This is a genomic window from Streptomyces thermospinosisporus, assembly GCF_039526425.1.
GTDB classification, from domain to species: domain Bacteria; phylum Actinomycetota; class Actinomycetes; order Streptomycetales; family Streptomycetaceae; genus Streptomyces; species Streptomyces thermocarboxydovorans.
In genome coordinates, this window is sequence record NZ_BAAAIZ010000019.1 from 1 (window position 1) to 56,507 (window position 56,507).

A 56,507-nucleotide genomic window follows, 5' to 3' on the forward strand; every position below is an offset into this window, starting at 1 on the left:
CCCGCCTGCCGGTCAGTGCCCGCCGACGAGTCCCCCGCCTGCCGGTCAGTGCCCGCCGACGAGTTCGCCGCTCAGCCGGTCGTGCAGGCGGGCGCTGGGATCGCTCAGGCCGGTGATCTCGACGGTTTTGCCGCGCTGGGCGTACTTGGTCTCGATGGCGTAGCGCGTGGCCGGTCTGCGGGCCCAGCTGGCCCGTGCCGAGGAGTTCGCCGCGACCCTCCGGGAGCACCTCGACCGCGCGGAGCGCGGCACGCGTCGGCAAGCGGCAACATTGCGGAGGGCGGCAACGTTGCGGACGGCGGCGCTTCTTCGGAGTGCGGCGCGACGGCGGAGGCATCTCCGGCCTGAGCCCGGCCGAGTCCCACTGAGCCGACGCATCGTCAGTTCCAGTCCGCCCGAAGCGATATGACCCGCGCCTCATCGGGAACGTGCGGCTCCTGTCCCTCCTCTTGCACGGCGACACAACCACCCCCCACCTGAGGAGGGATGCGCCGTGCGGACTCGTACGGGTATACGCAGGAACCCCGCAGGACCGGTGATCGCCGCTCTCGTCGCGGCGGGAGCCGTATGCGTGACACCGCTCTCCCCCGCCCACGCCGCGCCCGGCACCACCTCGGCCGATCTGCGGGTCGACACCGGCCGGGACGGACGCGTCGACGTCCAGGGCACCACGGACACCGCCGGTGAGGACTCCTGGTCCACCGGCCGGGGCGCGGTGATGCTGCCGAACATCGACGACGACACCAAGCGCTGCCGCACCAAGGACGCCAAGGGCAAGCCGCTGTCCGACGCCAGGCTGGCCGCCTGCAACGACGCCTCCGACACCAAGGTCAACGGCAGCGCGGACGCCGCCGACCTGGCGAGAATCCGGTCCGTACCGATGGCGAAGGTGCCGAAGGGCGCCCACGGCAGCCTGAAGGTGACCGCCGGGGCCAAGTACACCCGCCTCTTCCTCAAGCGGGGCGGGGCCTGGGTGCCGGTCACCGCGAAGACCCGGCTGACGCCCAAGGAGCTGCGCGCCGGCGTGGAGTTCGGGATCGAGGCCACCGACGTCATCCGCGATCCGAAGAAGTGGGACGGGCGGGCCGTGGTGCGGCTGACCGTGACCGCGGGCAAGCGGACCACCTCGGACCAGGTGACGTTGCGGGTGGCGCCGCTGCTGACCCACCACCACCTGCAGAAGGCGCAGCAGGTCATGGTCACCCGGGTGCCCGGCAAGGGCCAGTGGGAGCGGCTGCAGCAGAAGTTCGTGCGGGAGCTGGGCAAGGAGGTGAAGCGGGCCGGGATCAACCAGCCGCTGATCACCTTCGACAAGTACGGCGACCCCTGGGCGCAGGACTTCGTGGAGCCCGCCTATGTGAGCATGACCGGGCCGGGCGGCCGCCGGCAGGTGATGCGGGTGATGCTGCGCTCGGACCAGCGGGACCGCGAGGCGGGCCGGGAGCTGTTCGAGAAGGTCCGCGGCCGGAACGTGGGCGTGGTGCAGGCCTTCGACCGGTCCGGTCCCGAGGATTGGACGCTGAACTCCATGGGCAACCTGGAGACCATCCCGCCCTACGCGCACGCGGGCCGCTCCTATCCCGCGGGCCGGATCATCCAGGGCTGGCGCAAGGACACCGGGGAGAAGCCCTCGAAGGCCGTGCGGACCATGCTGAAGGCACAGGGGCTGCAGGATCCGCTGCTGCTGGACACCTCCTGGCTGAGCGTCGGGCACGTCGACGAGTTCGTGCAGTTCCTGCCCGCCGGCACTCCGCGCGGCTGGCGCATCGGCATCGCCGACCCGCAGGCCGGGCTGAAGCTGCTGCGCGACGCGCAGAAGGCGGGGCACGGGAAGACGAAGATGTTCTCCGTGCCGGGCATCAAGGGCCAGCCGGCGCCCAAGGAGACCATCGACAAGGCGCTCGCCTCCCGCCATCTGGTCGCCGACAACGAGATGGCGGCGCGGCGGATCGAGGCCAACCTGGCGATCCTCAAGCGGGAGACGGGGGTCACCGACGCCGAGGTGGTCCGGGTGCCCGCCCTGTACACGCGGGACGGCGAGGCGACCGACACGAGCGGCGACGAGGTGCCCGTGCCGCGGCTGACCCGGATGGGCGGCAAGGCCCCGCTGGTGGACACGCTGCGGGAGCGGGGCCAGCAGAGGTGGCTGGCCGGGCGGGACGGCGGCAAGGCCGCGAAGACGGTGATGACCAGCGCGTACGTACCGGGCGCGGTGAACGGCGTGGTGCTGGGCCCGGACCGGTATCTGGCGCCCCGTCAGTGGGGGCCGGTCGTCGCCGGCAAGGACATCTTCACCGAGGCCGTGAGCGCCGCGTACCGGCGGGCGGGGCTGAAGGTGTCGTACCTCGACGACTGGTACACCTACCACCTCGGCATGGGTGAGGTGCACTGCGGCACCAACACCCTGCGGGACGCCAACGCCGCCTGGTGGAAGGGGCGTTAGCGAAGGCCGCTTGCCGGAGGACTGCCTGCCGGGGTGGGCCCGGGTGGCCGGAGCCGGCCCGGGTGGCCGGAGCGGGATTCCGGCCGCCCGGTTCAGGACTCGGGGACGGCGGACAGCAGGCTGTGCAGCACCGGCCCGGCCGAGCCACTGCCCGTGACGCCCTCCTCGACCACGCAGGCCACGGCGACATTGCCGCGGTGGGCGACCATCCAGCCGTTGTTGTCCTGGTCGTCGGAGACCTCCGCGGTGCCGGTCTTGCCGCCGATCTCGCCGGGCAGGTCGGCCAGGATGCTCGCGGTGCCGTCGGTGACGGTGGCCCGCAGCAGCGCGCGCAGCTGGGAGACGACCTTGCGCGGCAGCCGGGTGGTGGCGGTCGTGTCCTTGGCACCTTCCACCAGCGAGGGCTGGTGGAAGGCCCCGGACACGGCCGTCGCCGTGACCGAGGCCATGATCAGCGGGTTGGCCTGGACGCGGCCCTGCCCGATCATCGACGCGGCCTTCTCGGTCTCGTCGCGCGGCGCCGGCACGGCGCCGTCGTAGGACGGCACGCCCACGTGCCAGCTCTGGCCGACCCCGAAGTACTTCTTCGCCACGTCCCCGAGCTCGCCGTCGCCGAGCCTGCCGCGCAGGCTGATGAAGGCGGTGTTGCAGGACTCGGTGAAGTCCTTGCGGAAGGTGGCGCCGCGGTGCTCGGAGGTCTCCACGTTCTGCCACTTCTTGCCCACGGTCAGGTGCTTGGGGCAGTCCACCACGTCGTCCGGGGCGACCGCGCCCTTCAGCAGCAGGGCGCTGCTGGTGACGATCTTCCAGGTGGAGCCGGGGGCGTAGGTGCCGGAGACGGCGCGGTTGAAGCCGGAGGCGGGGGAGTTGGCCACGGCGAGGATCTCGCCGTTGTCGATGCGCAGCGCGACCAGTGCGGCGTTCTTGCCGTCCGCCTCGGCCAGGGCGCGCTCGGCGGCGGACTGCCAGCCGGCGTCCAGGGTGGTGCGCAGCGGGCGTTCGGACTTGACGGCGGGCTTCCTGCCGAAGGCGGCCTCGGTGCGCACGGTGTCGCCGGTGGTGCGGTCGACGAGCAGCACGGCGCCGCGGGGTCCGCCGCCCGAGCGTGCGGCGAGCTGGGCGAGGACGGGGCCGAGGGAGGGGTGGGTCTCGCCGGAGAGGGTGTCGCCGTCGCGGTCGGTGGCCTCGACGGGCTCGCTCTCCTCGCGTTCCAGGCGGAACTTCTCCGTGCCGCTGAGCCTCGGGTGCACCAGCGACAGCTTCCAGTCCACCTTCCAGTCGCCGTCCTTCTGCTCGCGCAGCGGCAGCGCCGAGCTGTAGGTCCAGGTGCCGAGGCCGGTGATCGGCATACGGGCGGTGAAGGGGACGGTGACGGTGCCGTCGTCGCTCTCCTTCGGTGCCTTCGCGGTGAACTGCGGTTTCTCGATGCCGAGGCCGGAGGTGAAGCTGCCCAGGACCTGCCGGGCGCGGCCGGGGCTGGTGGTGCGGGCGGCGGCGGCCGGCAGCCGGCCCGCGGACCAGTCGGCGAGGAACGCGCGCGCCTGGGCCCCGGCCTCCGGGTCGGGGCCGTCGTCCGCGAAGGGTCCGATGCCGGCCACGTACGTGCCGCCCACCCCGAGGGCGGCGACCACCGCGACGGCGGTGAACGCCATCACCGCCCGGCGCGGGCGGCGGCGGCCGGGAGAGGTCCGGATGAAGTCGACTTGGGTGTCCATGCGCCGAGGACAGCAGGACGACCGGCCACCCGTCCAAGACCCATAGGAATCATGGATCGATAAACACTCGATATGATGACTGGTCGTGGACCTGGTGCGGCACCTGGAGTGCTTCGTGGCTGAGCCGGCCGGTGACGCCGGCGGGAGGACGCCGGTCCCGGCAGCGCCGGCGCCCTGACCGACCCGCATGTCATCGCCCGGCTCCGCGCCCTCGACCCGGCCCGCACCAATCGCAGCACCCCGCGCGAGATGACCCGCCTGCTCGCCGCCGTGTGGCGGGACGAGGCCGGCACCGCCGAGCACTGTGCGGCCACGCGGCGCCTGCTCGCCCTCCAGGTCTGGCCGCACCGGCTGGCCTCCGGCTTCCCCTTCGACGACGTGCACGTGGCGGGCAAGACCGGCACCCTGCCGACCGTGCGCAACGAGGTCGGCGTCGTCGAGTACCCGGACGGCGGCCGCGACGCGGTGGCGGTCTTCACCCGCACCGCCTCCCCGCCGCGACCCTCCCGGCGGCCGACGCGGTCATCGGCACCGCGGCCCGGCTCGCGGTGGACGCCCTGCGGGCGCGCCCGGCGACGGGCTGAAACGCGGGAAGGCCGGGGCCGGGCCCCGAGCTGCACACGTGGGGACGCGACGGCCCGTCCCGGCCTTCCCTCTGGCCGCAATCTGTCACGCCGCGGGCCGCGGCGCGCGCCGACCGCATCCGAACGGGGGCGGAGGCGGCTCGAGCCAACCGGGCCAACCGGGCCAACCCGGCCAGCCGAGCCGATCGACCCGATCAAGCCCCCACCTCGGGCGACGCTTCGTTCCGATTCCTCCCGGACATTCCGGGCGCTTTATTGCATTTCCTCGGCGATAATGAAGGCATGAGCACGGCAACGTATGAAGTACTGGCGATAACCCAGCAACAGCTGAACGTGTTCGCCGCTTTCATCGGCGGGCTGGTCGTGGCCCTCGCGCTGCTCTGGGCGGTCCGGGTCGGCATGCGGGTCATGGACAAGGACGTGCACCACCCCTCCCCCGAGGAACAACCGAAGATGCCGGAGGGCGGCCCGGTCCGCGAGGAACTGGAGGTCCGCGAACCGGACGAGGTGGTCGCCGCCGAGGACGGCAGGCGCCTCATGCCGTACGAGATCCATCAGTCGAGCACCAGGACCGGCAAGGACCAGAGCCGCAAGCGCTGGGCGCCCGGCTCCAGCGGTGGCTTCGGCAGCGGAGGCCCGGGGCACGTGTGATCACGTACGCCTGCGTACGGCCCCGCAGGGCCGTGTGCGACCCCTACTGATCCCAGGCCACCCCGGACTCTCGCATGCCCGGAACCGGGCTCGCCCCGGCGGACCCCGCTGCTCGCACCTGACGAGTGAGCCGTGCTCAACCCATTCCCATTCGCCCGACCCATTCGCCCGGCCCATTCGCCCGACCCATTCGCCCGACCCATTCGCCCGACCCATTCGCCCGACCCATTCGTCCGGCCCATGCGTCCGGCCCATGCGTCCGGGCCGACCGGGGGACGGGCCCCGGCCCCGCGCCACGCAGGTGGACGCGAGGCCGAGGCGGGCGGGAAGCGGGCCCTTTCACCTCACCGGAAGCGAGGGTGACCCTCAGCGGCCCAGCCAGGCCGTGGTGTCCGGGCCCAGGCGTCCGTCCTCCAGGGGCGCGCTGGTCAGCAGGACCTCGCCGGCCGGGAGGCTGACGGGCTCGCCGGACAGGTTGGCCACACAGCGCCAGCCGTCGCCGCGGTCGAACTGCAGCACACCCGGCGGCGTCTCCTCCGCCCAGCACAGCGTCTCGTCCTGCAGCAGCTTGCGGCGCAGCCGCAGGGCCGTGCGGTAGAGCTCCAGGGTGGAGCCCTCCACGCCGTCCTGCGCCTCGACGGAGTACCTGGCGAAGTACGCCGGCTGCGGCAGCCAGGCCCCGGACGGGCCGAAGCCGAACGACGGGCCCGTGGTGGTCCACGGCAGCGGCACCCGGCAGCCGTCGCGGCCCTTGCGGACCCGGCCGGTCTGCTCCCAGATCGGGTCCTGAAGCACCTCGGTGGGCAGATCGGCGACCTCGGGCAGGCCCAGCTCCTCGCCCTGGTAGACGTACGACGAGCCCGGCAGCGCCAGCATCAGCAGGGTGGCCGCGCGGGCCCGGCGCAGCCCGGCGTCCGGGTCGACGGCGGGGGCGTGGCCGCCGGACAGCAGCCAGGCGTTCTCGTCGGTGCCCGGCGGCAGCATCAGCCGGGAGGTGTGCCGGACCACGTCGTGGTTGGACAGCACCCAGGTCGCCGAGGCGCCGACCGCGTTCGCGGTCTCCAGCGACTCGGTGATCACCCGGCGCAGCGCCTGCGCGTCCCACGGCGTCTGGAGGTACTCGAAGTTGAAGGCCTGGCCCAGCTCGTCCGGACGGGCGTACAGGGCGCGGCGGGCGTCCGGCACCCAGGCCTCGGCGACGGCCATGCGGGGCGGGGAGTACGCGTCGAGGATCTTGCGCCAGTCGCGGTAGATCTCGTGCACCTCGTCCCGGTCGTAGAAGGGGTGGGTGCCGGGCGGGAACTCGGCGAGGGCGGTCGCGCTGCTCAGCTCAGGGCACCCGAGGTCGCGCAGCGGCTCGTCGAGGTCTTTGGCGAGACCGTGGGCGACATCGATGCGGAAGCCGTCCACCCCGCGGTCGGCCCAGAAGCGCAGGGTCGTGCGGAAGTCGTCGCGCACCTCCGGGTTGGCCCAGTTGAGGTCGGGCTGCTCGGCGGCGAACAGATGCAGGTACCACTGCCCGTCGGGCACCCGCTTCCAGGCGCTGCCGCCGAAGACGGACTGCCAGTCGGTGGGCGGCAGCTCGCCGTGCGCGCCGCGGCCGTCGCGGAAGACATAGCGGTCGCGGGCCGGGGAGCCGGGGCCGGAGCGCAGCGCCTCCTGGAACCAGACGTGCTGGTGGGAGGTGTGGTTGGGGACGATGTCGACGATCACCTTCAGGCCGAGGCGGTGGGCCTCGCGGACCAGGGCGTCGAAGTCGTCCAGGGTGCCGAGGCGGGGGTCCACCTCGCGCGGGTCGATGACGTCGTAGCCGCCGTCGGCCAGCTCGGACGGGTAGAAGGGGCTGAGCCACAGGGCGTCGACGCCCAGCGCGGCGAGATGGGTCAGGCGCCGGGTGATCCCGCGCAGGTCGCCCAGTCCGTCGCCGTCGGCGTCGGCGAAGCTGCGGGGGTAGACCTGGTAGATGACGGCCTGCCGCCACCAGTTCGGGTCACGGGAGGAGAGGTCGGGCGTGGCGTCGGGTGCGGGCTGGTGCGGCCGGGGGCCGGGAGTGACGGTGCGATCGGTCACGCGGTCTCCTCTGGGTATGTGCGGGTGACAGCGGAAATCTGTCCACACGGCAGTAAAGGTGAACACACCACCCGATCGATACCATTCCCACCCGGTGTCGGATACGTCCGCATACAGGACGTTCGCTTCCGGAATACGTGACGGGGCGGGCCTGACGTCCCGCGGTGTGGGGGCTCCCGGTGCCCTGACCGTCACCGGCCGCGCACGTCTGCGCCGCCGACCGTCATGGGATGCGCCTGCCTGCGCCCCTTGACCGCCACACGATGCGCCTGCCCGCGCCCCCGTTCATACGCTGCTGCCGGTCACCCGGTGTTGCCGGTCACCCGGCGTGGGGGGCCGTGCCCGTGCCCTCCACCGTTCCCAGGTAGAGCTTCACGTACCGCTCCACGTCCACCTCCAGCGCCACGTCCACCAGCGGCTGCTCCCGCGTGCCCTCGTGCAGCTCGGCCTCGCCGATGCGGGGCCTGCGGTCGACGACGGTCTGGCCGCGGGTGGGGCCGGGCGCCAGGGACACCTCGACGGGCAGCCGGTGCGTGACCAGCCCGTCCGGGTCGACGACGGCGCACACCGCGCCCGCGTCGCCGAGGCCGCCGGCGTCCTCCTCGGGGTCGTCCGGGCGGCTGCCCGGCGTCGCCGGGCGGTGGGCGAGCAGCTCACCGGCCAGCCGGGCGCCCGGTTCCGCGGCCGCGCGCAGCCGGCGCACATCGGCCGCCGGGACGACGACCCGGGTGAACACGTCCAGGCCGTACATGGTGGTCGGCACACCGGCGGTGAGCAGGATGGCCGCCGCCTCCGGGTCGTGCCAGACGTTGAACTCCGCCACCGGCGAGGCGTTCCCGGTGCCCGCCGCACCGCCCATGAACACGATCCGCTCGATGTTGCGAGTGACCTCGGGGTGGGTGCGCAGCAGCAGCGCGATGTTGGTGAGCGGGGCCGTCGGCACCAGGGTGACCGGGCGGGGCGAGGCCAGGATCTCCCGGCGCAGCAGCGTCACCGCGTCCACGTCGGCCGGGGTGCGCCGCGGGGCGGGCAGGCCGAGGTCGCCCATGCCGTCGTGGCCGTGGACGTGCCGGGCGGACCGCGACGGCTCGATCAGCGGCCGTTCGGCACCGCGGGCGACCGGGATCTCGGGCGCGCCGGCCTGCTCCAGCACGGTGAGCGTGTTGCGGACGACGCCGTCCACGTCGGTGTTCCCGGCCACGCAGGTCACCGCGCGCAGGTCGATCGCCGGGTGGCGTACGGCGAACAGCAGGGCCAGGGCGTCGTCGACACCGGTGTCGCAGTCGATGATGACCGGGATGGGCTGACCGTACGTCACCTCGGGCTCCCTCACGCTGCCGTGGGCCACTGACTGCGTCGACCTTACGCGCTGCCCCCGGAGGACGCCCCAGGCATCCGGCCTGCTGCCCCCGAGGCGGTCGCCGCTCACCGGCGTCCGCTCACCGGCGCCCGCTCACCCACTCGGACCGCCGCGCTGGTGGGACGGCCGGACCGGTGGTGCCGTGGGAGCAAACACCTGATCTTGCTCCCCAGGAGGCACCGCGATGACCCCTGCCCCGGCCGCCGCCGCCCGTGCCCTCGCCGCCTCCGCGCTGTCACTCACCGCGCTGCTGACCACCGCCGCCTGCACCGCCGAGGACCGCAGCAGGGCCGGTCTCCCCGCCGGCGTCGCGGACGAGACGACGGCCACCGCCTCCCGCTCCCCCGCGGGCAAGCAGCCCTCCGCCGCGCCGCCCGCCGGTCTGAACGAGGCGCAGGCGCGGGCGGCGCTGATCACCGAGCAGGACCTGGGGGAACCGTGGGTGCCGACGCGAGGCGTGGCGACCTGGCGGGACGGACTGCTCAAGGCGCGGGTCGAGGACGACGCCGCGCCCTGCCGGAAGCTGATGGACGTGCTCTACACCGAGGAGCTGTTCGGCACCCCGGCCGGCCCCCGCGCCGTGATCACCCTCGACGACGCCTACGACGGCAGCCAGCTCCGCTACCAGGTGGCCGCCTTCCGCCCCAAGGACGTGGACCGCACGCTTCGGTGGCTGCGCACCATGCCGGAGGTCTGCGGGGAGTTCGCCGCGCGCACGGCACGGGCCGGGACCCAGGGCGTCGAGGTCGAGGAGCTGGAGCTGCCGGGGGCCGGGGACGCGCGGGCGGCGGTCCGGGTCACCATGACCGGAGAGACGGAGGACGGGGAGCCGACCTACCTCACCGTGGACCTCGCCGCCGTACAGGTCGGCGAGGACACCGTCACCCTCACCAACGGCGGCTACGGCGAGGTCGCGCCCGACGTCACGCAGGGAGTGGTGAAACTCGGCGCGGAACGCCTGGCCGAGATCCGCCGCCAGGCCCGCCTCGAGGTCTGACCGCCCGCGCTCTCCGTTTCTCAGCCCTGCCGCTCCATCCCCTCCACGGCCTCCTTCGCCTCGGCCAGTCCCGCCCCGGTGGCCTCCCCGGTACACCCGTACACCTTGATCGCCTGCACCTTCCTGCCCTCCCGCAGCAGCCCGGCAGATGATCGCCTGCACCTTCCTGCCCTCCCGCAGCAGTCGGGCGATCTCGTCCCGCACTCGGCCCAGCCGATCACTCAATACGCGTCGAACCGCCTGCGGTGCGCCACCACGTCCCGGGCCACGTCGAGAGCCGTACGGCCGTAGGCGAAGGCGTCGCCGCGCAGCCGGGCCAGAGCCTCGTCCGCGCCCACGCCCAGCTGGGCCATGATCATGCCGACGGCCTGGTAGATCGTGTCGTGCTCGGCGGCGAGCCCGCTCAGCCAGGGTTCGCCGCTCCCGAGGTCGTACTCCTCGCCGTGCGGCAGCGCCATCAGCGCGACGGTCATGACACCGGCGACCAGCAGGGCGATGCGCACCTGCTCCTCCCCGAGGCCGCCGGGCGTGGCACGGTAAAGATCCAGGGTGCCGACACAGACGGCCTCGCTGCCGAGGGGCAGCACATGCACCGCCCGCACCCCGGCGGCGAGGGCCTGCTGCACGAAGACGGGCCACCGGTCGGTGTACGGCGGCACGGCGAGGTCCGCGACGAGCACGGGCGCGCCGGTCTCCAGCGCCTGACGGCAGGGGCCATCGCCCAGGGTGGCCTGCAGCTGGGCCAGATGCGCGGCGTGCGGGCTGCTCGCACAGAGCTGCACCGGCATGCCGTCGCTGCGCAGCGACACGCTCGCCCCGTCCACGGGCAGCAGCTCCACGGCGACCGCGCACAGCCGCCCCGGCACCTCCCCCGGCGGCACCCCGCGCACCCCTTCGGCGATCGCCTCCGCCGCCTGCTGATACCCCGGGCCACCGGGGTCGCGGGCGCGGCCCGGTCCGGGTCCGCCGCCAGGGTCGTCCCCCGACCGCAAGGCCACCGCCTCCCTCACAACGCAGCCGAAACGTGCCCCGACTACCCTCCCGGGCCCGGCCGAAACCGAACCGCCTGGACGGCCGCCTGTGCGATGTCTCCGCCGGGCACCGGGCGGGCCCGGCTGCCTCGCTCAGCCGGCAGTCAGCGGGCGCACCATCGTGGCGTAGACCGGTGCGTCCGGGAACGGCCGCTGGTCTCCGGCGTTGCGGTACCCCCAGCTCTCGTACAGGGCCTTGACCTTGGCGTGGGCCGGCTCCACCAGGAGCGTGACCCGCTCCTCGGGGCGGCCGGCCAGCAGCGCGGCCCCGGCACCCCGCCCGTTCACACCGGCGGCTGAGCGGGCGCCGGGCCCAACGTGGTGGTGCCCGGGGTGGTGCGGTGGCCGAGGCCGGTGCGGTAGGCGTCGAGGGCTGCTTCGATGCGGCCGGTGCGGCGCAGCAGGTCGCCGAGGAGGCGGCACAGGTCGGCCAGGTCGCCGGCGGCGCCCGCGCGTTCCAGCAGGCTCATGGCGCGGACGTAGTGCTCCTCGGCGCCCTCGGTGTCGCGGGCGTCCTCGGCGATGATGCCGAGCAGGCGGTGCGCGGCGGCGGCGTGGACCGCGCCCCGCTCGGGGGAGAGCTTGCCGAGGACGTCGCGCAGCAGCTCCGCCGCCTCCGCCGAGGCGCCGCGCCGGTGCAGCACGTCCGCCAGCTCCACGGTGACCTGGCTGCTGTAGAGGGCCGCGCGGCGGGCGGAGAGCATGGTCAGCGCCTCGCGCAGCTCCGCCTCGGCGCGTTCCAGTTCGCCGTTCTGGGCGTGAACGTAGCCGCGCATCCAGTGGCAGTTGGCGAGTTCGGTGCGCAGGTGCAGGCCCCGGTACAGCTCGGCCGCCTTCGCCAGGGAGGCGTCCGCCTCGGCCAGCCGCCCCTCGGCGAGGAGGGTGCGCGCCACCGACCGGTGCATGCGGGCCACCAGCGCCGGGTCGCCGGACTGCGGGGCGAGCGCCAGGGCGTACTCCGCCGCCTGGGCGGCGCGGGCGTGCGCGCCCATGTCCATGTACGGCCCGATCACGCTCGCGTAGAGCAGGAGCAGCGCGTCCGGGTCGTGCAGTCCGCCGCGGTTGAGCTCGTCGAGGGCGGACTCCAGCAGGTAGACGGCGTAGCGGAGTTCACCGGCGAGGTAGTGGGCCACCGCCCGGCCGCGCAGGGCCGGGACCCGTGCGGGCAGCGGGGCGTCGGCGAGGTGCTGCTCGGCCCGCTCGAAGTACTCGCGTCCGGCGCCGAGTTCGCCGGTCTCCAGGGCGCACTCGCCGAGCCCCAGCAGGGCCGCCGCCTGCTCCTCGGCCAGCCCGTGCGTCTCCGCCTCCGCCAGCAGCGCGGTGTACTGCTCCACCGCCGCCTCCGCCTCACCGGCGGCGAGGCTGCGCTGCGCCTCGGTCAGCCGCAGCCGCAGCTCGGTGACGAGCCGGGCGGGGCGTCCGGTGGCCAGTTCGTCGAAGGCGACCCCGAGGCGCACGGCGAGATGCCGCAGCGCCTCGTCGGAGGGCCGCACCCGGCCGGCCTCCAGCGTGGAGATGTAGGCGGGCGTGTACTCCGGCTCCGCCAGCTGTCTCTGGGTCAGTCCGCGCTCCACCCGCAGCTGCTGCACCCTGCGTCCGATGGTCTCCGGATCGTCACGCTTCCCCACCGCCAACTCCCCTTGTGCCCCTTGCCGTTCGAGTCCCGAGGCCCCTACGTTAAACGACTAATTAAACGTGCTTAACCCACCGCTGTTGCGAGGTCGCCGTGCTGGACCGTATACGCACCGCCGAGCGTTACACCCGCAGCGCTGCCGCGGCCGTGACCGCGGTCGCCGCGCTGGTCCTGGCCGCCTACGCGGGCCCCGCCAAGGCCCACACCGACAGCCGCCCCGACGTGCAGGGGCAGGCCACCGCCCCGGCGGCGGACGCGATGAGAACGGCGGCGCGCTAGCGGACGGGGCAGCGGCAGCGGTGTGCGTGACCATCAGCGCGGAAGCGCCCTGCGCAGGGCCGCGTGCAGGCGCCCGGCCAGCACCTCGTCGGCGGGTCTGCTGCTGCCGAACAGGGGCCCCAGCTGAGCCATGAAGGTCTGGGTGAACGCCCCGTACAGCGGGGTCCTCGGACGGTGCACGGCCTTCTCCAGGGCGGGCAGCAGGATGTTCCGCCGGTAGTGGGCGCGTTCCTTCTCGTCGAGCTGCCCCTGGTCGTCGTCGCCCTCGCTGGTGGGGGACGCGGACGGCTTCCCCTGGTCCGTGACGCACCGCACCGGCTTCTCGTACACCGAGGTGCGCGTCGCCGCGAACCCCGCGTCGAGCAGGCATTTCTCGCTCTCCCGGCTGGTGAGGAACTCGATCAGCTCGGTCGCCTTGCGGGCCCGCTGCGAGCCCTGGGTCACCGCCAGGTTCTGCCCGCCGAGCACCGCCCGCCCGGGCAGCGGAGCCACCTTGAGCTGCCCGTCGTCGAAGGTGCGCAGCAGCGTCGGGTACACGTACGGCCAGTGCCGCAGGAAGGCGGTGCGGCCCTCGACGAAGTCGCTCAGCGAGGCCGCCTCGTCGGACTTGTAGGCGTCCTTGAGGGTGTACGGCAGGTCGGCGCGCCGGCGCAGCTCCGCGATCCCGGCGGTCAGACCGTCCACGGTGCCCGTGTAGCTGCCGTCCTCGTCGACGAGGTCGAGGTCCGGCACGGCCGTGGCGAAGGCCTCCATCGCGTTGACCGTGCGGCCCTCGTAGGCGTCGAGCTGGGTCGTCCAGCCCTTGTCGTAGGCCTTCTTCTCCTCGCCCTCGAGGTTGCTGTCCAGGGTGTCGATGACGTCCCGCAGGTCCTGCCAGGTGGTGTTCTCGTCCAGTTCGGCGGGGCGGACGCGTGCCTTCTTGAGGTAGTCGTGCCGGTAGTAGAGCAGGCCGACGTCGCTGTTGAAGGGTGCCGCGTACACCTTCCCGTCCCACCACGCCGTCTCGGCCACGGACGGGATGACGTCGTCGTCGACCAGCTTCCCGGGCAGCGGGCGGATCAGCCCGGCGGCGGCGAACTCCGGCACCCAGGTCACGTCCAGGTTGACCACGTCGTAGTCGGCGCTGCCGGACTGCAGGGCGCCGAGCAGCTGGCTGCGCTGCTCGTCGGCGCTGCCGGGCAGCTCCACAAGCCGGGCGCTGAAGCCGGTCTGCCGTTGCCGGGCGTTCCACTCGTCGATGAGCTGCTGGCGGACGCCGTTCTTGCCGGTGACGTCCCGCCCGCTGGCCACGATGATGACGCCCTCCTCGTCCTTCGCGGAGGTCGCCGCCGGTCCCGCCCGCCCGTCGTCCGCGCCCCCGGTGCAGGCGGCGAGCAGCAGCAGCGCCAGCACTCCGGCCAACCGCCTGATCATCACTCCTCCCCCGTTCCGGTCCTTCACTCCTCCCCCGTTCCGGTCCTTCACTCCTCCCCCGTTCCGGTCCGGGCGACCTCGTCGTACAGGGCCGCCCCCAGGTCGTCACGGTTGTCCAGGCAGCGCCCGCCGCTGGCGTCGGCGATCACCCGGTCCGGGCGGTCCTCGTCGCAGGCGCCGCTCGCCAGCGACACCACGGTCACCGGCACCCCGCTCTCGCGCGCCGCGTCCCGCACCTGCTTCAGCCTCTTGCCGGTCAGCCGGGTGTTGTCCTCGCCGTCGGTGATGTGCACGATCAGCCGCGGCCGGCCGTCGTCCCCGCGCCGCTTCATCTCGGCGAACGCGTCGAGCAGCGCGGCGCCCGGATCGGCCTCGGCGTCCTTGACCCGGGCCTGGGTGCGGATCGTGTGCTCGGCGTCGGTCCGCCGGTGCGAGGTGGACGGCAGCAGCGTCTCGTGGTTGCGTTCGCCGAGGCCGGCCACCGACCACACGCCGTACTCGTCCGCGCCGCCGAGTCCGCCGAGCGACTGCCGCAGCAGCCCGGGCCCGCCGCTCGGGCCGTCCCACGGCCCGGCCATCGACCAGGAGCTGTCCAGCAGGAACAGCACCCTGCCGGGCCCGCCCACCGTCCGGTAGGCGGTCAGCGCCTGCTCCATCGCCCGGCGCCCGGCCGACTCGTCCAGCGGGGCGGGCACCCGCAGCACCCCGTCGACGTCCGCCGCCTCGTCCAGCAGCTGTCCGCTCTGTGCCGAGCGGAAGCCGAACCGGGCGAACACGGCACGTCCCTCGTCACCCGCCAGCCACGCGTGGAAGGCGGCGACCGCCCCGTCGCGGGCGCCGCGGTCCTCGTCGCCGTCGTGCCAGCGGACCCGCACGAACAGCGGCTCCACACCCGGTACGTCCTCCGGGTACTGGGCCATCCGCGGGATCCGGGTGGTGTGCTCGCAGTCGACGCCGCTGCGCATCAGGAACTCGGGGACCAGCGCCGCGGTGCGGTCGTCCACCGCGGGGGAGGCGGGCAGCGTGCACATCAGGTCGTCCGCGGTGGGCGCGGGCGAACCCGGCTGCGCCACCAGACGCTCCCCGCGAGCCGCACCCCGGGCCCCCTCGCCGTACAGGCCCACGGTGGCGAGCAGGCCCACGGCGCTGTGCTCCGGGTCGGGGCGGCGCACCTCGGCGCTGTCGTCCCGCTCCTTGAGGTCCTCGATCATCTGGTTCAGCGGCAGGTCCATGCGCTCCTGCGTGGCCTCCGCGGCGAGCTGCTGCGGCACGGCCAGCACGACCGGGGAGTACGCGAGCGGCTCCTCGTCCGGGCTGAGCGCGGCCACCGCGTCGGAGTCCTGGCCCGCCTGCACCCGCCCCACGTCGGCGCGGGAGGCGGGGATCCAGATGTCCGGCTGCGGGCCGATGTCCCGCTGCGGGTTGGTCTCCTCGTTCAGCGGCTCCTGCCAGATGCCGCTCTGCGCGCGCAGCGCGGTCACCACGTCGGAGGCGCCGGCGCTGTAGACGGTGATGCCGCTGCGCCGGCAGCCGTCGTCGGTGGTGTTCGCCTCGGAGGTGAGATACGCGTCGGCTTCGGCCCGGATCGTCTCCTGCAGATCCGGGTCGGTCAGCACGCGCAGCTCCGTCGGCGGGGTGCAGTGCGTCTCGTCTCCGTACAGCAGGTTGGTCAGGGCGCGCCCGCCGAAGCCGATCAGCGTCAGCGCGAGGACCAGCGGGAGGACCCCGCGGGTCATCGTCCGGCGCCACGACCCCCGGCCGCCGCCGTGCCGGGGCCTCCTGCCCGTGCTACCGCCGGTACCCCCGCCGGTACCGCTGCCGGTACCCCCGCCGGTACCGCTGCCGGTGCCCCCGCCGGTACCGCTGCCGGGGCCGCCCAGCAGCCGCTCGAGCCAGGCGCGCAGCCGGCGCAGCAGCCGCCGGTACCAGGGCTCGTGCGGCGGTGGTGGCGGCGGCGGAGGGGGCGGAGGCGGCGCCACGCGGTCCGTCGCCGCGAGCAGCACGTCCTCCCCCGACTTCGCCCGGTCCTGCGGCTCCCACGGCTCCGGGCGCAGCGTCCTGCGCCCCCGCATCCGCTCCCGCAGCTGCTCGGGAAGCTGCGAGAACCAGACCTCCCCGCCCTGCTCCAGCAGCTGCACCAGCTGCTCGGTGTAGGGCGTCGGCGTGTCCGGGGCGCCCGCGTCGATCCGGTTGTTGGCCTGCACGCTCGCCAGCAGCAGCACCCGGTCGTGGTCGGCGAACGCCTCCCAGACCCGCCCCGCGTTGCCCGCGAAGCAGCAGTCCAGGATGACCACGATCCGCTTTGCCTTGCCCGAGGCGAGCATCGTCAGCACGGAACTGAGCTGGTCCGCGCCGAGGAACACCGCCGGCCCGCCCGCGACCACACGGGCGTTGCGCCACTGCAGGAACAGCTCCTCGCCGCCGCTGGGGATGGCGGCATGCCCCGCGAAGTAGAACAGCAGCACCCCGTCGGCCTCGTCGACCGCGGAGAACAGCGCGGAGTGGAACTCGTCCTGCACCGGCGAGTGGACGACCTCGATGTCCTCCTCGCCGAAGACCTTGCCCCCGGCGAGCGCCGCCTTCAGCCGGAGCACGTTCTCCCTGACCGCCGGGAGGTTCCCGGGCACGCCCTGCGGCTGGTCGGCGTGGAGGTACTCGGACACACCGACCAGCACCGCCCGGTTCTGCAGCCCGCGCGGATCGAGGCGATTCACCGGCCTACCTGTCGTCGACGTCCACCGGTTCGACGGAGTCGCTCGGTGGGTCCCCGCTCTCGACGGTTCTCCGGTTCTCCTTCCAGGCCGCCACGGCCTTCTTCACCTGCACCACCAGCTCGGCCACGGCCACGCCGGCGGCCGCGTTGACGAGTGTGATGAGGATGTCCGTGCCCAGACCCATCGGGGCACCGGACTCGTCGGTCCTCGGGCGCTCCTCGATCCGCAGCGCGCCCTTGCGCATCAGTTCCTCGAGCAGCCGCTCCCGCTCCAGCCAGCTGCGCAGCGCCGGAAGGTCGCTCTCGCTCGCGGGTCCGTCCAGTCGTACTCGAATCCCCTGCTTGGCCACACCATCCCCCTCAGCCATAACTCACCATCATGGCACCGCTGTTGCTCACGGGGGAGAGTCAGGACGTACCGAGATCAACCAACTCGGATGCCGCTGTCCTGCGCGTTCCCGCGTCCGCGGGTCCTCCGGGGCATTACGGCTCTCTTTGTCTCTGCGCTCCCCGTGCTCCCCGGCGTTTCCGCGTTTCCCTGTGCTCTTCCGCTCCTTGACTTGCCCGCGGGCCCCGGCAGGTGTGACCTGGAAGGCGAGGCGGACGGGGGGCGACGTGGAAGGAGCACCCTCATGGCTCACGCGGCACCGAGGCCCCGGACCACCGGACGGCGGCCCACCGGCACACCGGACCTCTTCAGCGAACGCACCCACGCGATGGCCCGCATCGGCACGGCGGTCGTGCTCGGCCTGATCTTCGGCTTCTGGGCGGCGGCCAACGCGCGCTACGGCGGCCCCGTCACCGGCTGGAACCTCCTGCTCGGCTTCGTCTCCGCGGCCGCGTTCATCGTGGTCTACCTGGCCCTTCTGGCCATCGGCCCGAGGCTGCCGAGGGAGCTGCACGCGGCGGCCTGGGGCGCCTTCACGGGCTGCGCGGTCGGCTTCCTGGTCAGCCAGTCCCACGCGAGCATCCTGCGCTCCACCTGGCTCGGCCTGATCTCCGGCGCCGGCCTCGGACTGCTGCTCTTCTACGTCTACTACTCGCGCGAGGACGCCCGGGGCGGGCGGGCGAGCCGCGAGGTCGCCCGGGGCGGGCTGGCGAGCCGCGAGGTCGCCGGGAGCTCCGCCGAAATCGCCCAGGGTTCCCGTGAGGAGGCCCCGGGCCCGCACCCGAGCCGCGGCTGAAATTCACCCGTTCGGGTGAACTTCGGGCAGCTGGCGCCTCGCGCCGGACCGACCGGGGGCTGGAGGGGGCCCGACCAGGCCCCCCCCGACCGCCCCGACCCGGACCGACCGAGGCTGACGGGGGCCGACCGGGACCGCCCCGGACCGCCCCCGGACCCACCGAGGCTGACGGGGAGCCGACCAGGACCGCCCCGGATGGACCAGCCACCGGTCCGACCCGGTCCGGGCCGAGCGCACGGCAGGGGGCCACCCCCGCCGAGCGCACCGCACGGGCTGCCCGGACTCCCGGCCACCCGTCCGTATGCGCACCGCTCGCGGGCGGGACCCAGGGCGCCTTGCCTGGAAGGGTGCCCCGCAGCGACCGACGACCCGGACCCGAGCGCCCGCCGCTCGCGCGGCTGCGTGACGCGCTGGCGGCGGCGCTGATCGCCCTGGCGTGCCTGCTGGCACCCTGCGGCGCGCTCGCGGCCTGGGCGGCCTACGGGCTGGCCGACACCGGACGGTACGTCAGGACGGTGGCCCCGCTGGCCGCCGACCCGGCCGTGCGCGAGGCGGTCGCGGACGCCGTCGGCGACGGCGTCGTACGGGAGCTGGAACCCGGGCCGATGCGGCAGACCGTCGGACCGTTCCTCCAGGACGCGGTCCGCTCGTTCACCCGCACCGATGCGTTCGGCACGGCGTGGGAGGCGGGGAACCGGGTGGTGCACGGGGCGGTGCTGCACGCCCTGCGCGCCGAACGGCCCGCGCCGGGCCCGGTGACGGTCGACCTCGCGCCCGTCGTCGTCCGGGTGAAGCAGAAACTCGCCGACGATCACCTGCCGTTCGCGCACCGCATCCCGGTGTGGCACACCGAGATCCCGGTACTGCCCGCCGAGGACGTGGCCGGACTGCGGAAGGGATACCTCGTGCTGGACACCGCCGCCCGCTGGCTGCCGCTCGCGGCCGTCGCCCTCGCCGTCACCGGGATCGCCGTGGCCGCGCGCCGCCGCCGGGCCCTGACCGCCGCCGGCCTCGGCACGGCCCTGGGCGGCGGACTGCTGGCCCTGGCCGTGGCCCTCGGCCGCCATCTGACGCTCACCGACCTGCCCGACCCCGCCTACCGCCCGGCTGCCGCCGCCATCTACGACGCCCTCACCGAGACCCTCCGCACAGCGTCCTGGCTCCTCCTGGCCCTCGGCCTCCTGGTAGCCCTGGCTTCCTGGTTCACCCCCCGCCGCCACACCCCGGCGCCTCCGGGGACCCCCACCCCCGCCTCCCCAACCTCCTCCCGCACCAACGCCTGACCCGCCCGACCGCCCCACCCACCCGCACCACGAACAGCGAGCCCCCACCCGCACCACCCACACCCACCCGACCACCACGCCACCCCACCGCACCACCCCCGCCCACCGGACCGCCATGCCGCCGCCACCGCACCACCCCCACCCAGCCGACCACCATGCCGCCCCTATCGCACCCGCACCCGCCGACGGCGAGCACGCCCCACAGGGGCCACCCGCACCCGACGACGCATGCTGCACGGGTGGTGCGGGCGGGAAACACACCACGCCGAAGGCGCAGCCGAGGCGTGCCCCAGCCACCCCGACCGGCAGCCGAGGCGGCCCCAGCCACCCCGACCCGCAGCCGAGGCGTCTCACAGCAACCCCGGCACCCCCACCCCCGTCTAACACTCCGTGCGCGTCAAAACCTCGTTCGCAGTCCTCCTCCTCGCCCCCACCACCGCCCTCCTCGTCTGCCGCCTCGCCGACACCGACGCCCTCACCCCCGCCCCCCAGCTCCTCGCCTTCCTCCCCTGGCTGCTGGCCCCCGTCGCCACCGCCCTCCTCCTCAGCGTCCTCGCCCGCTGGTGGCCCGGCACCGTCTGGGGCCTCGCCCTCCTCGGCCTGCTCGCCTGGTACATCGAGCCGTACGGCAAGTCCGCCGACCCCACCGGCCGCCCCGTCGCCTCCTTCCGCGTCCTGACCTCCAACGTGGAGTTCGGCCGGGCCACCCCCGCCCTGATCGACGCCGTACGCCGCCACACCCCGGACCTGGTCTTCGTCCAGGAATGCGAGTACACCTGCGACGCCGCGCTCAAGAGGGAACTCTCCGCCGCCTACCCGCACCGCGTGGCCGACCCCGGCGGCGGCTCCGAGGGCTCCGTCATCCTCAGCCGCCGCCCCCTCCGCCCGACCCCCGGCGTCAAGGCCACCATGGGCATGCCCGGCGCGATCGCCGACATCGACGGCCACTCCGTACGGCTCCAGCTCGCCCACCCCATGCCCCCGATCCCGGGCCAGACCGGCCTCTGGCAGCGCGAACTCGCCCGCCTGCGCGACCTGGCCGCTGCCGACCGCACCACCCCCACCGTCATGGCCGGCGACTTCAACGCCTCACAGGACCACGCCGCCTTCCGCGCCCTGCTCGACACCGGCCTCTACGACGCCGCCCGGCTCACCGGCCACGACCGCACCCCGACCTGGCCCAGCCGAACCACCCCCGCCTTCGGCGCCCAGATCGACCACGTGCTGGTCACCGACGACTTCACTGCGACCCGCACCCGCTTCCTCGACCTTCCCGACACCGACCACCGCGCCCTGCTCACCGACCTCACCCTGCACGACACCCGCTGACCCACCCTGCCTCCGCCCCGCCCCGCCCCGCCCCCCGCACCGGCACCGGCACCGGCACAAACGGAACGGGCCGCCCCCACAAGGGAGACGGCCCGAGAACCGGCCGAACCTCACACGCGAAGCTCACACGCCTCCGGTCAGCGCGCGGAAGCCTTCTGCAGCGCCTTGTCCAGCGCCTTGGCGAACGTTCTGCAGCGCCTTGTCCAGCGCCTTGGCGAACGTTCTGCAGCGCCTTGTCCAGCGCCTTGGCGAACCCGTTCGCCCACAGCTGGTCCACCCGCGCCCGCTCGGCGGAGTTCGGGTAGGCGTTGGTGCAGGACGGGCCCGGGCCTCCGCCCGACATCAGCTCGCTGCACGGCCCCTGGTAGTGGTCCGGCAGCCCCAGGACGTGCCCGGTCTCGTGCGCCGTCACGCGCGTCGAGTCGTAGGCCTGGTTCTGCTGGTAGTCGAGGACTCACACGCCGATGTCCCGCCCGTCCGCGCGCCACACCGCGACCACCGCGGGCCGGACGATGCGCCCGGGCCCGTCGGGCCAGGTGCTGGCCGGGTTCTCCACCGTCGCGCCGTCCACCTCGCCCGGGTGCTGCACGGCCACCAGCACTCGCCGGTCCTGCACGACCGGACCGCAGGTCTCCGCGCCGGCCGGCACCGTCAGGAACTGCTTGAGCTCACCACGCCGGGGGCCGCTGGTGGCCACGCCGAACAGGCCGTCGTGGGAGCCGAGGGCGCTGCCGTCGGTGGAGATCCACAGGTTGCCGTGGGCGTCGAAGGCGAGGTTGTCCGGGCAGGAGACCGGGCTGACGGAGTCCTTGGGGAAGCCGGCGAAGTAGGTCGCCGGGTCCTCGGGGTCGCCCGCGACCAGGAACAGCGACCAGGCGAACCGGGTGCTCTCCGGCCGGTTCCGGCGCTCGGTCAGCTCCAGGACGTGGCCGTGCTTGTTGGCGTTGCGCGGATTGGCCTCGTCCGCCTTCGGGCCGGCGCCGGTGCCGCGGCTGGAGTTGTTGGTGAGGGAGACATAGACCTTGCCGGTGGCCGGGTTGGGCTCGATGTCCTCGGGCCGGTCCATCTTGGTGGCGCCCACCTTGTCGCCGGCGAGCCGGGTGAAGACGAACACCTCCTCGGCGGTCATGCCCGCCACGTGCGAGACGGCCCCGTCGGCGGTGGCGGTGGCCAGCGGGATCCACTCCCCGCTGCCGTCGAACTCCCCGTCCTCGGGCAGCCGGCCCGAACCGTCGATCTCGATCGCGGGCGAGTCGCCGGTCAGCCGGGCCACGTACAGCGTCCCCTCGTCGAGCAGCGTGAGGTTGTGCTCGCGCGCCCGGCGGCTGGTGCCGTGCCGCATCCGCTTGCTGCTGACGAACTTGTAGAAGTAGTCGAAGCGCTCGTCGTCCCCGGAGTACACGACCGGCCGCCCGTCGTGCGTCAGCCGCACGGTCGCCGCCTCGTGCTTGAACCGGCCGAGCGCGGTGTGCTTGCGCGGCGTGGAGGCGGGGTCGTACGGATCGAACTCGACGACGTACCCGAACCGGTGCACCTCGTTGGGCTCCCGCGCCAGATCGAACCGCTGGTCGAACCGCTCCCACTTGCGCTCGGTGGCGCCGGTGCCGATGCCGTACCGCTTGTCGGTGTCACGGCTGCCGTGGGCGAAGTACTGGTTGAAGTTCTCCTCGCCGTGCAGGGTCGTGCCCCACGGGGTGGTGCCGCCGGAGCAGTTGTTGAGGGTGCCGAGCACCCGGGTCCCGCTCGGGTCGGCGGATGTCCTGACCAGTTCCGACCCGGCAGCCGGACCGGTGAGCTCGAACTCCGTCGTGGCGGTCACCCGCCGGTTGAGGGGATGCCGGGGGACCGGTGTCAGTTTTCCCGTCCTGCGGTCCTCCTCCACCACGACCGCCGACAGCCCGTGCGCCGCCCAGGCGATCTCCACCTGCTCGCGGGTGGGGTGGTCGGGGTCGTAACCCCGGAACATCAGGATCTCGTCCGTGTACTCGTGATTGGCCACGAGCAGTCGGCGCCCGCGCTCGCCGCGCAGCGGCAGCAGGGCGAGGAAGTCGCAGTTGTACCCGAACTGCCCGGCCTGTGCCTTCGCGGTCTGCTTCTCCGGGTCGAAGGCGGGCGCGCCGCGCAGGATCGGCTCGCCCCAGCGGATGACGACGTTGTGCCGGTAGCCCTCGGGGACGGTGACGGCATCGGTGGTGTTCGGCGGCACGGGTGTGAACCGCAGCCCTCGCGCGCCCTCCGCCTTCCCCTTCACGCCCCAGGCGGCACCCGCACCCGGGGCCGCCGGCCCTCCCTCGGCCGCCCTCGCTCCCGGAGGCGCCACCGCGCCCCCGGCCATCCCGGCCCCGGCCACGGTCACGACGGCCGCGGCCCGCATCACCGACCGCCGGCTCAGCGCCCCTACGATCACATCGCCGGCGTACTCGTTGGAGCTGGTGTTGGGCACCTCGTGGAAGCAGGCGTCACCACACCGGTAGCGACAGGTGAGGGCGGACCGGCCGCCGGGGTGCGAACCGGACAGCGTTCCGATCAACGGCAGCAGCTTGCGCACAGTTCTCTCTCCTTGGTGCCCGTGGTGTCAGCGCGACGCTAGGAGCACATATGTGCGGCAGCCGGGCGGCCGGGCGAACGCCGGGTGAATCCGCGGCAGCGAAAGAGAAGTTGAGCAGTGCGGCGACAGAGGCCCGGGCGAGGCCGAATACGGCCCTTGACAGAGCTTGGCCGGGACACCCCGACCCTGCCCAAGATCGCCCACACGGGCCGCTAACCTTACGTGTCCGTCCTGGCCAGGGATCGACGGGCATCAACTCACGCGAAGGGGTGCGCACATGGGCATTCTCACCTACCTGCGGAACGCGTTCGGCCGGTCACGCAAAGCGAGGTCCACCGAAGCGGAGGCTGCGGCTCAGTCCGCCGCACCCCAGACGACCCAGCCCGAGACCGAGTCTCCCGCCGCCCCGAAGGTGCCCTCCCCCTCCACGGAACCGACCCCGGCGACGGCGACGGTCCCGGAGCCCCGCGAGGAGCACGATCTGGTCGCGGCCGCCTTCGACAAGGCCGCGGTCCCCTCCCAGACCCGCACGACCAGGTCCGAGCCGGCGGTCACCGAGAAGACGGAGACCAGGCGCGAGGCCGAGGCCACTGGGAAGGCCGAGGCCCCGACCACCGAGAAGGCCGAGACCGCGACCACCGAGAAGGCCGAGACCGAGCCGGCCCCGGAGGCGGAGCCGGAGTCCGCCAAGAAGGCCGAGCCCCAGGCCCCCACGGAGGCCTCTACGGAGGCAGCTGCCGAGGTGTCGACGAAGGCCGAGACCGAGGCCGACGCGACCGCCGGCACCACCACCGAGGCCGAGCCCGAGGCCGCAGCCGACACGACCGCCGAGGCCACGCCCGAGGCCGAGCCCGAGGCCGCAGCCGACACGACCGCCGAGGCCACGCCCGAGGCCGAGCCCGAGGCCGCAGCCGACACGACCGCCGGGGCCACGCCCGAGGCCGCCCCGCAGGTCGAGCCGGCGGTCACCGCCAAGGGCGAGCCCGAGGCCGCAGCCGCCGAAGCGGCCACCGCGGCCGAGCCCAAGGCTGCCCCGGAGGCGGAGGGCGAGACCGTCAAGGCGACCGAGGCCGAGGCCACCGCCGACGCCTCCGCGAAGGACGTCCCGGACGCCGAGCCCAAGGCTGCCCCGAAGGCGGAGACCGAGGCCGTCACGGCGGCTGAGCCCCAGGCCACCACGGACGCTGCCCCGAAGGCCGAGCAGGAGTCAGCAGCCGCTGCAGCCCCGACGCCGACCGACCAGGAAGCCAAGCCGGAGGCGAAGGCCGAGCCGACGCCCGAAGCCGAGCCGACGCCCGAAGCCGAGCCGACGCCCGAAGCCGAGCCGACGCCCGAAGCCGAGCCGAAGGCCGAGGCGGAGCCCGAGGCCAAGCAGTCCCCCAAGTCGGAGCAGTCCGCCGAGCCGAAGGCGGCGGCCTCCAAGCCGGCGAAGAAGACGGCCTCGAAGCCCAAGACGGCACCGAAGACGAAGGACAAGCCGGCCGAGCCGCAGGCGGAGGCCCCGAAGGCGGAGCCGGTCGCCGCAGCCGCCGACGGCGAGACCCCGCAGGTGTCACCCGCACCCGAGATCCCCGCCGCCCTCACCACCGCCTACACCGCCGCAGCCCAGGCCCTCGCGGACGCGAACCTCACCGACGCCCGCGCCCGCGTCTACCTCGTCCTGGACCGCTCCGCCTCCATGCGCCCGTACTACAAGGACGGCTCCGCACAGGCCCTCGCCGAGCAGACCCTCGCCCTCGCCGCCCACCTCGACCCCGACACCACCCCCGGTGACGGTGACGGCGACGGCCCCACCGTCAAGGTCGTCTTCTTCTCCACCGAACACGACGGCACCGGTGAGCTGACCCTCACCGACTTCGAGAACAAGATCGACACCCTGCACGCCGGCCTCGGCCGCATGGGCCGCACCAGCTACCACGCGGCCGTCCAGGAGGTCCTCGCCCTGCACGACAAGACCCGTGCCTCCAAGAAGACCCCCGCCCTGGTGATCTTCCAGACGGACGGCGCCCCGGACGCGAAGACCCCGGCCACGCAGGCTCTGACGGAGGCCGCGAAGACCCACCCCTCGGTCTTCTTCTCCTTCGTCGCCTTCGGCGACCCCGAGAACAAGGCGTTCGACTACCTCCGCAAGCTCAAGACCCCGAACACGGCCTGCTTCCTCGCCGGCGAGTCCCCCCGGGAGCTCACCGACAAGGAGCTCTACGACGGCGTCCTCGCCTCCTGGCGCCCCTGAGCCCCAGCAGCCACCTCCGTATCACCACCCCCACCCCCGGGCCCCCGCTGCCCTGCCCTGCCCCTCCCCCCTCCCTCCTCCATCCCACCCCGTAAAACGGGCAGCGGGCGGCCCACCCGGGTCGGCTACGATTTCAAGGTTCCGTACAAACCGACCTGGGAGCAGCCTCCGATGGCTCGACACCTCATCACCAGCGCCCTTCCGTACATCAACGGGATCAAGCACCTGGGCAACATGGTGGGGTCCATGCTCCCGGCCGACGTGTACTCCCGTTACCTGCGCCAGCGCGGCCACGACGTCCTGTACATCTGCGCGACCGACGAGCACGGCACCCCCGCCGAACTGGCCGCCAAGGAGCAGGGCATCCCGGTCGACGAGTTCTGCGCTCAGGCGCACGACGCCCAGAAGGCGATCTACGACGGCTTCAGCCTGGCCTTCGACTACTTCGGCCGCAGCAGCAGCCCGCAGAACCGCGAGATCACCCAGGAGATCGCCCGCGAGCTGAAGGCGAACGGCTTCATCGAGGAGCGGGCGATCCGCCAGGTGTACTCGATCACCGACGGCCGCTTCCTGCCGGACCGCTACATCATCGGCACCTGCCCGCACTGCGGCTACGACAAGGCCCGCGGCGACCAGTGCGAGAACTGCACCCGCGTGCTGGACCCGACCGACCTGATCGATGCGCGCTCGGCGATCAGCGGCAGCAGCGACCTGGAGATCCGCGAGACCAAGCACCTGTTCCTGCTGCAGTCCGCGCTGGCCGGCGAGGTCGAGCAGTGGGTGGACCAGCAGGCCGACAAGTGGCCGGTGCTCGCCTCCTCCATCGCCCGCAAGTGGCTCACCGAGGGCCTGCACGACCGTGCGATCACCCGTGACCTGGACTGGGGCGTGCCGGTCCCGGCGGACACCTGGCCGGACCTGGCCGCCGAGGGCAAGGTCTTCTACGTCTGGTTCGACGCCCCGATCGAGTACATCGGCGCCACCAAGGAGTGGGCGGACCAGGACCCGGAGAACCGCGACTGGCGCTCCTGGTGGTGGGAGGCCGACGACGTCCACTACACCCAGTTCATGGGCAAGGACAACGTCCCCTTCCACAGCGTGATGTTCCCGGCGACCCTGCTGGGCACCCGCGCGCCGTGGAAGAAGGTCGACGTCATCAAGGCCTTCAACTGGCTGAACTACTACGGCGGCAAGTTCTCCACCTCGCAGCGGCGCGGCGTCTTCACCCACGACGCGCTGGAGATCCTGCCCGCCGACTACTGGCGCTACTTCATGATGGCCAACGCCCCGGAGTCGGACGACGCGTCCTTCACCTGGGAGCACTTCACCGCCACGGTCAACAAGGATCTCGCCGACACCCTCGGCAACTTCGTCAACCGTGTCCTGTCCTTCTCCCGCAAGCGCTTCGGCGAGGAGGTGCCGGCGGGCGGCGCGCCCGGTGAGGCGGAGGCGAAGCTGGGCGAGGAGATCGCCCGGCTGCTCGCCGAGTACGAGGAGCACATGGAGGCGATCCAGTTCCGCAAGGCGGCGGCCGCGCTGCGCGCCCTGTGGTCGGCGGGCAACTCCTACCTGGAGGAGAAGGCCCCCTGGCTGGAGATCAAGACCGACAAGGAGGCGGCGGCCCTCACGCTCCGCACGGCGATGAACCTGATCCACCTCTACGCGGTGGTCTCCGAGCCGTTCATCCCGACCTCCGCCAAGACGATGCGCTCGGCCTTCGACCTGAAGGACGACACCGCGACCTGGGTGAGCCACGAGCAGGCCCGCGCCCTGAACGCGGTCCCGGCCGGCACGCCCTTCACCGTCCCGCCGGTCCTCTTCGCCAAGCTCACCGACGAGGACCTCGAGCGCTACAAGGAGCGCTTCGGCGGCTCCGAGGAGTAATCGGACCGAACGCGACACCGCACCGGCGCCAGCCGGACCGAGCCACCACTGGGGGAACCGTTCATGGCACTGTTCGGCAACGCGCACAGCATCGACCCGGCCTCGGCCCAGCAGGACTACGCCCGCCTGCTGGGCCACGGCGAGCAGGTGCACGCCGCCTACCTGCTCATCCGTGACACCATCCTGCTCACCGACCGCCGCCTGATCCTGATCGACAAGCAGGGCATCACCGGCAAGAAGACCGAGTACCACTCGGTCCCCTACCGCAGCATCACCCACTTCTCCGTCGAAACAGCCGGCCACTTCGACCTGGACGCCGAACTCAAGATCTGGATCTCCGGCACCCCGGCCCCCATCGAGAAGACCTTCACCAAGGGCGTCGACATCTACGAGGTCCAGGCCATCCTCACGCAGTACGTGGCGCGGTAGGCCGGCGAGCAGCGAGTCGCATGTCCTGGACCAGCATGGACATCGACGACCATCTGCTGGCCCTGGCGCAACGACAGCTCGGCGCCAGGACCAAGCAGGAGACCATCAACCGCGCGTTGGCCCTGGCGGCAGCCATCAGCGCGGAGGACAGGGCCCGCACGCTGAGCTGGCTGCAGGAGAACTCCGACAGCTCCCTCGACTTCGACGTCCTTGAGGAACGAGAGCGCTCAGGGGCGTGACCCGCCTCGCCGGACGCCACCGAGCCCTGGTGCCCATCAATCCTTCGACACGCACGCCACGAACTCGGCCCAAGCCTCCGGCGTGAGGGCGAGGCGGGGGCCGGTGGTTGGGTGCTTGGAGTCGCGGACGTGGATCGTGCTGGGGGACGTCGCTATCTCGACACAGGACTCACCGTCGTTGCCACTGCTGTAGCTGCTTTTGAACCACACCAGTTCGGAGCCGGTCCCGGCAGAGGCCTTGCGGATCATGCTTCTCCCAGCAATTGCTCGATGAATGCCAGCGACTCCCACGGTGGGAGGGCCTGCGCCCGGATGGTGCCATACCGCAGCTCAAGGATGCGTAGCTGCCTCAGATCGGTGACCGGACGACCATTGAACGCTCCGTCGGAACGCGCAACTGCCGTGCCGTCCGCAAACTTCAACAGCTCGATCTTGCCGTCCAAGCCGGAGTGAACCTCAACGCGGGTCGGCATCACCTGCAGGGTGACGTTGCGCATCCGCCCCACCTCCAGCAGACGTTCGAGCTGCTGTCGCCACACCATTGTGCCTCCGAGCGGACGTCGGAGCGGTGCCTCTTCCAGGACGAAATGAATGGACGGCACCGGATCACGCTCGAAGATCGACTGCCGGGCCATCCGAGCAGCCACCATGCGCTCCACGTCGTCCGGTGAATAGGGCGGCTGCGCAGCCTCGATCAACGCGCGCGCATGCTCCGGTGTCTGCAACAAGCCGTGAACGCTGTGGCACTCATACAGGCCGATCTCGACCGCCTTGGCCTCCATCTCCGCCAAAGCCCGCACCTTCTTCGGGTACCGGACCTTGGCCACGTCCTCCTTCATCGCCGAGAGCAGTCCGCCCGCCCCCAGCACCTCGTCCGCCCTGTCCAGATACTCCGGGCGGGGAATCCGCCTGCCGCTCTCGATCTTGTAGACGAGGTCCTCGCCGTACCCCACCGCCTTGCCGAACTCGCCGGCCCGCATGCCGATCGCCTCGCGCCGGAGCTTGAGCTGCCGGCCCACGGTGGCGACGACGGCCACGCCCCACTCGTCGTCCGGGTCCACCTCCCACCCCGGCTCGTCCGCCTCCGTCTTCAGCCGCCGGACCTCGTTGTCCACGGACATGCGCGCCCCTCCGTCGTACCGCCCTGCATCGGCGACGCCCTACCCGCACGCGCCGCCCCGACAAGCCCGGACACCACCGGACAACGACCGGACAGTCACCGTACGCAACCGCGACGTCACTCCCCACGGTAGGCAAAAACGGCCACGCTGAGTGACGTGATGCAGAAACTCACCCAACCCGGCAGCCCCATCCGCGACTTCAGCGTCCTGCTGTCCCCCACGCCCCGAGGAGCCCGTCTCGCCCGCCTGCTCGCCACCGAGCAACTGCGCCGCTGGGGGCTGCCGTTGGACCCTGCCCAGCTCATCGTGGCCGAGCTGGCCAACAACGCCGCCACACACGGCCGCGTCCCCGGCCGCAACTTCCGGCTCCTGCTCTACGTCGTCGGCGGCACCCTCCGCATCGAGGTCACGGACACGCGCGGTGACCGGCTCCCCCACCGACGCCCTGCCGCCCCCACCGCCGAATCCGGCCGCGGCCTGACCCTCGTAGCTGCCCTCGCCGACCGCTGGGGAGTCACCGACGGCCTCCCGCCCCGCAAGACGGTCTGGGCCGAACTCACCCTCCCCGCCCCGAAGTCACCGGAGCCCGAGCGCCCGCACTCCGGTGCGTCCAGCGCTCCCAAAGGACCAAGAACCAGGGAGAAAGAACCCCTCCAAGCCCCACCCCTCCCTCCCGGCGGGCGGACTCACTCCGGCGAGTGAATATGCCAAATGGATTGGATTTGGGGTGGGTTGCCTGCTCTACGCTCAGCGCCAGCGCACAACGCGCAGCAACCACCACAGACATGCGTCGGCCCTCGCGGGGACTGCCATTCCCACTGCGAGGGCCTGACCACCGAGGAAGAAAGCCCTTCCCGATGGGTACCAAGAACTCTAGCGCGCCCCTCCCCGTCGAGTCCCGGAACCGGGGCAAGAACCACCCCGACGGGGAACGGATCGCCGGCGTCGTCCACGACCACGTCCGCCACACCGAGAACTTCACGGTGATCGGCAACGACCTGGCCCAGCACCCGGATCTCTCCCTGCTCGCCATCGGACTGGCCTGCTACATCCAGTCCGTACGCCCCGGCACCCCCGTCGACATCAAGACCCTCGCCGCCCGCTTCCCCGAAGGGAACACCCGCATCGCCGCCGCCCTGCGGGAGCTCGAAGCGCACGGCTACCTGCGCCGTACCCGCGAGCGCACCCCCGCGGGCCGCATCGTCACCCGCACCGTGTCCTGCAACAGGCCGGGGCACCGCGGCCCCCGGGAACCGGCCGCCCGCAAGCCCGCACGCCGGCCGTCGCCCGGCGAACCGGCACCGCGCAAGCGGCTCCCGGCCGTCCCCCAGCCATCGCACCCCTGGCCCGCCCTGATCCGCACAGCCCTCGACGTCCTCGCCGGCCTGCGCCGCCACGACTCACGCCTGCTGCTCTCCGCCACCGACGCGGAACACCTCGCCCCCGGTGTCGCCGCCTGGCTGGAACGCGACCTCACCCCCACCGCCGTACGCCACGCCCTGACCGCCAACCTCCCGGACGAACCCCTGACCCGCCCAGCCGCCCTCCTGGCCCACCGCCTGACAACCCAGCTCCCACCCCCGCCTCCACCCCGCCCTCCAGCCCCACCGACCCCCACACCCCGCCACCCCTTCCAAACCTGCGACGTCTGCGACCGCGCCTTCCGCGCCCCCTCCCCAGGCCGCTGCCGCGACTGCCGCAACGAGCAGAGCGAGATCACATGAGTACACGAGCGCTCGGCCCGGCCGCGCCGGATACCCTGGCGGGGGTACTCCCGGAGGACACCATGAGCACATTGCCGGACCACGGACGCGAGCTGATCCCCCGCCCGGAGCAGACACCCGATGCCCTGCGCGCGGCGCTCACCGTCGTGGCCCCGGGCAGGCTGCCGGAGATGCAGGCCACGAAGGACGAGGCGTTCGCCAAGGCGGTCGAATGGCAGTCTGTGAGCCCCGTGCAGAGCTGGGTGCTCCGCTGGGCCCGGGACATCGAAATCGCGCGTCGTCCCGACCTGTCCTCCCGTCTCGAGCATGCACAGAGCAGACTTGAGGACGCAGATCCCGCCATCGCCGAAGAAGCTCTCCGGGAGCTGACCGCTGTACTGGACGAAGCCATGAAGGCAGTACGCGGTTGAGCTGGAAGTGGGAGTACGCCTTCGGAGCAGAGCAAACCGCCCGCACCGCACCGGCCGAGTTTCTGACCCACGTGGAGAAGAAGGCGGAAGAGCTGGTCAGAGCCGCGGAGGCCATGCATCTGCACGGTCGAGCCCACGCAGGTATCGATCCGAGCGGCGGCGACATCATCGTGCCGGGCGGCATGTTCAGGTATCAGATCGTCGTACGCAGCGAGCGGGTCTACGTCGTACAGATCACCTACCTGGGCTTTTAACGGTCTAGGCCACCGACCGACCGGTGTTTCGAGTCTTGGACCGGGCTGAGGCCCGGGAATGATCAGCCCCGCCACCGAGTTGGCCCCGGTATGACGAGCGCTTCGCGGAGTACAGAGGTGTTGCGGTACACGGCGTTCTCGACGGATCCGGGTGGGGGGAATCCCGCCGGGGTCGTGCTGGACGCCAGGGGGTTGTCGGACGAGGACATGCTGGGGATCGCCGCCGAGGTGGGGTACAGCGAGACCGCGTTTCTGATTCCGTCGTCGTCGGGGGAACGCCGTTTCGATGTGCGCTACTTCAGCCCCAAGGCCGAGGTTCCGTTCTGCGGGCACGCCACCGTCGCCTCGGCGATCGCGCTGGCGGAGCGGACGGGGCCGGGGGAGCTGGAGTTCCGGACGCCTGCCGGGACCGTTCCCGTCACAGTGGCCGAGGGGAGTGACGGGAGTCTGCGGGCCACGCTGACGAGTGTGGAGCCGAAGGTGGAAGGCGTGGCCGAGGCGGACGTGCGGGAGGCGCTGGCGGCGCTCGGGTGGGCGGGGGATGAGCTGGACGCCGCGCTGCCGCCCCGGATCGCCTTCGCGGGGGCCCGCCATCTCGTGCTGGCCGCGGGGACCAGGGAGCGGCTCGCGGAGCTGGAGTACGACTTCGACCGGCTGGCAGCGTTCATGCGGCGGCTGGACCTGACGACGGTGCAGCTGGTGTGGCGGGCTTCGGAGACGGTGTTCCATGTGCGGGATCCGTTCCCGGTGGGCGGGGTGGTGGAGGACCCGGCGACGGGGGCTGCCGCGGCCGCGTTCGGGGCGTATGCGCGGGAGTTGGGGCTGGTGCCCGACGAGGCCGTCCTCACGCTGCATCAGGGGGAGGACATGGGGCGGCCCGGTGTGCTCACCGTCGAACTGCGCGGCGGCGACCCCCGCGTGCGGGTCAGCGGTGCCGGGGCGCGTATTCCGCCTACTCCGGAGTGAGCAGGCCACAGAGCAATAGCTGAGGGCCCGGTCCCGCCGGTGTGGCGGTTCCGGGCCCTCGCTACAGCGCTACAGCTGGGCCTGCCGTGTGCCTGCCCTGGAAGGGACTTACTTCGGCTGCGGCTTGCGGATCGACAGGTGGAGTTCCTTCAGGCGCTCCTCGTCCAGCTCCGTCGGGGCGCCCATCATCAGGTCCATCGCGTTGCCGTTGAGCGGGAAGGCGATGGTCTCGCGGATGTTGGGCTCGTCGGCCAGCAGCATGACGATGCGGTCGATGCCCGGCGCGATACCGCCGTGCGGCGGGGCGCCGAAGCGGAACGCGCGGAGCATGCCGGCGAACTTCTCCTCGACGGTCTCCCGGTCGTAGCCGGCGATCTCGAAGGCCTTGAGCATGATCTCCGGGTCGTGGTTCCGGATCGCGCCGGAGGACAGCTCGACGCCGTTGCAGACGATGTCGTACTGCCAGCCCAGGATCTCCAGCGGGTCCTGGGTCTCGAGGGCCTCCAGGCCGCCCTGCGGCATGGAGAACGGGTTGTGCGAGAAGTCGATCTTGCCGGTCTCCTCGTCCCGCTCGTACATCGGGAAGTCGACGATCCAGCAGAAGCGGAAGACGTCCTCCTCGAAGTGGCCGGCGCGCTTGGCGGCCTCGACGCGGACCGCGCCCATGATCTTGGAGACCTCGTCGTACTCGCCCGCGCCGAAGAACACCGCGTGGCCGGGGGCCAGGGAGAGGCGCTTGGTCAGCTCGGCGACGTTCTCCTCGGTGAGGAACTTGGCGATCGGGCCGGTCAGCGAGCCGTCCTCGCCGACGCGGACCCAGGCCAGGCCCTTGGCGCCCTGGGCGACTGCGAAGTCACCGAGCTGGTCGAAGAACTTGCGCGGCTGGCCGGAGACGTCCGGCACCGGCAGCGCGCGGACGTGCTTGCCGGCGAAGGCCTTGAACTCCGAGCCCTCGAAGATGTCGGTGATGTCGACGAGCTCCAGCTTGGCGCGCAGGTCCGGCTTGTCGGAGCCGTACTTCAGCATCGCCTCGCGGAACGGGATCCGCGGGAACGGCGAGGTGACATGGCGGCCGTTGCCGAACTCCTCGAAGAGCTCGGTCATCACCTTCTCGATCGGCTGGAAGACGTCCTCCTGCTCGACGAAGCTCATCTCCACGTCGAGCTGGTAGAACTCGCCCGGCGAGCGGTCGGCGCGCGCGTCCTCGTCGCGGAAGCAGGGCGCGATCTGGAAGTAGCGGTCGAAGCCGGAGATCATCAGCAGCTGCTTGAACTGCTGCGGCGCCTGCGGCAGGGCGTAGAACTTGCCCGGGTGGAGGCGGGAGGGCACCACGTAGTCACGGGCGCCCTCGGGGGAGGTCGCGCTGAGGATCGGGGTGGCCAGCTCGTTGAAGCCCAGCGCCGTCATCTTCTGGCGGATCGCCGAGATCACCTTGGTGCGCAGCATGATGTTGCGGTGCATGCGCTCGCGGCGCAGGTCGAGGAAGCGGTACTCCAGGCGCCGCTCCTCGTTGACGCCGTCCTCGGTGTTGATGGTGAAGGGGAGGGGCGCCGCCTCGCCGAGCACCTCGACCTCGGAGACCTCGATCTCGATCTCGCCGGTCGGCAGGTCGGGGTTGACGTTCTCCGCGCCGCGGGAGACGACCTTGCCGTCCACGCGGAGCACGGTCTCCTTGGACAGCTTGTCCAGCGCCTCGTACGCCTCGGTGCCCGGACGGGCCACGAGCTGCGTGATGCCGTAGTGGTCGCGCAGATCGATGAAGAGGATGCCGCCCAGGTCGCGCCGATTGTGCAGCCAGCCACTCAGCCGGACGTCGGTGCCGACGTCAGAGGAGCGGAGCTCGCCGCAGGTGTGGGACCTGTACCGATGCATCGTCGTTCATCCAGTCTTCGCGGATCGGGGTCGTCGTTTCACGTGAAACGTCCGGAAACGCAGCTCGTGAAACAGGAAACTCCCCCCAAGACTACCGGCCGCCCCGAGATCGACTCCCCGGCATTACAGCCCGGTCGTCTGTGCGACCACGGTGGCAGTGTTCGCTGCATTCTTCCTAAAGTGGGGCAATGCGCACAGGTGAACCCCTGCCCTCGGTGGAGGACGTCCTCAGCCTCCTCGACACCGGCCGGTGGCACTGGGACACCGCAGCCGGGGAGGTCACGGTCGACGCCGTGGCTGCCCGGCTGCTCGGGCAGCCCGCCGAGGAGTGCGTCCTCACGGAGGCACAGGTGCGGGCCCGGCTGCACCCGGTCGACTGGAACGAGATCACCGGCGTGGTCCAGCTCGCCGTCGCCGAGGGAACCCTCGCCGAGGTCCGCATCCGAGTCATGGACGACCAGGGGCGCGTCGTCCGGGTCGTCCGCAGCCGCTCCAAGCCGTCCTTCGACCCCGAGCGCAAGGCGTACGTCCTGACCGGCACCCTCCAGGAGGTCACCGACCCGGCCCCGGGCACGCCCGCCGGGCGCAGCGCGGTCACCGGCGACTGGCGGCGCTCCAGGGAGGCCTTCCTGCTGGACGCCGGCCGTGCCCTGGCCGAGGCGCGCTCCACCGAGGAGGTGCTGCGGGTCGCGGCGAACCTGTCGATGCCGGGCTTCTCACCGGACGGCCTGGCCGTGTTCGGCGTCGAGGGCGACCGGCTGACGGTCATCGGCCACCACGGGCACGAACCCGGCGACGAGGGTCCCTTCACCTATATGCCGCTGGACACCGACTACCCGGCCGCCGAGGTGGTCCGTACCGGCCGTGCGGTGTATCTCTCCTCGCCCGAGCAGTACAAGGCCCGCTATCCGCTCACCTGGCCCATGGCGCAGCGCTTCGGCCGCCAGTCCTGGGCCTTCCTGCCGCTCACCGTGGCGGGCCGCCCCATGGGCGCCTGGATGGCGGCCTTCACCTACCCGGTCGCCTTCACCCCCGACGAGCGCTCCGTGCTGACCACCGTGGCCCGGATGCTGGCGCAGGCGCTGGCCCGGGCGGAAACCGCCGAGAGCGAGCGGGCGCTGACCGACGGACTGCAGCGCACGATGCTGCCCCGGCTGGGCCAGCAGCGCATCCCCGGCATGAGCGTCGCCGCCCGCTACGTCCCCACCGGCGGCGGCCTCCAGGTCGGCGGCGACTGGTACGACGTGATCCCGCTGCCCAGCGGACGGTTCGCCCTGGTCATCGGGGACGTGCAGGGCCATGACGTACGGGCGGCGGGGCTGATGGGCCAGCTGCGGATAGCCCTGCGCGCCTACGCCTCCGAGGGGCACCGGCCGGACGCCGTGCTCACCCGCGTCTCCCGCTTCCTGCACGGCATCGGCGAGGCCGACCCCGCCGAGAACCGCTTCGCGACCTGCCTGTATGTCGAGGTGGACCCCGTCACCGGCGTCCTGGAGGTCGCCCGCGCCGGGCACCCGGACCCGGTGATCCGCATGGCCGACGCCACCGTGCTGACCCGGCCCACGGCCGGCGGGCTGCCGCTCGGTATCGACCCGGACGCCGACTACCCCACCACCCGGCTGATCCTGGAACCCGCCGAGACCATGCTGATCTGCACCGACGGTCTGATCGAGACCGGCGGCCACGACCTGGACACCGGCTGGACACGGCTGCGCTCCCTCCTCGAGGAGCACAAGGGCAACCTGGAGGAGCTCGCCGACGCCCTGGTGCAAGCGGTGCACGGCCCCTCCTCGCACCACACCACCGGTCCGCTGGCCGACCGCCGCGAGGACGACATCGCCCTGCTGCTGCTCTGCCGGCAGGGCGAGGGCTGCGGCTGCGGCGCCGAGACGGACACCGTGCGGCCGCCGGTGCGGCGCACCATGCTCACCGTGGCGCAGGCCGAGCCCGAGCGGGTGGCGATCGCCCGCCATCAGCTGCGCGAGCTGCTGCACGACTGGTCCTCGGCGGACCAGGTGGACTCCGCGGTGCTGCTGCTCTCGGAACTGCTCACCAACGTCCTGGTCCACACCGACGCCGACGCACTACTGGTCGCGGAGGTCACCGGAGGGCGGGACGGCCGCCGGATGCGCATAGAGGTCACCGACGCCGGCGACGACCTGCCCCACCCCCGCAGACCCGGCGAGCTGGCCTCCTCCGGCCGCGGCCTGATCCTGATCGAGGAGCTGGCCCACGCCTGGGGGGTCGACCCGCGCGGCGAGGGCAAGAGCATCTGGTTCGAGCTGTACGAGCCGGAGGCCGAGGCGGCCGGGGACGGGAACGGCGGAAGCGACGGGAACGGCGGAAGCGACGGGAACGGTCGCCCGCACCCGGACGGCACCCCGGGTACCTGGAGCGAATAGAAGCGAAGAGAGGCGATCAACCAAGGGCCGCGCCCCCTCAGGACGGCTCGCCCGCCCCGTCCTCCTCCGCGTACCGGTGACGCAGCTCGTCGACCACTCCGAACGCCGCCGCCGTCAGCGGCACCGCCATCAGCATGCCGACGATCCCGGCGACCGACGCCCCGGCGGCGATCGCCAGCATCACCACAGCCGGATGCATCTGCACGGTCCGGCTCTGGATCAGCGGCTGGAGCACATGCCCCTCCAGCAGCTGCACCGCGATCACCACGCCCAGCGCCCACAGCGCGATGACGAAGCCCCGGTCGGCCAGCGCCACCAGCACCGCCACCGTGCCGGAGATGAAGGCGCCCAGGTAGGGGATGTAGGCGCCGACGAAGACCAGCGCCCCGAGGCCCACCGCGCCCGGCACGCCGAGGATCAGCAGGCCCACGGTGATGCACACCGCGTCGATCAGGGCGATGAAGGTGGTGCCGCGCATGAAGCCCTCCACGGCCTGGAAGGCCCGCCGGGCCATGGCCACCGTCATGTCGCCGGAGCGGCGCGGGACGAGGGCGCGCACGACGGCGCCGGCCCGCTCGGAGTCGCGCAGGAAGAAGAAGACCAGCAGCAGCGCCAGCACGGCCATGGCGAGGGTCTCGCCGACCACGCTGACACCGCTGATGACGCCCGAGGCGGCCGTGCCGCCGAACTTGGAGAGCAGCCGGCGCATGTTGGACGCCAGGTCGTGCAGGGAGGTCCCGGCGGCCCCGAAGTGCCGGGCGATGTCCTGCGCGGCATCACGCAGCGAGGTGATGATCTGGTCCCCGGACTCGATCAGCGCGGCGACCACGATGTACACGGCCCCGCCGACCACGGCGACGACCGCGACACAGGTGAGCCCCGCGGACAGGGAGCGCTTGACCCCCGCCCGCACCAGCCGCCGGTGCAGCGGCCTCAGCAGCGCGGTGCCGAGCAGGGCGAGCAGGACGGGGACGACGGCCGGCCGGAAGGCCACGCAGAGCCGGATGCCGACGTAGACGACCCCGGAGACCAGCAGGGTGACGGCGCACCATGCGGCGAGGCGCCGGACCGGGTCGGGCAGCAGCGGCGAGGAGTCCTGCACACCGCCAGCCGATCATGGACGGCGGGGGCTGTCCTGCCCTGGCGCCCCGCGTGGGTGATCCGCCAGGCCAGGAACGCCGGTGTCACACCTCCCGCGTGCCGGTGTCACACCTCCCGCGTGCCGGTGTCACACCTCCCGCGTGCCGGTGTCACACGTCCTGCGGGCCGGGTGTCACACGTCCTGCGGGCCCTCGTCCGTCATGCCGTGCACGGCGGGGACGGTGCCCAGGCGGCCCTTCTGGTAGTCCTCGAAGGCCTGCACCAGCTCTTCCTTGGTGTTCATCACGAACGGGCCGTAGTGGACCATCGGCTCCCGGATGGGCTGCCCGCCGAGCAGCACGACCTCCAGGTCGGGGGTGTGGGAGTCCTGCTTGTCGTCGGCCCGGACGGTCAGCGAGGACCCGGCCCCGAAGACGGCCGCCTGGCCCAGGTGGACCGGCCGCCGCTCGGCGCCGACCGACCCGCGCCCGGCGAGGACGTAGGCGAGCCCGTTGAAGTCCTCCCGCCAGGGCAGGGTGACCTCGGCGCCCGGCGCCAGCGTCGCGTGGATCATGGTGATCGGGGTGTGGGTGATGCCGGGGCCCTTGTGGCCGTCCAGCTCACCGGCGATGACCCGCAGCAGCGCGCCGCCGTCGGGGCTGGTGAGCAGCTGGACGCTGCCGCCCCGGATGTCCTGGTAGCGGGGGGCCATCATCTTGTCCTTGGCCGGGAGGTTCACCCACAGCTGCAGCCCGTGGAAGAGGCCGCCGGACATGACCAGGTGCTCGGGCGGCGCCTCGATGTGCAGGATGCCTCCGCCGGCGGTCATCCACTGGGTGTCGCCGTTGGTGATGGTGCCGCCGCCACCGTTGGAGTCCTGGTGCTCGAAGATGCCGTCGATGATGTAGGTGACGGTCTCGAAGCCCCGGTGAGGGTGCCAGGGCGTCCCCTTGGGCTCACCGGGTGCGTAGTCCACCTCACCCATCTGGTCCATCATGATGAACGGGTCCAGGTAGCGGTAGTTGATCCCCGCGAACGCCCGGCGCACCGGGAAGCCCTCGCCCTCGAAACCGCTCGGAGCGGTGGTCACGGCCAGCACGGGACGCGGCACGGCGTCGGCCGGTGCGGCCACGCGGGGCAGCGTCAACGGGTTCTCGACGGTCACTGCAGGCATGTCGTACCTCCTCGGGTACACCCAGATTAGTTGAGCATTGAACTTCCTGCCACCCCAAACAGCGAGGAGCCCGGAGGACATTCCCTCCGGGCTCCGCACGAGCGTCGTGCGCCTCAGCCATACATCCGGCGCATCGCGAACTCCACCATCTGCTCGACCGCCTTGGCGTCGAACACCATCCGGTGCTCGCCCTCCATGTCGAGGACGAAGCCGTAGCCGGTCGGCAGCAGGTCGATCACCTCGGCGCCGGTGATCACGAAGTACTTGGACTCCTTGCCCGCGTACCGGCGCAGCTCCTTGAGCGAGGTGAACATCGGGATCACCGGCTGCTGGGTGTTGTGCAGGGCGAGGAAGCCGGGGTTGTCGCCGCGCGGGCAGTACACCTTCGACGTGGCGAAGACCTGCTGGAAGTCCTCCGCGGTCATCTGCCCGGTGGTGAAGGCGCGCACCGCGTCGGCGAGCGAGGGCGCGGACGGCTCCGGGTACAGCGGCGGCTGCTGCCCGTACCCGCCCGGCATGTGCTGCTGCGGCGGGACGTAGCCCTGCTGTGTCCCTACGTTCTGGTCGTAGCCGTACATGACGCACAGACTACTGACCCCCGGGGCGGCCGGAAGAGGGCCGAGGAGGGGTGAGTCACAGATGTCCGGTTCGGGGTTGCTTCTTATTACCGACGGGTAGCATCATCGTAGCTACTGATTGGTACGTGAACTAGTGCGAGGATTCAGTGCCTCGCCGATCTCTTCTAACGGAGCCGTCGCCATGGGGCACTACAAGTCGAATCTCCGCGACATCGAGTTCAACCTCTTCGAAGTACTCGGGCGGGACAAGCTGTACGGCACCGGCCCGTTCGAGGAGATGGACGTCGAGACCGCGAAGAGCATCCTGGAGGAGCTCTGCCGCCTCGCGGAGAACGAACTGGCCGAGTCCTTCGCCGACGCCGACCGCAACCCGCCGGTCTTCGACCCGGAGACCAACACCGCCCCGATCCCCGAGTCCTTCAAGAAGAGCTACCAGGCCTTCATGGACTCCGAGTACTGGCGCCTGGGCCTGCCCGAGGAGATCGGCGGCACCACCGCCCCGCGCTCCCTGATCTGGGCCTACGCCGAGCTCATCCTCGGCGCCAACCCGGCCGTGTGGATGTACTCCTCCGGCCCCGCGTTCGCCGGGATCCTCTACGAGGAGGGCAACGAGGTCCAGAAGCACATCGCGAAGATCGCCACCGAGAAGCAGTGGGGCTCCACGATGGTCCTCACCGAGCCGGACGCCGGCTCGGACGTCGGCGCCGGCCGCACCAAGGCCGTGCAGCAGGAGGACGGCTCCTGGCACATCGAGGGCGTGAAGCGCTTCATCACCTCCGGTGAGCACGACATGTCGGAGAACATCCTCCACTACGTGCTCGCGCGCCCCGAGGGCGCAGGACCCGGCACCAAGGGCCTGTCCCTCTTCCTCGTCCCGAAGTACCTGTTCGACTTCGAGACCGGCGAGCTGGGCGAGCGCAACGGCGTCTACGCCACCAACGTCGAGCACAAGATGGGCCTGAAGGTCTCCAACACCTGCGAGATGACCTTCGGCGACAAGCACCCCGCCAAGGGCTGGCTCATCGGCGACAAGCACGACGGCATCCGCCAGATGTTCCGCATCATCGAGTTCGCCCGCATGATGGTCGGCACCAAGGCGATCTCCACCCTCTCCACGGGCTACCTCAACGCCCTGGAGTACGCCAAGGAGCGCGTCCAGGGCCCCGACCTGGCGAACTTCATGGACAAGACCGCGCCGAAGGTCACCATCACCCACCACCCCGACGTGCGCCGCTCGCTGATGCTGCAGAAGGCGTACGCCGAGGGCATGCGCGCCCTGGTGATGTACACCGCCTCCATCCAGGACGCCATCCAGGTCAAGGAGGCCGCCGGCGAGGACGCCTCCACCGAGCACGCGCTGAACGACCTGCTCCTGCCGATCGTCAAGGGCTACGGCTCGGAGAAGGCCTACGAGCAGCTCGCCCAGTCGCTGCAGACCTTCGGCGGCTCCGGCTTCCTGCAGGAGTACCCGATCGAGCAGTACATCCGGGACTCCAAGATCGACACCCTCTACGAGGGCACCACGGCGATCCAGGGCCAGGACTACTTCTTCCGGAAGATCGTCCGCAACCAGGGTGCCGCCCTGAACAGCCTCGCCGAGGACATCAAGAAGTTCCTGGCCATCGGCACCGGCGGCGAGGAGCTGGCCGCCGCCCGCGAGCACCTCGCCAAGGCCACCGTCGAGCTGGAGGCCATCGTCGGCCTGATGCTCAACGACCTCGCGGCCACCGAGAAGGACGTCAAGAACATCTACAAGGTGGGCCTGAACACCACCCGCCTGCTGATGGCCTCCGGTGACGTGATCGTCGGCTACCTGCTGCTCAAGGGCGCCGCGGTGGCCCTGGAGAAGCTGGAGACCGCGACGGCGAAGGACAAGGCGTTCTACACCGGCAAGATCGCGGCGGCCAAGTTCTTCGCCGCCAACGTCCTGCCCGGCGTGACCGCCGCCCGCAAGGTCGCCGAGACCGTCGACCTGGACCTGATGGAGCTGGACGAGGCCGCGTTCTGATCACGCGCCCGCCCCGCTGAAGCCCGGGCCCGTCTCCCGTCACGGGAGGCGGGCCCTCGCTTCTCCGGGAGGCGAGCCCTCGCTTCTCCGGGAGGCGGGCCCTCGCTTCTCCGGGAGGCGAGCCCTCGCTTCTCCGGGAGGCGAGCCCTCGCTTCTCCGGGAGGCGGGCCCTCGCTCGTCGTCAACCGGACCTCATCCGTCGTTAAGGTGAACCCCATGAGCGCACCCTCCCGCTTCGACCGCGGCCACACCGACGACCTGATGACGTTCCTGGCGGCGAGCCCCACGCCGTACCACGCCGTGGCCAACGCCGCCGAGCGGCTGGAGAAGGCCGGCTTCAGGCAGGTCGCGGAGACGGAGGCCTGGGACGGGACCAGCGGCGGCCGGTACGTGCTGCGCGGCGGCGCCATCGTCGCCTGGTACGTCCCCGAGGGCGCCGCCCCGCACACCCCCTTCCGGATCGTCGGCGCCCACACCGACTCCCCCAACCTGCGCGTCAAACCGCTGCCCGACAGCGGGGCGCACGGCTGGCGCCAGGTCGCCGTGGAGATCTACGGCGGCCCGCTGCTCAACTCCTGGCTCGACCGCGACCTGGGCCTGGCCGGCCGCCTCACCCTGCGCGACGGCTCCACCCGCCTGGTGAACGTCGACCGCCCGCTGCTGCGCGTGCCCCAGCTCGCCATCCACCTGGACCGCTCGGTCACCGCGGAGGGCCTCAAGCTCGACAAGCAGCGCCACATGCAGCCGGTGTGGGGCCTGGGCGACGACGTCCGCGACGGCGACCTGATCGCCTTCCTGGAGGAGACCGCCGGCATCCCCTCCGGCGAGGTCGCCGGCTGGGACCTGATGGTCCACTCCGTGGAGCCGCCCGCCTACCTGGGCCGGGACCGCGAACTGGTGGCCGGCCCCCGCATGGACAACCTCCTCTCCGTGCACGCCGGCACGGCGGCCCTCGCGGCCGCGTCCACCACCCCGGACCTGCCCCACATCCCGGTGCTCGCCGCCTTCGACCACGAGGAGAACGGCTCCCAGTCCGACACCGGCGCCGACGGCCCGCTGCTCGGCAACGTCCTGGAGCGCTCGGTGTTCGCCCGCGGCGGCACCCTCGAGGACCGCGCCCGCGCCTTCGCCGCCACCGTCTGCCTGTCCTCCGACACCGGCCACGCCGTCCACCCCAACTACGCGGAGCGGCACGATCCCACGCACCACCCGCGCATCGACGGCGGCCCCATCCTCAAGGTCAACGTCAACAACCGTTACGCCACCGACGGTTCGGGCCGCGCGGTCTTCACCGCCGCGTGCGAGCGGGCCGGGGTGCCCTTCCAGTCCTTCGTCTCCAACAACGCGATGCCCTGCGGCACCACCATCGGCCCGATCACCGCGGCCCGGCACGGCATCCGCACGGTGGACATCGGCGTCGCCATCCTCTCCATGCACAGCGCCCGCGAACTCTGCGGCGCCCGCGACCCGTTCCTGCTGGCGAACGCGCTCGCCGCGTTCCTGGAGGGCTGACGCCCCGCCGCGGTGAGGAGCGGGCCGCGCAGGCGGCCCGCATGGTCAACACCGCGCCACCGCATGCTTTCTGACCCCGCGGGTACCCGGAGGCGACCGGACCGACCGGACCGACCGGACCGGCCGGACCGACCGGACAAGGAAGGCGTGACTCATGGGCCTCGGCGGATGCATCATCCTCATCGCGGTGGGAGCCATTCTCACCTTCGCGACCGACTGGGACATGCGGGGAGTCAACCTGGACCTGGTCGGCGTGATCTTCATGATCGTCGGCCTGATCGGCGTGGCGACCTTCAGCAGCATCGCCCGCCGCAGGCGCGTGGTGGTCCCCCCGGCGACCTCGGTCGTCGACGACCCGGCCACCCGCCCGCACCACCGGGACGGCTACTCGGACGGATACGGGGCGTAGACGAGGGCGGGCGTGGACGAGGGCGGGCGTGGACGAGGGCGGACGTGGACGGGCGCGGGGTGGACGTTTTTGCGCGGCGCACCAGGTCAGCTGTGCGGAGCCTCCGGCTCGCTGAGCCGCCCGGCGAGGAGGGCGAGCCAGCCGCTGGGTGAGTAAGGAGCGGGCGGATCGACCTCCATGCCCAGTTCGGCCAGCGCAGTGGCGTAGTCGGTCTCGCCGAGGCCGAGAGCGAGCAGTTCGTGCAGCTCGCCGACGAGGCGGGCGGTCAACCGGGAGTCGGTGGAGGTGCGGTAGTCGTCGACGGCCGCGTCGTGGTCGTCGAACTCGTCCGGCATGTCCTGGGAGAACCAGCCGCCGAGGAACTGGGCCAGCTCCGGGAAACGGGCGTGCCATTCCCCGTGGGTGACGGGAGCGGACGGGGCCGGGCACTCGCCCTGCTCGATGCTCCGTCTGATGTGATCGGCCAGGCAGTACAGCCACTGCTGGACCTCGCCCTCGGGCAGACCGACGTCCGGGACCGGGTAGAACTCGCCGAGCCGCAGGCGAAGTCGTCCGGGCGGATTGCCGGCGTAGTCGCGCAGCTGACGCTCGGCGATGGCCAGGGCCCAGGGACGGGTGTGCCAGGTGTGGCGGAGGTAGGCGGTCAGGGCCTGGCCGGGCCGGTCGGGCGTGTCATCGGCAGCCTGGCCGAGGTAGGCGCGGAGGACCTGATCCAGTTCGCCGTAGCGGCCGTCGTGGTCGAGGGGGCTCAGGGGCACGGTGGGCAGCCTCTAGGAGTCTTCACAGGTAGACGGGGAAGGTGGCGTGGACGGTGAAGCCGTGCGGCCGGGACGGATCCCGCTTGAGGATCACCCGGGCGGCCCTGACGTCCACCGGGTCACGGCCGGCCAGCGCCATCGCCTGCAGCAGCACACGGCCGACCGGCTCGGGCCGGGACGGCCAGGACGCCTCGATGGTCAGCCGGGAGCGGGTGGACTGCGCGAGCCAGCGGTGAATGAGCTGCTCGTTGGCGTTCACGACCTGCTGAGTGGCCCACTGAGCGGTCTCACGGTCGGGGTAGGTGGCGGTTCGGGTGCGCATCTACTCGGTTTCGTCCGGGCGCGGCCAGGGGCGCTTGGGCTGCCACAGGGGGGAGTGAGCTTCTCTCAGGTGCTCGATGCACAGGCGGGCGAACAGGGGGAAGAAGTCGACGAAATCGTCGGAGCCGCCTGGCCCGCCTCCCATGGCCTCACCGGCGAAGAAGCAGTCCATCTGCTCCTCCGTGTGGAAGATGGCGATGGCCTGGTAGCACTCGGAGACCACACTCGGCAGAACCCACGGGCACCGTGGGTGGGTCTCCTCGATGTACATGCGGATGCCTTCTTCCGTGGTGGCGTCCTGCATGTCATCGCTGATCGCGACCCCGTCCTGGCCGAAGTAGATCGGGAGGAGCTGACGGAACCGCGGGAAGCGCAACAGCAACTCTCGCGTCGTCGGAGGGGGATCGAAGTACGCGCTGCGGTCTACGCGCTCGTTCCAGTTCTCCAGATGCTCGGCGATTTCCCGCCACACATCGGGTGTGCGCTCCTCTGTGGCGGCACGGGGAATGCGCTTGAGCGCGGCGTGGGTACCCTCCGGAGATTCTTCGAAGAGATCAGCAGCCAGCCGCAACTGGTAGGCGATCTCCCGAAGATTTCGCCCGCCATCCTTTTCCGCGTTTCGAATGCCGCGAATGAGCGGGAGCAATTCATTCTGCCAGCGAGCCGGGTCGTCCGGAATTCTTCGGCTCCACCCGTCGTACCTGTCCAGAAGCACGCGAGCACCCTGGAGCGTCCAGTAGTCGACGTATTCCCGGTCTGTCATACCGCCATCCTAGCGTCAGAGATCTCTGGGCATCGAAGTGAGCACAATGAACGGCGGATCCAGATCCTCGTTGTAGATAAGGCGTGTCTCGACGCCGTACACGTCCTTCGCCTTGTCCGACGGAAACGGATCGTGCTTGATTTCCTCGTTCTTGATGCTTCTCCCGCTGGGGCCGAACGGCGTCTGGTCGACTCGGATGTCCAGTCGTTGTTCTCTGTTTTCGTCGGCAAGCCAGTCGCGGATCTCGTCTTTGTTTGTGTCAATGTTGTACTGGGTCAACTTCTGTGCCGAATCGAGATCCCTGAAAGAAGAGGCTTCGGCCACCTTCGGCCGTCCGTGGGGCCAGGCGGTGCCCGGCCGCGGCGGTTTGTTCAGATCGTCCCTTGAGGAGCGGCCGCATACCGGGGCCGCATGTATCCGACGCACACCTCGGGCGAATGGTTGTGCACCGGCAGGCGCGGATCTCGCAAAACGACAAGAGGAGTACGACAAGAGACCCCGGTCAGGTCCTGGGGTGCCGGACGTCCACCGGGTCACGGCCGGCCAGCGCCATCGCCTGCAGCAGCACACGGCCGACCGGCTCGGGCCGGGACGGCCAGGACGCCTCGATGGTCAGCCGGGAGCGGGTGGACTGCGCGAGCCAGCGGTGAATGAGCTGCTCGTTGGCGTTCACGACCTGCTGAGTGGCCCACTGAGCGGTCTCACGGTCGGGGTAGGTGGCGGTTCGGGTGCGCATCTGTCCGTCTCTTCGGGGCGTCAGGTCCGCTCAGGCTGCCACAGGGGGGAGTGGGCCTCCCGCAGGTGCTCGATGCACAGGCGGGCGAACAGGGGGAAGAAGTCGACGAAATCGTCGGACCCTCCTGATCCGCCCCCCATGATCTCCGAGAAGAACCGATCCATCTGCTCCTCCGAGTGGAAGATGGCGATGGCCTGATAGCACTCGGAGACCACACTCGGCAGATCCCAAGGGCAGCCTGGGTGGGTCTCCTCGATGTACATGCGGATGCCCTCCTCCGTGGTGGCACCCTGCATGTCATCGCTGACCGCAACGCCGTCCTGCCCGAAATAGATCGGGAGAATCTGACGGAATCTCGGGAAGCGCAGCAGCAATTCTCGTGTCGTCAGAGGAGTGTCGAAGTAGGTGCTGCGGTCGACGCGATCGTTCCAGTTCTCCAGGTGTTCGGCGATTTCCCGCCACACATCCGAAGTGCGTTCCTCGGCGGCAGCACGGGGAATTCGCTTGAGCGCGGGGTGGGCGCCCTCCGGAGATTCCTCCATCAGGTCAGCAGCCAGCCGCAATTGGTAGGCGATCTCCCGGAGAGTTCGCCCGCCGTCCGACTCAGCATTCTGAATGCCACGAATACGCGGGAACAGTTCATGCTGCCAGCGAGCCGGGTCGTCCGGAATTCTCCGGCTCCAGCCGTCGTAACGGTCCAGAAGTGCGCGAGCACCCTGGAGCGTCCAGTAGTCGACGTGTTCCCGGTCTGTCATGCTGCCATCCTAGCGTCAGAGATCTCTGGGCATCGAAGTGAGCACAATGAAGGGTGGATCGAGGTCTTCGTTGTAGACGAGACGCGTCTCGACACCGTGTACGTCCTTCGCCTTTCCGGCCGGAAAGGGGTCGCTCTTGATTTCGTTCTTGTTGATGCTTCTGCCGCTGGCACCGAACGGTGTCTCCTCGACAAAGATGTCCAGGCGTCGCTTTCTCTTGGGGTCGGCAAGCCAGGTGCGGATCTGCTCTTCGTTCTGGTCGATGTTGTACTGGGTCATCCTCTGCGCCCTTTCCAGGTCCTTGAACGAAGAGGCCTCGGCCACCATCGGCTGCCCGTGGGGCCACTCGGTTCCCGGCCGCGGCGGCTTCTTCAGATCGTCCCTCAGCCGCTGTGCCAGCTGGTTGTCGTCCAGGCCGACGTGCTTGTTGACCGTGTGGGCGTTGTCCAGCCACTCCGTGGACGCCAGATCGACCTGGTAGACGCCGCGGTCCGCGTCTCCCGGGGTGCTCCACTTGTGCTCGCGCTTGAACTCGTTGAGCGCCCGCGCTCCGAACGCCTCCGCGCGTGCCTCCTCCGCCTTGTACGTGGGGGCGCTGAGCCAGGCCTCCTGGAGTTCCGGCAGGAGTTTGCGCAGCTGTCCGGCTCCCTCGTGGAACGCCTTGTGGCACTCCTCCACCGCCTTGTCGGCACCGGACTTGTCCATGTGGGAGCGGAAGACCGTCACGATCTCGGCAAAGGTGAGAACCGCCGCCAGCCTGGTCATCTCGCTCCAGCCGAACCCGTCCGGCGCGAAGTGCCTGACCGTCGCCTTGGTGGCCTCCATCGCGAGCCGCTCGGTGGTCTTCCGGCATTTCTCGGCGGCGTCCGCCACGTCGTGAAAGGCCCGCTTCATCGCATCGCCGGTCTTCATCAGGACCTCGATGACGGGGCGGCGGTCCTCCGGTTTCACCGACGGGTTCGTCCGCCAGTCGCGACCGCCCGGCTGCCTGGGAGGCACGGCGTCGCCGGCCTCGGTCCATCGCCCGCCCCAGGCCGAGGTTCCCCAGATGGACTGGCAGAAGGAGTTCATGGCGCCCTGCCACTCGCCGTTGCTGCCGTCCGTCAGGTACCCGATGCGGCCGGCGAAGCTGTCCGCGGACTTCTGCGCCGCCTTGCCTGCCGCTTCCCATGCGTTGCCGATGCTGCGCAGGCTGTCCGTGTCGGCGCCGGGCGTGATCTCATGGGTCTTGCCCAGCCGCAGCCCCTCCTCGACCGCGGGTTTGATCAAGTCCGCGATGAAGTCCGGGATTTCACCGATGCCGGCCAGGAACTCCGTGTCCGTGCCGTCCCCGGTGCCGGTCCACTTGATGGAGGCGACGGGTCCGTAGGAGACCTTGCCGACCCCGATCGGGGCATCCCGGCGCGGGGGCGGCCCGTACATGCCGCGCGAGTGCCAGTCGGCGGCCACATAGGTGTTGGCCGTGTCGGTCAGGCCCACCGCGACGCCGCCGATGCTCTGGATGCCCTTGGCCCACACCTCCAGGAACTTCTTGGCCACCTCCGCGTAGGCCGCCGCGAAGTCGTCCGCGCCCGTCCCCTTGCCGGCCGCCTGCCGGTGGTCCACGTTCTCGACCAGTTGTGTGGCGGCCTGGTGGAACGTGAACTGCTCGTCACGGATCAGCGCCGACGTGTAGTAGAGATGCGCGGGCTTGACGTCGAAGCCGCTTCCGCTGCCCGGAGCGGGCTGCCTGAGCTGCTCGCGCTCCCACTTGCGGCGGGCCTGTGACGGGCGGCCGTCGGGCCCGGTCGGCGGCGGGGGCGGCGGTTCGTAGTCGGGGTCCGGGGACGTGCCGGGGCTCGGTTCGGGCTCCGGGCCGGGCCGGCTGGGCGCCGGCTCGACGTCACCCGCGGGCGGGGTGGCCGACGGGCTGGGCCGCGGGGGCGGCGGCGTCGCCATCAGCCGGCCCCCCAGCCGTTCAGCACAGCCTGGTGGGCCGCCGCATAGTTCGTGTGACCCGTGGTGACGTACTCGTGCAGCCACTTCTGGGCGGCCTCGAGGTCCTGGGCCGAGCGGTCCCACTCGTCGAGCTTCTCGACGAAGACCTCACGGGCCTCGCCGCTCCAGGACAGGACGACCGGCTCGACACGGTCGTACAGGTCCTCCAGCTTCTCGTTGAGCTTCTTGAGGATGTCCTCGAGTTCGGTGGCGAGTTCCTGGAGTGTCGTGAACTTCACCGCTATGTGGTCGTCGGCGGGGCTGTTCCCGCTGGGCATGTTTCTCCCCCGGTGTCTGTGGGACGTGCTCGGTACTCGGTACCAATGCGGTACGAACTGAGGCTTCCGTGCGCTCAGTACGCTTCGAGACTGCTGCGCGACGGCCCGGCCGGCGGCCGTGACGCGGCGTCGGTGTTCGGCGTCGAGAGCTTGTCGACCTCGCCGGCGACGTCCACCTGGATCTGGCGGATGCGGGCGACGACGCCGAGGTCCTCCTTCGAGAAGCCGTCGCGGCTCATGCGTACGGCCTGCTCGAGGTGCTTCATGACCTCGCGGATGCGTACGGCGTCCTCGGCCGCGGCGCGGTGGAAGTCCCGGTACGTCCTGGCCGCGGGCCCCTGCCAGCCCGCCTCGATGCGGTCCACCAGCGCGTCCATGCGCCTGACCTGCTTGTCCAGGTGGTCCTGCATGTCGTCCAGGTCGTCGGCCAGCTTGGTCAGCTTCTGGGAGGACGCGCGCAGGTCAGGACCGCCTCCCTGCCCGCCGCCCGACTGCCCGGGCTCTGCCATGCCCTACCTCGCCCCCCGTGACACCGCGGACTCAAGTCCCCTGTCGTTCATGGATCTTACGCACAGGCGTACGGGCGCGGCCGGAGCAGGGCAGGCAGGGCGGCGAGTCGCCGGACGCTCGAGGGAGGCCCCGGCACGGCGAAGGGGCCCACCTGGCGGTGAGCCCCTTCGCGTGTGCGCCGGCGCGTGCCCCTGGGGTCAGATCTTGCCGAAGCCGTAGCTCAGGAGCTTCTTCGCGTCCGTCTCGCGCTGGGACGCCGAGGAGGAGGCCAGGACCGTGCCGACGACCGTCTTGCCGTTCCGGGTGGCGGCGAAGACCAGGCAGTACTTGGCCTCCGGGCCCGAACCGGTCTTCACGCCGATCGTGCCGGAGTAGCTGTTGAGCAGCGTGTTGGTGTTGACCCACGGAGCCATCGTGCGGGTGCTGCCCGTCTTGGTGATGGTCTTCGCGGTGTACTTCTTCGTCTTGACGATCGAGCGGAAGGTCGAGTTCTTCAGCGCGCTGCTGGCGAGCTTCGTCAGATCGCGCGGCGTGGAGTAGTTCTTGCCGTTGCCGATGCCGTCGAACGAGTCGAAGTGGGTGTTCTTCAGGCCCAGCTTCTTCGCCTCGGCGTTCATCTTGCCGATGAACGACTTCACCCGCGCCGAACGCGTCGTGCCCGAGCCGAACTTGTCGGCGAGCGCGTAGGCCGCGTCGCAGCCGGACGGCAGCATCAGGCCGTAGAGCAGCTGGCGCACGGTGACCTTGTCGCCCACGATCAGGCGGGCGGAGGAGGCGTTCCTCGAGACGATGTAGTCGCTGTACGCCTTCTGGATCGTCACCTTGCTGTCCAGGTTCAGGTTCTTCTGCGCCAGCACGACCTTCGCGGTCATGATCTTCGTCGTCGAGCCGGTGGAGCGACGCGTGTCGGCGGCCTTGGTGAACAGCGACTTCCCGTTCGCGTTGTTCATCACGTAGCCGCCCTTGGCGACGATCGAGGGAGCCTTCGCGGCGGCCTGCGCCGGCGCCGCGTAAAGAGCCCCGGAGGCGAGCACGGCGCCGGTGGTCACGGCGACGCCGGCGGCTCTGCTGAGGCGGATACCCAAAATGCCGTTCTTCAAGTCAAATACCCCGATTACCGTGAATGGCCCTACTCTGCGGCCCAGTTGAGGAGCGGCCGCATACCGGGGCCGCATGTATCCGACGCACACCTCGGGCGGATGGTTGTGCACCGGCAGGCGCGGATCTCGCAAAACGACAAGAGGAGTACGACAAGAGGAGAACGACAAGAGACCCCGGTCAGGTCCTGGGGTGCCTGACGTCCGCATGGTGAAACGGACGCAAGGACGCGTACGTGTTGTATCTATCCTGTCGGCATGAGCCTGGCCGCCGTGAGACAACCGCCCGCCGCCGAACGCGTCTACACCCACGTCAAACAGGGCGTGCTGGAACGCCGCTACGAGGGCGGCACCCTCCTCACCGAGGGCGAGCTCGCCGAGGCCGTGGGGGTGTCGCGGACCCCTGTGCGCGAGGCGCTGCTGCGGCTGGAGGCCGAGGGGCTGCTCCGGCTCTACCCGAAGAAGGGCGCCCTGGTGCTGCCCGTCTCCGCGCAGGAGATCGCCGACGTCGTCGAGACCCGGCTGCTGGTCGAGGAGCACGCCGCCCGCAAGGCCGTGCCGGCCCCGCCCGGCCTCGTCGAACGGCTCGAGGAACTGCTCGCCCGGCAGAAGGAGCAGGCCGCCGCCGGCGACTTCGCCGCCGCCTCCGTCACCGACCGCTGCTTCCACGCCGAGATCGTGCGCAGCGGCGGCAACGAGATCCTCTCCCGCCTCTACGACCAGCTCCGCGACCGCCAGCTGCGCATGGGCGTCGCCGTGATGCACTCCCACCCCGACCGGATCGCCAAGACCCTCACCGAGCACGAGCAGATCCTGCGCGCGCTGCGCGAGGGCGACGCCGAGGCGGCCGTCGCGGCCGTGCACCGGCATGTGAGCTGGTTCTCCCACCTGGCGCGGGGGGAGGTGCGATGAGCAGCGCCGGTTCCACCGGATCGCTGCCCGGTGATCCCCCCGGCGGCAGGCGCGCCCTCGCGGTGTGGGGCATCGGCGTCTCGGTCTACTTTGTCGCCGTCATCTTCCGCACCTCGCTCGGCGTGGCCGGGCTGGACGCCGCCGACCGCTTCGAGGTCAACGCCTCCGCCCTGTCGACGTTCTCCATCCTGCAGCTGCTGGTGTACGCCGGCATGCAGATACCCGTCGGCCTGCTGGTCGACCGGCTCGGCACCAAGAAGGTGCTGGCCATGGGGTCGGTGCTGTTCACGATCGGTCAGCTCGGCTTCGCGCTCTCCCCGTCGTACGGCATGGCGCTCGCCGCGCGTGCGCTGCTCGGCTGCGGCGACGCCATGACGTTCATCAGCGTGCTGCGGCTGGGCAACCGCTGGTTCCCGGCCCGGCGCGGGCCGCTGGTGGCGCAGCTGGCCGGTCTGGTGGGCATGGCGGGGAACCTGGTCTCCACGCTGGTGCTGTCCCGGCTGCTGCACGGCTTCGGCTGGACCGCGGCGTTCGCGGGCAGCACGCTCGCCGGTGCCGTGGTGTTCGTGCTGACCCTGCTGTTCCTGAAGGACCACCCGGAGGGCCACGAACCGGAGCGCGTCCCGCACCAGGGCGCCGCCTACGTCCGGCGGCAGATCGCCGCCGCCTGGCGGGAGCCGGGGACGCGGCTCGGGCTGTGGGTGCACTTCACCACCCAGTTCCCGGCGATGGTGTTCCTGCTGCTGTGGGGCATGCCGTTCCTGGTCGAGGCGCAGGGGCTGAGCCGGGCGACGGCCGGTGAGCTGCTGACGCTGGTGGTGCTGTCCAACATGGTCGTCGGACTCGTCTACGGGCAGGTCGTGGCCCGGCATCACGCGGCGCGGCTGCCGCTGGCGCTGGGCACGGTCGGGGCGACCGCGCTGCTGTGGGCCGGTGTGCTGGCGTATCCCGGCGACGCGGCGCCGATGTGGCTGCTGGTGGTGCTGTGCACGGTGCTGGGGGCGTGCGGTCCGGCCTCGATGATCGGCTTCGACTTCGCCCGCCCGGCGAACCCGCCCGAGCGGCAGGGCACCGCCTCCGGCATCACCAACATGGGCGGTTTCCTGGCCTCCATGACGACGCTGTTCGCCATCGGGGTGCTGCTGGACGCCACGGGGGACGACTACGTCGTCGCGTTCTCCTCCGTGTTCGTGCTCCAGGCGCTCGGGGTCGGCCAGATTCTGCGGCTGCGGCGGCGTGCCGCGCGGCGGGAGGAGCGGCTGGTGGCGAGCCGGGTGGAGACGGTGCACGTGCCCGCTTGAGGCGGATCCGCCGGCGGCGCGCAGGCGTCCAAGCCTCGTCCTCCCGCCGGCCTCCTGACCCGGGCGGGCCCCGCTCCCGGCAGCTGTGCCGGGAAGGCGGGGCCCTCGGGCCACGGACTCCGGGCTACGGGGTGACCCTGAAGTTGCTCAGGATCGCCGCCGCCAGCTCGGCGTCGCCCTCCGTCTTCACCCGGTCCTGGACCGCCTCCGGTGTCACCCGGCCGCAGGCCAGGCGCACATAGGTCTCCCAGTCGAGGGTGAGGGTGACGGCGGGGCCGAGCGCGGGCGCGGTCTCCAGGGTGCCGCGGCCCTGGATGTCGGTGCGGACCGTGCGCAGGAACTCGACGGGGCCGTGCACGTCGACGACGACGGCGGAGCTACGCGGCGCCTGGGCCTTCTCCGCCACCACGCGCGGCAGCTCCTCCAGCAGCACGTCACGGGCGACGTGCGCGCCGGGGGAGTCCAGGTTGCCCGGGCTGCCCAGCGCCGTGCGCAGGTCCTGCTCGTGCGCCCACACGTCGAAGGCGTGGCGGCGCATCGCCTCCTCCAGCGTCAGCTCCGTGCCCAGCGGGCCGCGCACCTTCGTGCCCGGGTCGCGCGACTCGTTCCGCAGCTGGCGGTTGCGGCGGATGATCGTGTACTCGAGCTCGGCGGTCATCTCCGGCGCCGTGTGGTGGCGGCGGACGTCGACCTGCATCTCCATGTAGCGCTGGTGGTCGGTGGTGACGTGGAACAGGTCCCGCGGCAGCGTGTGGATGGGGCGCGGGTCGCCGAGCATCTCGCAGTCCAGGCCGATGACATGCGAGACGATGTCCCGCACCGACCACCCCGGGCACGGCGTCCTCCGGTTCCAGTCGGCCTCCGGGAGCGGCTGGACCAGCTCGGATATCGCTTCGATGGAATGGGTCCAGGCGTCGGCGTAGGGCTGGAGGGTGGGATGCAGACTCACGGAACTGGGACCCCTCGGCGGTTGGTACACGGGCAGGTGATGGCGGCGTTGCCTGTGGGCGGTGGCTGCACTCGGCGGGTGTCTCGGGAGGCTAAGTTACGCTGCGGAGAGGCACCCCGGCAGTGCTTTCGTGTGACGATCGTAGGCCCGTGGGTACGGGTCGAATGCCAGGACGGTGGTACTGTGCGCGCATCCTTGCTCCAAGTCGCCGTGAACGAGGACGAATCGGTCGAAGCACGCCGGCTTCGGGTCGCGGGGATGGTACGGGATCAGGCGGGAGCCGATCTCGTCGTCCTGCCGGAATTGTGGACCACCGGCGCCTTCGCCTACGAGGCCTTCGGGACCGAGGCGGAACCCCTCGAAGGCCCGACCTACGAGGCCATGGCCAAGGCCGCGCGCGACGCGGGCGTATGGCTGCACGCCGGGTCCATCCCCGAGCGCGACCCGGACGGTCCGCTCTACAACACCTCTCTCGTCTTCTCCCCCTCCGGCGCGCTGGCCGCCGCCTACCGCAAGATCCACCGCTTCGGCTTCGACCAGGGCGAGGCCGTGCTGATGGGGGCGGGCGACGAACTGGTGACGGTGCGTCTGCCGCAGACCACGCTGGGCGTGGCCACCTGTTACGACCTCCGTTTCCCCGAACTCTTCCGCGGTCTCGTGGACGCCGGTGCCGAGACCTTCGTGGTGCCCGCGGGCTGGCCGGAGCGCCGGCGCTCGCACTGGACGCTGCTGGCTCAGGCGCGGGCGGTGGAGAACCAGGCGTTCGTGCTCGCCTGTGGAACGGCCGGGACGCACGCGGGGGTTCCGCAGGCGGGTCACTCGATCGTGGTCGATCCGTGGGGCGAGGTACTGGCACAGGCCGGCCCCGGCGAGGAGGTCCTGACCGTCGACTTCGACCCCGCCACGGTGGCCGGCACCCGCGAACGCTTCCCCGCCCTCAAGGACCGCGTCCTGGGCCTGGAACCCCCCGAGCGCCACTGACCGCAGACACCCCTGGGCCAGGGCTGCTTCCTAGTCGTCCCCCTTCTCCGCGAGGTGCACCACGCACACCGCCACGGCGATCAGCAGCGCCGGGTCGGCGTCCTCCCGTACGACGTCCACGCCGTAGGTGTCCCGGATGGTCAGCCATCTGCGGGAGATCACCGCGAGCAGCTCACCGTCGTACTCGACGGCGAACTCGCGGTCCAGGATCTTGCCGCTGACGTCGAGTTCCGTGCCGTCGACCAGGTACACGCGGTAGTGATTGCGCAGCAGGGAGAGCCGCTTGCGCCGGATGCGGGCCAGCGGCTCGCCGTCCCGCTCGATCACCATGGTGTCGCGCAGCGCCAGCATCTTCTGGTGAATGTCGATCAGCACGCGCCCCTGGGTGTCCTTCAGTTCGAAGGTGTCCCGCAGCCGCATGGCCTTGCCGTCGACGAGGTAGACCTTGTTGCCGCGGTCGTCCTCGATCCAGTAGTCCTCACCGATACCGAGGAGCCGGTCGCGCACCAGAAATCTCATGCACCCAGGGCTTCCCCGCCCCTCACCCCGATTCGCACCCACTAGCCCGACAGGCCCAGCCCACCACTCGCCCCGCCGATCTGAACGTTCCTGCTGCACTCGAACAGGTGAAGCGACCCGCATATGCCAGCCGCAAGCGCCCTGACCGCCCCAGGCTGGCGCCATGGTCACATCGACACACGAGGCCTCCCATCGGCTCTTCCACGACCACCCGGAGGCCCTCGCACCCGTTTTCGAGGCACTGGGCTGCCCCCGCCCTCGAAGGAGGACTTCGGCGCGCTCTCCCCCGACGCCACCGAAGTCCGGCCCCTGGAACGCCGGGTGGACACCGTCCTCGCCTACGAGCCGCCCATGGGGAGCACTTCCTGGTCGCCATCGAGGCGCAGACGAAGAAGGACCCGCAGAAGGCGAAGAGCTGGGCGTACTACGTCGCCTACCTGCAGGCGAAGTACGACCTGCCGGTGCTGCTGGTGCCCGTCTGCCGGGACGCCGGCACGGCGGCCTGGGCGATGGGCCCCTTCGCCTGCACGGCCGGTCCCTGGACCACCCAGGTCACCCGGCCGCTCGTCCTGGGTCCGCAGACCGTCCCGTTCTTCACCGACGAGTCGGCGGTGGCTCAGCGGCCGGCCCTGGCAGCGCTCGCGGCCATCGTGCACAGCGAGGACCGCCGCGTCGAGGCCATACTGGAGACGGTCGCCCGTGGATTCATGTCGTTCACGCCGCACCTCACCGAGTACTGGCTCGAGGTGGTGGAGATCGGCCTCGAGAACACCCCCACGAAGGCGAAATGGAGGACGCTGGTGCGGAACGTCATCACCCACTTCCCCGGACACCGGACGCTGTTCGAGGACACCTACCTGGAAGGCAAGGCGGAGGGCAAAGCAGAGGGCACGGCGCTCGGGGAGGCCAAAGGCGTCCTGCGAGTGCTCGAAGTTCGCGGCATCCCCGTCTCCGACGAGGTCCGTGAGCGGATCGGCTCCTGCACCGACCTCGAGGTCGTGAACGACTGGCTCGACCGGGCCGGGACCGTGCAGCGGGCGGAGGATCTGTTCACGGACGTCTGACAGTCCCCCAAGTTCCGCAAGGCCCCGGCATGCAGGGAGGGCCGGAGCCACACGTGTG

52 protein-coding genes and 3 pseudogenes are annotated in these 56,507 nt (G+C 71.4%); 25 read left to right on the plus strand and 30 right to left on the minus strand.

From position 1 onward, the window contains the following. Positions 1-45: 45 nt before the first annotated feature. Positions 46-252 (minus strand): hypothetical protein, encoded by a 207-nt coding sequence (locus ABD207_RS08200; RefSeq protein ID WP_344011314.1) that lies wholly within the window; start codon positions 250-252, stop codon positions 46-48. Between the two features lie 241 nt (positions 253-493). Between ABD207_RS08200 and ABD207_RS08205 the strand changes: the two genes are divergently transcribed. Next, a complete protein-coding gene (locus tag ABD207_RS08205; RefSeq protein WP_425580653.1) occupies positions 494-2,443 on the plus strand; it encodes a protein-arginine deiminase domain-containing protein in 1,950 nt (649 codons plus the stop codon). 92 nt (positions 2,444-2,535) lie between these two features. Here ABD207_RS08205 and ABD207_RS08210 read toward each other — a convergent pair whose 3' ends face one another. Further along, entirely contained in the window at positions 2,536-4,158 is a 1,623-nt protein-coding gene (locus ABD207_RS08210; protein WP_344011215.1) for a penicillin-binding transpeptidase domain-containing protein, read from the minus strand. A 141-nt stretch (positions 4,159-4,299) separates the two neighbouring features. On the opposite strand from ABD207_RS08210, the pseudogene ABD207_RS08215 reads away from it, so the two are divergent. Then, a pseudogene (locus ABD207_RS08215) lies at positions 4,300-4,742 on the plus strand (serine hydrolase); the annotation flags it as partial. A 282-nt stretch (positions 4,743-5,024) separates the two neighbouring features. Then, complete coding sequence (locus ABD207_RS08220) at positions 5,025-5,393, plus strand: DUF6479 family protein (protein WP_344011216.1); 369 nt, start codon at positions 5,025-5,027, stop codon at positions 5,391-5,393. Positions 5,394-5,759: 366 nt separating this feature from the next. Here ABD207_RS08220 and ABD207_RS08225 read toward each other — a convergent pair whose 3' ends face one another. After that, complete coding sequence (locus ABD207_RS08225; protein WP_344011218.1) at positions 5,760-7,463, minus strand: glycoside hydrolase family 13 protein; 1,704 nt, start codon at positions 7,461-7,463, stop codon at positions 5,760-5,762. Between the two features lie 319 nt (positions 7,464-7,782). After that, complete coding sequence (locus ABD207_RS08230; protein WP_344011220.1) at positions 7,783-8,781, minus strand: nucleoside hydrolase; 999 nt, start codon at positions 8,779-8,781, stop codon at positions 7,783-7,785. 226 nt (positions 8,782-9,007) lie between these two features. Between ABD207_RS08230 and ABD207_RS08235 the strand changes: the two genes are divergently transcribed. Next, complete coding sequence (locus tag ABD207_RS08235; protein ID WP_344011221.1) at positions 9,008-9,820, plus strand: hypothetical protein; 813 nt, start codon at positions 9,008-9,010, stop codon at positions 9,818-9,820. Between the two features lie 221 nt (positions 9,821-10,041). Here the strand turns inward: ABD207_RS08235 and ABD207_RS08240 are convergent, their stop codons facing one another. The 3 genes from ABD207_RS08240 to ABD207_RS08250 all read right to left on the minus strand — a co-directional run bounded on the left by ABD207_RS08240 (position 10,042) and on the right by ABD207_RS08250 (position 12,479). Continuing rightward, a complete protein-coding gene (locus ABD207_RS08240) occupies positions 10,042-10,818 on the minus strand; it encodes a GAF and ANTAR domain-containing protein (RefSeq protein WP_344011222.1) in 777 nt (258 codons plus the stop codon). Between the two features lie 126 nt (positions 10,819-10,944). Further along, positions 10,945-11,139 carry an N-acetyltransferase gene (locus ABD207_RS08245; protein ID WP_344011223.1) on the minus strand — a complete coding sequence of 65 codons (195 nt, stop codon included), beginning with the start codon at positions 11,137-11,139 and terminating at the stop codon, positions 10,945-10,947. Continuing rightward, the gene (locus ABD207_RS08250) at positions 11,136-12,479 is read right to left on the minus strand and encodes a helix-turn-helix domain-containing protein (protein ID WP_344011225.1); all 1,344 of its coding nucleotides are present in this window, start codon (positions 12,477-12,479) and stop codon (positions 11,136-11,138) included. Before ABD207_RS08250 ends, ABD207_RS08245 begins: the two co-directional genes overlap by 4 nt. Before the next feature lie 98 nt (positions 12,480-12,577). On the opposite strand from ABD207_RS08250, the gene ABD207_RS08255 reads away from it, so the two are divergent. After that, the gene (locus ABD207_RS08255) at positions 12,578-12,763 is read left to right on the plus strand and encodes a hypothetical protein (protein WP_344011227.1); all 186 of its coding nucleotides are present in this window, start codon (positions 12,578-12,580) and stop codon (positions 12,761-12,763) included. A 33-nt stretch (positions 12,764-12,796) separates the two neighbouring features. Here the strand turns inward: ABD207_RS08255 and ABD207_RS08260 are convergent, their stop codons facing one another. Genes ABD207_RS08260 through ABD207_RS08270 form a run of 3 tightly spaced genes read right to left on the minus strand, consistent with a single transcriptional unit; the run spans position 12,797 to position 17,257 of the window. Then, positions 12,797-14,176, minus strand: a complete 1,380-nt coding sequence (locus ABD207_RS08260; RefSeq protein ID WP_344011229.1) for an extracellular solute-binding protein — start codon at positions 14,174-14,176, stop codon at positions 12,797-12,799. Between the two features lie 47 nt (positions 14,177-14,223). Next, a complete protein-coding gene (locus ABD207_RS08265; protein ID WP_344011231.1) occupies positions 14,224-16,890 on the minus strand; it encodes a vWA domain-containing protein in 2,667 nt (888 codons plus the stop codon). Positions 16,891-16,894: 4 nt separating this feature from the next. Then, the gene (locus ABD207_RS08270; protein WP_344011233.1) at positions 16,895-17,257 is read right to left on the minus strand and encodes a hypothetical protein; all 363 of its coding nucleotides are present in this window, start codon (positions 17,255-17,257) and stop codon (positions 16,895-16,897) included. Between the two features lie 264 nt (positions 17,258-17,521). Here ABD207_RS08270 and ABD207_RS08275 point away from each other — a divergent pair, with 264 nt between their 5' ends. The 3 genes from ABD207_RS08275 to ABD207_RS08285 all read left to right on the plus strand — a co-directional run bounded on the left by ABD207_RS08275 (position 17,522) and on the right by ABD207_RS08285 (position 20,685). Next, positions 17,522-18,073, plus strand: coding sequence for a hypothetical protein (locus ABD207_RS08275; RefSeq protein ID WP_344011234.1), 552 nt, complete (start codon positions 17,522-17,524; stop codon positions 18,071-18,073). A gap of 347 nt (positions 18,074-18,420) precedes the next feature. Continuing rightward, positions 18,421-19,356 carry a hypothetical protein gene (locus tag ABD207_RS08280; protein WP_344011235.1) on the plus strand — a complete coding sequence of 312 codons (936 nt, stop codon included), beginning with the start codon at positions 18,421-18,423 and terminating at the stop codon, positions 19,354-19,356. A gap of 390 nt (positions 19,357-19,746) precedes the next feature. Further along, positions 19,747-20,685 carry an endonuclease/exonuclease/phosphatase family protein gene (locus ABD207_RS08285; RefSeq protein WP_344011236.1) on the plus strand — a complete coding sequence of 313 codons (939 nt, stop codon included), beginning with the start codon at positions 19,747-19,749 and terminating at the stop codon, positions 20,683-20,685. 211 nt (positions 20,686-20,896) lie between these two features. Here the strand turns inward: ABD207_RS08285 and ABD207_RS08290 are convergent. Next, positions 20,897-21,136, minus strand: a pseudogene (locus ABD207_RS08290) (snapalysin family zinc-dependent metalloprotease); the annotation flags it as partial. Positions 21,137-21,139: 3 nt separating this feature from the next. Next, positions 21,140-23,233 carry a PhoX family protein gene (locus tag ABD207_RS08295; RefSeq protein ID WP_344011237.1) on the minus strand — a complete coding sequence of 698 codons (2,094 nt, stop codon included), beginning with the start codon at positions 23,231-23,233 and terminating at the stop codon, positions 21,140-21,142. Positions 23,234-23,510: 277 nt separating this feature from the next. Here ABD207_RS08295 and ABD207_RS08300 point away from each other — a divergent pair, with 277 nt between their 5' ends. The 4 genes from ABD207_RS08300 (at position 23,511) to ABD207_RS08315 (ending at position 28,018) form a co-directional block, all read left to right on the plus strand. Beyond that, complete coding sequence (locus ABD207_RS08300) at positions 23,511-25,466, plus strand: VWA domain-containing protein (RefSeq protein ID WP_344011238.1); 1,956 nt, start codon at positions 23,511-23,513, stop codon at positions 25,464-25,466. Positions 25,467-25,637: 171 nt separating this feature from the next. After that, positions 25,638-27,350 (plus strand): methionine--tRNA ligase, encoded by a 1,713-nt coding sequence (gene metG, locus ABD207_RS08305; protein ID WP_344011239.1) that lies wholly within the window; start codon positions 25,638-25,640, stop codon positions 27,348-27,350. A 63-nt stretch (positions 27,351-27,413) separates the two neighbouring features. Further along, on the plus strand, positions 27,414-27,779 hold the full coding sequence (locus ABD207_RS08310; RefSeq protein ID WP_344011241.1) for a PH domain-containing protein: 366 nt from the start codon (positions 27,414-27,416) through the stop codon (positions 27,777-27,779). Positions 27,780-27,799: 20 nt separating this feature from the next. After that, the gene (locus ABD207_RS08315; RefSeq protein ID WP_344011243.1) at positions 27,800-28,018 is read left to right on the plus strand and encodes a type II toxin-antitoxin system VapB family antitoxin; all 219 of its coding nucleotides are present in this window, start codon (positions 27,800-27,802) and stop codon (positions 28,016-28,018) included. A gap of 36 nt (positions 28,019-28,054) precedes the next feature. Here ABD207_RS08315 and ABD207_RS08320 read toward each other — a convergent pair whose 3' ends face one another. After that, positions 28,055-28,267: a DUF397 domain-containing protein gene (locus ABD207_RS08320; protein ID WP_344011245.1), complete on the minus strand. Its 213-nt coding sequence runs from the start codon at positions 28,265-28,267 to the stop codon at positions 28,055-28,057. Beyond that, the gene (locus tag ABD207_RS08325) at positions 28,264-29,139 is read right to left on the minus strand and encodes a helix-turn-helix domain-containing protein (protein WP_344011247.1); all 876 of its coding nucleotides are present in this window, start codon (positions 29,137-29,139) and stop codon (positions 28,264-28,266) included. The genes ABD207_RS08320 and ABD207_RS08325 overlap by 4 nt, the downstream gene beginning before the upstream one ends. 159 nt (positions 29,140-29,298) lie before the next feature. On the opposite strand from ABD207_RS08325, the gene ABD207_RS08330 reads away from it, so the two are divergent. From ABD207_RS08330 to ABD207_RS08350, 5 genes are all read left to right on the plus strand, one after another. Further along, entirely contained in the window at positions 29,299-29,841 is a 543-nt protein-coding gene (locus tag ABD207_RS08330) for an ATP-binding protein (protein WP_344011310.1), read from the plus strand. 155 nt (positions 29,842-29,996) lie between these two features. Beyond that, a complete protein-coding gene (locus tag ABD207_RS08335) occupies positions 29,997-30,863 on the plus strand; it encodes a helix-turn-helix domain-containing protein (protein ID WP_344011248.1) in 867 nt (288 codons plus the stop codon). A 62-nt stretch (positions 30,864-30,925) separates the two neighbouring features. Then, positions 30,926-31,273 (plus strand): hypothetical protein, encoded by a 348-nt coding sequence (locus tag ABD207_RS08340; protein ID WP_344011312.1) that lies wholly within the window; start codon positions 30,926-30,928, stop codon positions 31,271-31,273. Next, on the plus strand, positions 31,270-31,527 hold the full coding sequence (locus ABD207_RS08345) for a hypothetical protein (protein WP_344004675.1): 258 nt from the start codon (positions 31,270-31,272) through the stop codon (positions 31,525-31,527). The genes ABD207_RS08340 and ABD207_RS08345 overlap by 4 nt, the downstream gene beginning before the upstream one ends. A gap of 90 nt (positions 31,528-31,617) precedes the next feature. Further along, positions 31,618-32,493, plus strand: a complete 876-nt coding sequence (locus ABD207_RS08350; RefSeq protein ID WP_344011250.1) for a PhzF family phenazine biosynthesis protein — start codon at positions 31,618-31,620, stop codon at positions 32,491-32,493. Between the two features lie 108 nt (positions 32,494-32,601). Here ABD207_RS08350 and aspS read toward each other — a convergent pair whose 3' ends face one another. Next, complete coding sequence (gene aspS / locus ABD207_RS08355; RefSeq protein WP_344011252.1) at positions 32,602-34,365, minus strand: aspartate--tRNA ligase; 1,764 nt, start codon at positions 34,363-34,365, stop codon at positions 32,602-32,604. Positions 34,366-34,553: 188 nt separating this feature from the next. Between aspS and ABD207_RS08360 the strand changes: the two genes are divergently transcribed. Then, positions 34,554-36,767 carry an ATP-binding SpoIIE family protein phosphatase gene (locus ABD207_RS08360; protein ID WP_344011255.1) on the plus strand — a complete coding sequence of 738 codons (2,214 nt, stop codon included), beginning with the start codon at positions 34,554-34,556 and terminating at the stop codon, positions 36,765-36,767. 37 nt (positions 36,768-36,804) lie between these two features. On the opposite strand, the gene ABD207_RS08365 is transcribed toward ABD207_RS08360, so the two are convergent. The 3 genes from ABD207_RS08365 to ABD207_RS08375 all read right to left on the minus strand — a co-directional run bounded on the left by ABD207_RS08365 (position 36,805) and on the right by ABD207_RS08375 (position 39,599). Next, the gene (locus ABD207_RS08365) at positions 36,805-37,869 is read right to left on the minus strand and encodes an AI-2E family transporter (RefSeq protein WP_344011256.1); all 1,065 of its coding nucleotides are present in this window, start codon (positions 37,867-37,869) and stop codon (positions 36,805-36,807) included. A gap of 171 nt (positions 37,870-38,040) precedes the next feature. Beyond that, the gene (locus tag ABD207_RS08370) at positions 38,041-39,021 is read right to left on the minus strand and encodes a pirin family protein (protein ID WP_344011257.1); all 981 of its coding nucleotides are present in this window, start codon (positions 39,019-39,021) and stop codon (positions 38,041-38,043) included. A gap of 113 nt (positions 39,022-39,134) precedes the next feature. Then, the gene (locus ABD207_RS08375) at positions 39,135-39,599 is read right to left on the minus strand and encodes an SseB family protein (protein WP_167994878.1); all 465 of its coding nucleotides are present in this window, start codon (positions 39,597-39,599) and stop codon (positions 39,135-39,137) included. A 181-nt stretch (positions 39,600-39,780) separates the two neighbouring features. Here ABD207_RS08375 and ABD207_RS08380 point away from each other — a divergent pair, with 181 nt between their 5' ends. From ABD207_RS08380 to ABD207_RS08390, 3 genes are all read left to right on the plus strand, one after another. Next, on the plus strand, positions 39,781-41,607 hold the full coding sequence (locus tag ABD207_RS08380) for an acyl-CoA dehydrogenase (protein ID WP_344011258.1): 1,827 nt from the start codon (positions 39,781-39,783) through the stop codon (positions 41,605-41,607). Positions 41,608-41,823: 216 nt separating this feature from the next. Beyond that, a complete protein-coding gene (locus ABD207_RS08385) occupies positions 41,824-43,119 on the plus strand; it encodes a M18 family aminopeptidase (protein ID WP_344011260.1) in 1,296 nt (431 codons plus the stop codon). Between the two features lie 154 nt (positions 43,120-43,273). Further along, positions 43,274-43,528 carry a DUF6458 family protein gene (locus tag ABD207_RS08390; RefSeq protein WP_344011262.1) on the plus strand — a complete coding sequence of 85 codons (255 nt, stop codon included), beginning with the start codon at positions 43,274-43,276 and terminating at the stop codon, positions 43,526-43,528. An 86-nt stretch (positions 43,529-43,614) separates the two neighbouring features. On the opposite strand, the gene ABD207_RS08395 is transcribed toward ABD207_RS08390, so the two are convergent. The 10 genes and pseudogenes from ABD207_RS08395 to ABD207_RS08440 form a co-directional block, all read right to left on the minus strand. Beyond that, a complete protein-coding gene (locus ABD207_RS08395; protein WP_344011263.1) occupies positions 43,615-44,286 on the minus strand; it encodes a contact-dependent growth inhibition system immunity protein in 672 nt (223 codons plus the stop codon). 22 nt (positions 44,287-44,308) lie between these two features. Further along, positions 44,309-44,608 (minus strand): RNase A-like domain-containing protein, encoded by a 300-nt coding sequence (locus tag ABD207_RS08400; protein ID WP_344011265.1) that lies wholly within the window; start codon positions 44,606-44,608, stop codon positions 44,309-44,311. Further along, positions 44,609-45,370, minus strand: coding sequence for a hypothetical protein (locus tag ABD207_RS08405; protein WP_344011267.1), 762 nt, complete (start codon positions 45,368-45,370; stop codon positions 44,609-44,611). Between the two features lie 15 nt (positions 45,371-45,385). Next, complete coding sequence (locus ABD207_RS08410; RefSeq protein WP_344011269.1) at positions 45,386-45,694, minus strand: RNase A-like domain-containing protein; 309 nt, start codon at positions 45,692-45,694, stop codon at positions 45,386-45,388. A gap of 184 nt (positions 45,695-45,878) precedes the next feature. Continuing rightward, positions 45,879-46,106, minus strand: a pseudogene (locus tag ABD207_RS08415) (RNase A-like domain-containing protein); the annotation flags it as partial. Between the two features lie 20 nt (positions 46,107-46,126). Then, the gene (locus ABD207_RS08420; RefSeq protein ID WP_344011270.1) at positions 46,127-46,861 is read right to left on the minus strand and encodes a hypothetical protein; all 735 of its coding nucleotides are present in this window, start codon (positions 46,859-46,861) and stop codon (positions 46,127-46,129) included. Between the two features lie 15 nt (positions 46,862-46,876). After that, on the minus strand, positions 46,877-48,799 hold the full coding sequence (locus ABD207_RS08425) for an RNase A-like domain-containing protein (protein WP_344011271.1): 1,923 nt from the start codon (positions 48,797-48,799) through the stop codon (positions 46,877-46,879). Beyond that, positions 48,799-49,116 (minus strand): WXG100 family type VII secretion target, encoded by a 318-nt coding sequence (locus tag ABD207_RS08430; protein WP_344011273.1) that lies wholly within the window; start codon positions 49,114-49,116, stop codon positions 48,799-48,801. The genes ABD207_RS08425 and ABD207_RS08430 overlap by 1 nt, the downstream gene beginning before the upstream one ends. A 74-nt stretch (positions 49,117-49,190) precedes the next feature. Continuing rightward, positions 49,191-49,625 carry a WXG100 family type VII secretion target gene (locus ABD207_RS08435; protein WP_344011275.1) on the minus strand — a complete coding sequence of 145 codons (435 nt, stop codon included), beginning with the start codon at positions 49,623-49,625 and terminating at the stop codon, positions 49,191-49,193. A 198-nt stretch (positions 49,626-49,823) separates the two neighbouring features. Further along, positions 49,824-50,726 (minus strand): D-alanyl-D-alanine carboxypeptidase family protein, encoded by a 903-nt coding sequence (locus tag ABD207_RS08440; RefSeq protein WP_344011277.1) that lies wholly within the window; start codon positions 50,724-50,726, stop codon positions 49,824-49,826. A 255-nt stretch (positions 50,727-50,981) separates the two neighbouring features. Here ABD207_RS08440 and ABD207_RS08445 point away from each other — a divergent pair, with 255 nt between their 5' ends. Together ABD207_RS08445 and ABD207_RS08450 are read left to right on the plus strand one after the other, a co-directional pair. Then, entirely contained in the window at positions 50,982-51,635 is a 654-nt protein-coding gene (locus ABD207_RS08445) for a GntR family transcriptional regulator (protein WP_344011279.1), read from the plus strand. Continuing rightward, the gene (locus tag ABD207_RS08450; RefSeq protein WP_344011280.1) at positions 51,632-52,936 is read left to right on the plus strand and encodes an MFS transporter; all 1,305 of its coding nucleotides are present in this window, start codon (positions 51,632-51,634) and stop codon (positions 52,934-52,936) included. The genes ABD207_RS08445 and ABD207_RS08450 overlap by 4 nt, the downstream gene beginning before the upstream one ends. 124 nt (positions 52,937-53,060) lie before the next feature. Here ABD207_RS08450 and ABD207_RS08455 read toward each other — a convergent pair whose 3' ends face one another. Further along, entirely contained in the window at positions 53,061-53,885 is an 825-nt protein-coding gene (locus tag ABD207_RS08455) for a maleylpyruvate isomerase family mycothiol-dependent enzyme (RefSeq protein ID WP_344011281.1), read from the minus strand. 183 nt (positions 53,886-54,068) lie between these two features. On the opposite strand from ABD207_RS08455, the gene ABD207_RS08460 reads away from it, so the two are divergent. Continuing rightward, positions 54,069-54,866, plus strand: a complete 798-nt coding sequence (locus tag ABD207_RS08460) for a carbon-nitrogen family hydrolase (protein ID WP_344011282.1) — start codon at positions 54,069-54,071, stop codon at positions 54,864-54,866. A gap of 30 nt (positions 54,867-54,896) precedes the next feature. Here ABD207_RS08460 and ABD207_RS08465 read toward each other — a convergent pair whose 3' ends face one another. Further along, positions 54,897-55,385, minus strand: coding sequence for an LURP-one-related/scramblase family protein (locus ABD207_RS08465; protein ID WP_344011284.1), 489 nt, complete (start codon positions 55,383-55,385; stop codon positions 54,897-54,899). Positions 55,386-55,846: 461 nt separating this feature from the next. Between ABD207_RS08465 and ABD207_RS08470 the strand changes: the two genes are divergently transcribed. Beyond that, positions 55,847-56,449: an RpnC/YadD family protein gene (locus ABD207_RS08470; RefSeq protein ID WP_344011285.1), complete on the plus strand. Its 603-nt coding sequence runs from the start codon at positions 55,847-55,849 to the stop codon at positions 56,447-56,449. The last annotated feature ends 58 nt before the right edge of the window (positions 56,450-56,507 follow it).

Excerpts from the sequence above, each read along its gene's own strand:
- ABD207_RS08420 (WP_344011270.1), bottom strand. The coding sequence starts at position 46,861 with ATGACAGACCGGGAACACGTCGACTACTGGACGCTCCAGGGTGCTCGC.
- ABD207_RS08445 (WP_344011279.1), top strand. The coding sequence starts at position 50,982 with ATGAGCCTGGCCGCCGTGAGACAACCGCCCGCCGCCGAACGCGTCTAC.
- ABD207_RS08210 (WP_344011215.1), bottom strand. The coding sequence starts at position 4,158 with ATGGACACCCAAGTCGACTTCATCCGGACCTCTCCCGGCCGCCGCCGC.
- ABD207_RS08450 (WP_344011280.1), top strand. The coding sequence starts at position 51,632 with ATGAGCAGCGCCGGTTCCACCGGATCGCTGCCCGGTGATCCCCCCGGC.
- ABD207_RS08325 (WP_344011247.1), bottom strand. The coding sequence starts at position 29,139 with ATGTCCGTGGACAACGAGGTCCGGCGGCTGAAGACGGAGGCGGACGAG.
- ABD207_RS08380 (WP_344011258.1), top strand. The coding sequence starts at position 39,781 with ATGGGGCACTACAAGTCGAATCTCCGCGACATCGAGTTCAACCTCTTC.
- ABD207_RS08390 (WP_344011262.1), top strand. The coding sequence starts at position 43,274 with ATGGGCCTCGGCGGATGCATCATCCTCATCGCGGTGGGAGCCATTCTC.
- ABD207_RS08260 (WP_344011229.1), bottom strand. The coding sequence starts at position 14,176 with ATGATCAGGCGGTTGGCCGGAGTGCTGGCGCTGCTGCTGCTCGCCGCC.
- ABD207_RS08435 (WP_344011275.1), bottom strand. The coding sequence starts at position 49,625 with ATGGCAGAGCCCGGGCAGTCGGGCGGCGGGCAGGGAGGCGGTCCTGAC.
- ABD207_RS08315 (WP_344011243.1), top strand. The coding sequence starts at position 27,800 with ATGTCCTGGACCAGCATGGACATCGACGACCATCTGCTGGCCCTGGCG.
- ABD207_RS08330 (WP_344011310.1), top strand. The coding sequence starts at position 29,299 with ATGCAGAAACTCACCCAACCCGGCAGCCCCATCCGCGACTTCAGCGTC.
- ABD207_RS08335 (WP_344011248.1), top strand. The coding sequence starts at position 29,997 with ATGGGTACCAAGAACTCTAGCGCGCCCCTCCCCGTCGAGTCCCGGAAC.
- ABD207_RS08220 (WP_344011216.1), top strand. The coding sequence starts at position 5,025 with ATGAGCACGGCAACGTATGAAGTACTGGCGATAACCCAGCAACAGCTG.
- aspS (WP_344011252.1), bottom strand. The coding sequence starts at position 34,365 with ATGCATCGGTACAGGTCCCACACCTGCGGCGAGCTCCGCTCCTCTGAC.
- ABD207_RS08430 (WP_344011273.1), bottom strand. The coding sequence starts at position 49,116 with ATGCCCAGCGGGAACAGCCCCGCCGACGACCACATAGCGGTGAAGTTC.
- ABD207_RS08300 (WP_344011238.1), top strand. The coding sequence starts at position 23,511 with ATGGGCATTCTCACCTACCTGCGGAACGCGTTCGGCCGGTCACGCAAA.
- metG (WP_344011239.1), top strand. The coding sequence starts at position 25,638 with ATGGCTCGACACCTCATCACCAGCGCCCTTCCGTACATCAACGGGATC.
- ABD207_RS08465 (WP_344011284.1), bottom strand. The coding sequence starts at position 55,385 with ATGAGATTTCTGGTGCGCGACCGGCTCCTCGGTATCGGTGAGGACTAC.
- ABD207_RS08275 (WP_344011234.1), top strand. The coding sequence starts at position 17,522 with ATGGCTCACGCGGCACCGAGGCCCCGGACCACCGGACGGCGGCCCACC.
- ABD207_RS08270 (WP_344011233.1), bottom strand. The coding sequence starts at position 17,257 with ATGGCTGAGGGGGATGGTGTGGCCAAGCAGGGGATTCGAGTACGACTG.
- ABD207_RS08385 (WP_344011260.1), top strand. The coding sequence starts at position 41,824 with ATGAGCGCACCCTCCCGCTTCGACCGCGGCCACACCGACGACCTGATG.
- ABD207_RS08310 (WP_344011241.1), top strand. The coding sequence starts at position 27,414 with ATGGCACTGTTCGGCAACGCGCACAGCATCGACCCGGCCTCGGCCCAG.
- ABD207_RS08360 (WP_344011255.1), top strand. The coding sequence starts at position 34,554 with ATGCGCACAGGTGAACCCCTGCCCTCGGTGGAGGACGTCCTCAGCCTC.
- ABD207_RS08400 (WP_344011265.1), bottom strand. The coding sequence starts at position 44,608 with ATGCGCACCCGAACCGCCACCTACCCCGACCGTGAGACCGCTCAGTGG.
- ABD207_RS08375 (WP_167994878.1), bottom strand. The coding sequence starts at position 39,599 with ATGTACGGCTACGACCAGAACGTAGGGACACAGCAGGGCTACGTCCCG.
- ABD207_RS08405 (WP_344011267.1), bottom strand. The coding sequence starts at position 45,370 with ATGACAGACCGGGAATACGTCGACTACTGGACGCTCCAGGGTGCTCGC.
- ABD207_RS08350 (WP_344011250.1), top strand. The coding sequence starts at position 31,618 with ATGACGAGCGCTTCGCGGAGTACAGAGGTGTTGCGGTACACGGCGTTC.
- ABD207_RS08370 (WP_344011257.1), bottom strand. The coding sequence starts at position 39,021 with ATGCCTGCAGTGACCGTCGAGAACCCGTTGACGCTGCCCCGCGTGGCC.
- ABD207_RS08235 (WP_344011221.1), top strand. The coding sequence starts at position 9,008 with ATGACCCCTGCCCCGGCCGCCGCCGCCCGTGCCCTCGCCGCCTCCGCG.
- ABD207_RS08340 (WP_344011312.1), top strand. The coding sequence starts at position 30,926 with ATGAGCACATTGCCGGACCACGGACGCGAGCTGATCCCCCGCCCGGAG.
- ABD207_RS08320 (WP_344011245.1), bottom strand. The coding sequence starts at position 28,267 with ATGATCCGCAAGGCCTCTGCCGGGACCGGCTCCGAACTGGTGTGGTTC.
- ABD207_RS08425 (WP_344011271.1), bottom strand. The coding sequence starts at position 48,799 with ATGGCGACGCCGCCGCCCCCGCGGCCCAGCCCGTCGGCCACCCCGCCC.